We start from the raw sequence: 53,924 nt of genomic DNA, 5'->3' as shown, positions 1-53,924 counted from the left end.
GACCGCGAAAGCCTCATTGAATGCGGAATCGCCGTTCACATAGAGGCGCTGATGCGCCAGTTCATGAAAGACAAGGCTCGCCAGATAGGTGTCGTCCTGACGCAGCATGGTCGAGAGCAGCGGGTCGCTGGACCAGCCCAGCGTGGAATAGGCGGTGATGCCGGTGACATAGACGTCCAGCCCCTGTCGATGAAGTGCCACGGCGCTTTCGGTCGCGGATTTCCGATCGAAGTATCCCCGGTAGGGAACGCAGCCGAAAACCGGAAAGCACCATGTCTTGGGCGTGAGCGAGAATTGCGGGGCGGCAAAAACGGCCCAGGTCACGGCATCCCGGTGGATGTCGACATAGCTGCGATAGCTGCTGTTGTCGGGCAGTGCCAGCTCATCCGTCGCGAACCGCCTTATGGCGCTCGCCGACGTCAGCTTGGCGCGTAATGCCTCCGGCGTCGAAGGGGCCTGGATCAGTTTTCCAACGTCTTGGCGCGCGGCCATGATCCGGACATGGCCCTCCAGCGATTGCGCGTAGTAGGAAACGCTGGTGCAGCCGCTCAGCGCGGACGCCATGACGGCCGCCGCAAACAATCGAAAAACGCGCTTCACTTCTTTCCCACCGCTTCGTCACCTGCCCATGGAGCACATGTTGCGCCCCAATGTCCAAACCGGCGCACCAATTTTCGTCAAGATTGATAGCGAGCAGCGGCGCGGACCGTCGACCTGATTTCTGGCTGACGACAAATCTCCCCCACCGCTGACTCTTTTCCAGATCCTCAAACGTCTCAGCTACAGTGAAACACTGGAGCAGGGTCAAATGAGCCTCAGGGATAAGAAAATCGTGGTCACCGGCGGCAGCCGTGGGCTTGGCCTCGGATTGGTCGAAGCGCTGGTCGAGCAAGGCGCCGGCGTGACCGTGGTCGCCCGGGGCGCCGAGGCGCTGCAGGCGGTCGGTGCGCGGCTTGGGGTCGCCACCATCGCCGCAGATGTCACGGACGAGGACGCCGCCTATCGCATTCTTGGCGAGGTCCGCCCTGACATACTGGTGCTCAACGCCGGTGCCACGCCCCGCATGGGGCGGCTGGACCAGTTGAAGTGGGAGGACTTCTCCATCGCATGGGAAACCGATGTCAAGGCCGGGCTCTACTGGCTGCAGGCGGCGCTGAACCTGCCGCTCGGGCCGGGCAGCCGGGTGCTGGTCGGGTCGAGCGGTGCGGCCGTCACCGGGTCGCAGATGTCGGGCGGTTATGGCGGCGCCAAGCGGATGCTCTGGTTCATGGCCAAATATGCCAATGGCGTGGCGCAGGAGAAAGGCCTCGGCATCCGCTTCCAGGCGATCGTGCCGCGGCAGATGATCCTCGACACCGGCATCGGCGATGCGGCGGCGAGCGCCTATGCCGGCTCAATGGGCATCACGCCGGAACAATTCGTCACCCGCTTCGGCGCGCCGATGCCGCCCCGGGCGTTCGGCGACAGGGTGGTCTCGCTGCTGGAAGACCCGCAATATGGCGAGGGCGTCGTCTTTGGCCTCAGCGGCGACGCGGGAGTGACGATCATGGAGGGCGCGGGTCCTTGAACGACGGAAAGCCAGCGGGGGAGCGCAACCGGCAGGAAGGGCTGCTTGCCCTTGCCACTGCCTTGCGGCCGGAGCTGCACCGCTATTGTTCGCGCCTGATGGGCTCGGTCATCGACGGCGAGGATGTCGTGCAGGACACGTTCGCGCGCGCCGTCGTTGCCCTGGAGGAGTTGTGTGAGGTGCCTCGGCTCAGGCCTTGGCTGTTCCGGATCGCCCACAACCGCGCGCTTGACCTGTTGCGCAGTCGCGCGATCCGCGCCGCGGAGCCGATCGAGGCGGCGCTCGAGATAGCCGACGAAGCCGACCCGGTGGAGGTGCTGATGCGCAGGCAAGCCGTGCAAACCGCCGTGTCGCGCTTCGCCGAGCTTCCGGTGACGCAACGCAGCGTGGTCATCCTCAGGGATGTGCTCGACGAGCCGCTGGCCGACATCGCGGCCCTGCTCGGCATCACGGTCGATGCGGTGAAGGCGCATCTGGCGCGCGGCCGCGCCCGGCTTCGGCGGATCAACGCCGAGGCCAATCCGCTCCCCGATGCGCGCATCGCATCGGCGGCCATCCTGCGCTACGTCAATCTGTTCAACCGACGCGACTGGGACGGCTTGCGCGCGCTGCTGGCCGACGATGTGAGGCTCCATCAGTCCACGCACAAACCGCGCGCGGGGGCCGCCGACGTCGGCATGTTCTTCACCATCTACGCCAGGAGCGACGGCTTGTGGCTCAGGCCGGCATGGGTCGAGGGCCGCGAGGTGATCGCGGTGTTCGAAGACCGGGCCGACGCGAAACCCAGTCATTTCATGTGGCTGGAATGGCGCGACGGCCGGATCAGCTTCATTCGCGACTACCGTTATGTCCGGTACGTTCTCGACGACGCGGACCTGGTGCTGGCAAGGTGAGGCGCCGTGCCTTCACGAGATGAGGGCGGAGACCTCGCGGTCGGATGGACGCTCGCTCGCGGCCAGCCCGGAGGCCACGCCGGCGCGGTCGGCGGCGTTGCGGTTCTGGCTCATCTTGCGCTTGCCTTCGAGCCTGACGACCGGCATGCGCAGGCCGACAATGCCGCGAAGCTGCGACTGGATGAAGTCGGGCGGCGCGTCCGACACGGCCCAGGGCGCGGCGCGCGCGCCCTCATGCAGGTTGGTCAGCCGGGTGACGACTTCCAGCAGCCTGTCCGCATCCTCGAAGAACTCGACCGGCCCGTAGGCATGAACCGCGGCGTAGTTCCAGGTCGGCACGACCTTGCCGGTTTCCTGCTTGGTGGCGTACCAGGCCGGCGTCACATAGGCGTCCGGGCCCATGAAGATGGCGAGCCCGTCGCCGATCGCGGGAACGCGCCACTGCGGGTTGGCCTTGGCCAGATGGCCATGGATGACGCCGTGCTCGCCCTCGGTTTCATCGAGAAAAAGCGGCAGGGGGGTGGCGAGCGGCCCGTCCGCCGTGGCGGTGACGAGATTGGCCAGCCGCGCGGCGCGGATCGTCGCGATCAGGCTATCCTTGTCGTCGTCGCGGAAGGCGGGCGGCGTGTACATTTTCGAACTCCTCGCATTGCCCTCACAGATGCCACACAATCCGGCCCGTTGGAAATATCCAGTTCGAGGCATCCAGGTGGCCAGTCGATCGGGGACGGAGCTTTGCCACAGTGCTGGCCGGATGCCGCCGAGATCAGCCGAGAAGGTTGCGCGCGGTCCTCATGAAGATCTTCGAGCCGATCGGGATCAAATCGTCGGGAAAGTCGTAGTCGGGATTGTGCAGGGCAGGGTGCCGCTCGCCCGCACCGAGGAAGAACATCGCCGACTTGGCGCTGTGGCCGAACAGGCCGAAATCCTCCGAGGCGCGCATCGGCAAGGCTTCCTCGCCATGCGCGACGCTCTCTTCATCGAGGGCGCGCCGCAGGTGCTCGACAGCATCCGGCGCGTTGACGCTGGCGACGAAGATCTCATGATAGTCCCAACTGGCGGAGAGGCCGTGGCGTCCGGCAATCTCCTTGACCAGGGTTTCGGCGGCGGCGCAGAGGTCCGCCATGCGCTCGTCGCGGCGTGTGCGCAGCGTTGCCCAGACCTCGGCGTGGGCGGGCGCGATGCCGAACACGGCTTCCCCCATCCGCGCATGGGTGACGGTGACCATGGAGAAATCATCGTCGGCGAAAGTCGCGCGGCCGAGCGCGGGCAGGGCCGGCATCAGCTCCGAGATCGCCGGCATGGGCGAGGTTCCGGTCTCGGGCATGGAGGAATGCGCGGTCTTGCCCTCCAGCACGATGCGCATGCCGCGCGAGGCGCAATTGACCACGCCGGGCTTGAGCCTGACCTCGCCGAACGGCACGCCGGGCAGATTGTGCAGCGAGAAGGCGAAATCCGGCGCGATCTCGCCAAAGCGCGGATCGGCGACGACGCCGGCCGCACCATTGCCGGTTTCCTCGGCCGGCTGGAACATCAGCACGACGCGGCCGCTGGCGGGCCGTTCGCGGCCGAACTGGCGGCCAAGGGCGGCCAGGATGGCGGTGTGCCCGTCATGGCCGCACATATGCGACTTGCCCGGAATTTGCGATGCATGCGGCACGCCGGAAAGTTCCTCGATCGGCAGCGCGTCGAGTTCGGACCGAAACAGGACGGTTGGTCCGTTTTTGCCGCTGTCGTAGATGGCCGCGACGCCGTGGCCGCCGAGGCCGGTCAGCACCTTGTCCGGCCCGGTGTCGGCGAGGAAGGAGACGACCTCTTTCGCCGTCTTCTCCTCTTCGTTCGAGATTTCCGGCTGCCGGTGCAGCTTGCGCCGCCATTCGGTCAGTTCGACAATGTCGCGATTGGTCAGGGTCATGGTCTTTCGCCTCCACTGCGGTCCTGTGCTAGCGATAAACGGCCTTGCCTACCACGGTCCAAGTTCCGGGCTTTGGCGGGCCAGGCCTCGCGATCGGTCTACTTCACGCGGTTGGGGCAGAGCGCCTTGAACTGGTCCAGCGTATAATCGTAGCCCGAGGCGCCGGAGCCATCCAGCACCACCTTTTCGTCGACGGCGGTGATCCGGTAATCCGTCGTCACATCCGTGCCCTTGTTGCGGCCCTGGAACAGCATGGCGGCGCCATAGAAAGTGGTGAATTCGCCGGTCTTGCAGTTGGCGGTGATTTCGAAATGCAGGGGCGCCTTCATTTCCGCATCAATGCACTCCTCGGTGAAATCATGGCCGTATTCGCGGCAGTAGAGGCGGGCCTTGCGCCTGTCGTGCCTGGCCAGGATGCTGGCGTGCGTGGAGCCGATGCCCGACTTTTTGACGATGGTAAGCTCCATTCCAACCCGGGCGCCGTAATAGAGCGTCGCGGCGCCAGCCGGCGCGGCCAGCATCACGGCGCAAAGCACAGCCAACAGACGTCGCATGGAAATTCCTCCCTTGGCCGGGAAGGATTGACGCACGAGGCGGGGCGGTCAAGCCCCAATTGGCCCCACTGGCTGACGCTTCGCGGCCATGTTCCAGGTCGAGTGGACCGCATTTTGCCGCACCTGGCCCAATCGCCTCGGCTCGGGAAACGGATGGTCATTATGAGACGATTGTTTATAACGGTCGCTGAAAATCGCGATACCAAGGGGAGACGATGCGCTACATACGTCCGCTTTCAATCGAAGACGCCGTCGGCCAATTGGCCGGATCGGCCGGCCCGGCCGCCATCCTTGCCGGTGGCAGTGACCTCCTGGTGAGGATGAAGGGCGGCTTTGTCGAACCCGAACTGATCATCGACATCAAGTCGATCGCCGGCTTGCGCGACATCAGGGAAACCGCCGACGGTTTCAGCATCGGCGCCGCCGTGCCTTGCGCCGTGCTGGGCGAGAACGCCGCGCTGAAGAAGGCTTGGCCTGGCGTGGTCGAGGCGGCCAAGCTGATCGGCTCGAAGCAGGTGCAGGGACGCTGCACCATTGTCGGCAATCTGTGCAACGCCTCGCCGGCGGCCGACAGCGTTCCGGCGCTGGTGGCTGCGGGCGCCAGGGCCGTGGTCGTCGGCCCGTCGGGCAAGCGCACCATTGCGGTCGAGACGGTGCCGACCGCGCCGGGCCGGACCTCGCTCGCCAAGGGCGAGATCATCGAGGCGATCCTGCTCGGCAAGCCCGCGCCGCGTTCGGCCGATGCCTATCTCAGGTTCATTCCGCGCACGGAGATGGACATCGCCGTGGTCAGCGCCGGCGTGAACCTGACGCTCGACGGTGCTGGCGTCGTGACGGCTGCCCGTGTGGCGATCGGCGCCGCCGCGCCGACCGTGCTTTTGGTGGAAGAAGCGGCCGAGGCCTTGATCGGCCGCAAGCTCGACGAAGCGGCGCTGGAGCGGCTGGCCAAGGTCTGCGCCGGGGCGTGCCGGCCGATCGACGACAAAAGAGGCACAATCGAATTCAGGCGCAAGGTTGCGGGCGTGCTGGCCAGGCGGGCCGCAATGACCGCCTATGCACGTGCAGGAGGCAAATGATGGCTGGCGTAGCGGTTTCAACGACGATCAATGGCGACAATGTCGAATATCTCTGCCAGCCCGACGAGACGCTGCTCGACGTGCTGCGTGACCGGCTCGGACTGACCGGCGCCAAGGAAGGCTGCGGCACGGGCGACTGCGGCGCCTGCAGCGTCATCGTCGACGACCGGCTGGTGTGTTCGTGCCTGGTGCTGGGCGCGGAAGCGGAAGGCCGCCGCATCGAGACCGTCGAGGGCATGGCGCATGGCGACCGGCTGCACCCGCTGCAGCAGAAATTCCTGGAGCATGCGGCGCTGCAATGCGGCATCTGCACGCCAGGTTTCCTGATCGCGGCCAAGGATCTCCTGGCCAAGAACCCCGACCCGACCGAGGAGGAAATCCGCTTCGGCCTGGCCGGCAATCTCTGCCGCTGCACCGGCTATGACAAGATCGTGCGCGCCGTCCAGGACGCGGCCATCGTTATGAAGGGAGCCTGAGATGAATTTCGATCCGCGTTTTTCGGGGCGTAAATTCGCATCCGTCGGCACGCGCCCGATCCGTCCCGACGGTGTCGACAAGGTGACCGGCCGCGCCCGCTATGGCGCCGACTTCAACATGGCCGGCCAGCTGGTCGGCCGCGTGCTGCGCAGCCCGCACGCGCATGCCAAGATCCGCAAGATCGACACTTCCAAGGCGGAAGCGCTTGCGGGCGTCAAGGCGGTGATCACCGCCGCCGACCTGCCCGACCTCACCGACGGCGATGCCGCCATGTACGACATCCTCGACAATTGCATGGCGCGCACCAAGGCGCTCTATGACGGCCATGCGGTGGCCGCCGTCGCCGCGATCGACGCCCGCACCGCCAGGCAGGCGCTGAAGCTGATCGAGGTCGACTACGAGGTGCTGCCGCATGTCACCGATGTCGACGAGGCGATGGCGCACCACGCGCCGCTGATCAACGACACGATCTTCACCGAAGGGCTGGAGGAAAAACCGGTCAAGGCTTCCAACGTCACCAAGCGCTCGCAGTTCGGCCATGGCGACGTCCATCAGGGTTTCGGGCAGGCCGACTTCATCGTCGAGCGCTCGTTCAAGACCGAGCAGACGCACCAAGGCTATATCGAGCCGCATGCCTGCGTGGCCAATGTCAGCTCCGACGGCACCGCTGATCTCTGGGTCTGCACGCAGGGCCATTTCGTCTATCGCCAGCACTGCGCCCAGCTGCTTGGCATGGAAGCCTCGAAGCTGCGCGTCACCTCGTCCGAGATCGGCGGCGGCTTCGGCGGCAAGACCCATGTCTGGGCCGAGCCGGTGGCGCTCGCTCTGTCGCGCAAGGCCGGCCGCCCGGTGAAGCTGGTGATGACCCGCGACGAGGTGTTCCGCGCCTCGGGCCCGACCAGCGCCACCTCGATCGACGTCAAGATCGGCGCCCGCAAGGACGGCACCATTACCGCCGCCGAAGCGACGCTGCGCTACAGCGCCGGCCCCTATGCCGGCTCCTGGGCCGAGATCGGCGCCATGACGGCGTTCGCCTGCTATCGTCTCGATAACGTCAAGACGGTGGGCTACGAAGTGCTGGTCAACCGGCCGAAGACCGCCGCCTACCGCGCGCCGTCGGCGCCGATGGCGGCCTTCGCGGTGGAAAGCGCCGTCGACGAGCTCGCCAAGGAGCTCGGCATGGATCCGGTCGAGTTCCGCATCAGGAACGCCGCGCAGGAAGGCACGCGCTCCTCCTACGGCCCCGTCTACGGCCCGATCGGCATCGGCCCGACGCTGGAAGCGGTGAAGAGCCATGCGCACATGAAGGCGCCGCTGAAGGAGAACCAGGGCAGGGGCATGGCCTGCGGCTTCTGGTTCAATTTCGGCGGCCAGACCTGCGTGGACTTGAACATCGGCATGGACGGCTCGGTGTCGCTGGCCGTCGGCACCGTCGATGTCGGCGGTTCCCGCGCCTCGCTGTCGCTGGTCGCGGCGGAGGAGCTCGGCATCGACTATTCCCAGCTCAAGGCGGTGGTCGCCGACACCTCGTCCCTCGGTTACAACGACATGACCGACGGCAGCCGCGGCACCTTCTCGTCCTCGATGGCGACCATCTCGGCCGCACGCAACGCGATAAAAATCCTGCGCGAGCGCGCCGCGCAAATGTGGGACATCTCCGTCGATGACGTGATCTGGGAACAGGGCCACGCGGTCGCCAAGGGCGAGAAGCACGGCAATCTCGGCAAGCTGTCGCTGAAGGAGATCGCGGCCAAATCGGGCACCACGGGCGGGCCGATCGCCGGCCATAGCGAACTCGTCGCCGACGGCGCCGGCGTCTCCTTCGCCACCCATATATGCGATGTCGAGGTCGACCCCGAGACGGGTTCGACCAGGGTGATCCGCTACACGGTGGTGCAGGATGCCGGCAAGGCGGTGCACCCGACCTATGTCGAGGGCCAGTACCAGGGCGGTGCCGCGCAAGGCATCGGCTGGGCGCTCAACGAGGAGTATATTTACGGCAAGGACGGAAGGCTGCAGAACGCCGGCTTCCTCGACTACCGCATCCCGGTCTGCTCCGACCTGCCGATGATCGACACGCAGATCCTGGAAATCCCCAACCCCAACCACCCCTATGGCGTGCGCGGCGTCGGCGAAACCTCGATCGTGCCGCCGCTGGCGGCAATCGCCAACGCGGTGTCGAACGCGGCCGGCGTGCGCATGACCCACATCCCGATGTCGCCGCCGCGGATTCTCGCGGCGATCGAGGCGGAACGGGAAGGCTAAGCCATGATGAGGGTCTGATGGTCGAAGTCACGCTCTGGGGCGCGCTGGCCACGACCGCCGGAGGCAAGAGCAAGGTCGAGGTCGAGGCCAAGGACATCAGGGAGCTGTTCAGAAAACTGGCTGAACAGTATCCCGGCCTGGAGCCATGGATCGACCGTGGGATCGCGGTCGCGATCGACGGGACGATCTATCGGGATACGTGGAGCAAGGAGCTGCCGCCGGGGGCGGAGATATTTTTGCTGCCGAGGTTGGCTGGGGGGTGAGGGGGATGTGAGGTGTAAGTGTCAGCTTTGCGCCCTATTTCAGCCGTCGTAGGCAACTTTGGCTCTTCCTGAAAGCAGACCTTGCCGCCACCATGACGGAAGTCGTGGCTGCACGAATTCCTGAGGTTGGCCTCCACGTGGAAAGCGGACAATTGAATCGTCGACGAACGGCTCCTCGACTCCGACGCTGGGTGAGCAACAACGACGTGCCACTGACGGCGGCAGGCGGGCTGCGGCACCGTCCTGCAACGAGATCGGAGGCGGGCTACCTAACCCACGATGTCGAGCACGTCTTCGCGTATACAATTGCTCTAAGCGAGGAACGTGATATTACTGCAACGGGGCGGTGTGACTTCATGGTTTGAGGCGCGAGTCGCGTCTGCTGTCTACAGAACCACTTGCTTTTCCTGTGTTATGCCGCCCCGCTTCACGGTTCTCTCCAATGACATCTCTTTATGATTTCAGCCGCATTACGACACGTGAGGCACTAACGGCGGTGCTTGGCATAGACGAGACAATGCTAGATCTCGTCTTAACGTTTCAACCTCCAATCGATTCGCCAACGGCCAAGAACAGCCCTGAGGCGATCAAGACGATTACCATCCCAGTGTTCTTGCGCCATCGCGTTCCAAAAAAGAATAGAAACCGTGGATTTCGGACAGTTTGGGAACCCATCCTCCTCAAGAGCAGCTACAAGGGTCTTGCGAGAAAGCTCGACGCTTTTTTTCGTCATCACCTTGTGGGCTACCCACATGAGAGCGCTTTCGGCTATCGACCTGGTCGAAACATTCGGGAGAACGCGCAGGTCCATGCAGGAAGCGCCCGGATTTTGTCTCTCGACCTCGCCGACTTCTTTCCAAACATTTCCAAAGGGCACATCAAAAAGCTTTTCCTTGCAATGGGAGTGAATGCGACCGTTTCCGATTTGCTCAGCCGGTTCGTGACGATTGAGGGAGCATTGGCGCTTGGCCTTCCGACCAGTCCGGTTCTGTCGAACGCAATTGCTCTGCCGATTGATCTTGACCTTGGTATTCTTGCGGATCAATCGAACGCACGGTACTCCCGATACGCTGACGACATCACATTTTCGGGGAACGGTGAGCTACCGACCCTTGAACGCATCGAAGATTGTCTACGCCAGCATGGGTTCCAGATAGCAGAAGGGAAAACTCGTTGGTCAAAGCGCGGGCAGTCTCATTATGTAACGGGTCTCAGCGTCAGCGATCCTGCCCAGCCCCATGTCCCGCGCGATCGAAAGCAGGCGCTTCGGCAGCAGCTTTACTACATGGAAAAATTCGGAATTGATGATCACTTCCGACGGATCGGAACAAACGATTCTGATGTGATCCAACAAGCCCTCAACAGTATTGACGGCATGGTGAAGTTCGTGGCTCACCACGAACCGTGTATCGCGGCACCGCTAAAGATGCAATGGAATGAGATCTTGCGTGTGAACGGTAAGAAGCCGAGCTTCAAGCCGAAGAAACAAAATCGCGAGCCATTTTATATCTTTGTTGACGAAGCAGAATTCAAACGGGCTGGAACAACGGTGCTAGCGCTAGCTATGTCCGTTAGCCAACACGAGGAGCGGATCGTCCAAGAGACGCGCGAGGTGCTTGAGGCCGAAATGCAAGATTTTTGGGCCGCCGGGAATATAGACGCTCTTCGGAAGAGGGGACTGCACTTTGCCGATGCCACGGAAGACCTTCGCCATAGTTATGTGAAACGCCTGGCTTCGATGCCGTTCGAAGGCTACGTCGCGTTCCATCCTTGCGCCGATCCGCGCAACTACGAGGACACCTATTTGCGGTTGCTGGGGGCGATGATCTCACGCCGCTTGATCGCGGCCGAAAGCCAGTTCGTTTGCCTTTACTTCGAGGAAAACAGTAAAGTTTCGCAGGAGGCCGTGAGAAGTTTGGTTCAATGTGCACATGATCAGCTCAAGCGTGCGAACAACCGTCACCCGAAATTGTGTGTTGTAAAATTTGTCTCAAAACCGAATTTTGGTATCAGCGTGCCCGATTTCCTGCTCGGCGTACTTGGCAAATATCTTCATTCCAAACCGGCGGCTGCGGGTGGGCCTGAACCGCGAGACCGCTTGATGTTTGATCGCTTACGGGACAAATACCGACTTATCCTTGATCTTTCGACTTGGACCGAATATTCGCGGCGTCAACCAATCGAACCCTGGCAATAGTACATGCGTATATAGGGTTTGGCCGGAGGCCCACTTCGGATCGAATGATGGCCACCCACTCTCTCATATTCCGACCCTGCCAACTGCCAGTCTGCTTCTGGCCCCAAAGATGTAGCTCTGGCACTGAGCGCGAGTCGCGCGCGACGGGGCAGCATTTGACCCGGGACGCGTAAGAGCCTGAATAGAGGCATCGGAGAGTACACGAATGTTCACGGAACCTACGCGACAATATCACCGCTGCTACATTTCGGCGCCGTTCGGAATTGACCTTGGTGCCCTTACGTTGCTGCTTGGCGAGCGAGCTATTGCCTGGAATTGGGCGGCAACGGACGCGCCCGGAGATTTGCGTCCTGCGACCGGAATCGAGCGCTGCGATTTCTTGATCGCCATCTTCGACGGAAGCCGGAGTGACTATCGAGTGATGTACGAGGTCGGCATTGCGGAGGGCCTGCGAAAGCCGGTTCTCGCGCTTGCGACTAACAAGCGGGTCAACTCCGCAGTTCAGTCGTTGTTTCTTGTCGCGGAAGTTGGACTTAGGGAAAGAGGTACGCTCGGTTTTCAGCTTGACGCTTTCCTGGCGACGCCACACGAGGACATTTTTGAGCGGGGTCACTTAAATCCACCAAACCAAAGCAGTGTGCTGCCGAAATCCGAGTTTCCGGCCAGCTTGTCTGAGCCTCACAGCACTCTCGAAAAGCGAGTCTTCGATGTCGTCCTGTTGGCAGGGGGAAGTGCCATAGTGGAGCCTGCCAATCAGGCCGCCAAGCTGCGGCCGGATTTGCTGATTTGGCTGGCCGCTCAGGAACCTCAGCTTCTTGACCCAGCCGTGATTGAGGTAAAGCGCGAGACCTCGCCGTCTCTGGCACGCAAAGTCGAAGATCAGCTACTTCAGTTCATGAGTGCGAGCGGAATAAAGTCCGGTTTCTTGCTCACTGAGCGGGAACCGCCGCCCTCATTTAGATTCAAGTCGCCAAATGTATTTTGGCTTTCAGTCGACCATTTCGTTGCGCTCACAACCGATGGCCGTCTGGGGTGGTATGTGCGCGATCTTCGTAACCGCGCTGCGCACGGACTTATGTGATGGTCGCTATCCCACAACAACAGATCGTCGCGCAGCTCGCCGCAGGGGATCAGGGGAACACGGACCAGAAGGGCGACGCACTTGAGGAAGTGGTGCGCGCGACGCTTTGCCTCTTCAGTGGCGTAACACTCATCTACAAGAACGCCGAAGATGCTGCAGGATCTTGCGAGATTGACCTGCTACTTTCCAACAACGGTCATCCGGATGGACTGCCGTTTCTCCCGCCCTATCTCGTCATCGAGTGCAAGAATTGGGAAGCCTCAGTGAACACGGCGACGTGCCGTGCCTTTACTTCAAAGCTCAGGGTTTTCGGAATGAAGTTTGGCCTGCTTGTCGCGGCCAACGGGATTACGGGCGATCCTGCCGCCAAAACCGCCGCCCACGCGCATCTGAGAGAAGAATTCCTTCTTGGTGGTCTTATTGTCCTTGTCGTAACGCGTAATGAACTTGAGGCCCTTACCTCAACAGACGAATTGCTTGTCCTTTTGAAGACAAAATTCGGTCGGTTCGTGATGGGCATGGGAGGACTCTAAGCCCTTAAGGGGCAAAACGTCTGATACCTACTCTTCCAGACCTCGCCGCTGCGGTGATGAAGTGAGGCACTATCTGGGATTTTCGATGCGAAAGCCGAACAATGGCAGCTTTCCGGATTTCGGATTTCAACTGCAAATGACAGACATGGGTCGGTTGCCAATGCGCTGAGCTCGCTCGGATGGCGGACCGAGGGCTAGCGGCCCCTATCTAGCCACACGCGGGACGCTCTCCCGCACCGCCCTACGCTCCAAGCACCCCGCCGCCCGCGCCCTTCGATACACCAACCCAGCCACCGCCAGATCCCCCACGGCCAGCCCTCGAAAAACAAACGCCGTCGTCTCGCCTGCGCTCTCCCGCCCCGCAAAGTCCCCGCAGACCAGCCCGGTCAAATCCCCGGCAACCATCGCCAGGTCGACCATCGGCTTGGCCATGGTTCTCTCCTGCTCCAGATCGTCGACGATGATGCGGTCGAAGCGGGGCATGGTCTCTCGCAGCCAGGGCAGGGCCTGGTCGGTCATCACGGCGAAGCTTCCCGGCTTCAGCCAGTTGGCGTCGAGGAAGGGTTCGGGTTTGGGCACCAGAGTCACCGTCGTCACCACCATGTCGGCGCCTTCGACCGCGGCCTTTGCGGTGTCGCAGGGGATTGCTTCCAGACCCCGCGATTGCGCCATTTGGCACAGCGCGTCGCGGTTGGCGGTGCCGCGGCCGAAGGCGCGGATTTCGCGCAAGGGGAAGAGGTCGGCGAAGGCTTCGAGGTGGCCGCGCGCTTGCACCCCGCAGCCGATGAAGGCCAGGGATGACGCATCGCCGCGCGCCATGCGCCTGGCGGCGACGGCGCTCAAGGCAGCCGTGCGTTTCTCGGTCACCCAATTGCCGTCGACAAGGGCAAGCGGCAGGCCGGTCTCGGCATCGAGCAGCGTGATCAGCGAATTGAGCGTCGGCAGTCCGCGCTCGGCATTGCGCGGATTGACGACCAGCGATTTCGTCGCCAGCACGGGCGGCGTGGAGGCGACGCCCAGCGTCGCCATGATGTAGCGGTCGTCGCCCGGCAGCACGACCGCCTTCGGCGCGCACCAGACCTCGCCGCGCCGCTGGCCGACGATCTGGCGTTCGATCTCGTCGACCATGTCGACTGTCGAGATCGACAGGCGGTCGAGCAGCCGGGATGACAGATAGGGCAAGGTTTCGGCGGCGTTCATCTTGTCACTTTCCAACGGGACGGTCAGACTACACGATGTGGGCGGGGCCGAAAGCCTCGCGGCGCCGGCGGCGTGACGGCATGCGCGGGAGCCGGGAACCGCGTCCAGCCGGTGCCGGTCGTCCCGGGGGCCGAGCGGCAGTCGGTGACCTTGCTTAAGACCGCGCTCTCGGGCTGAATGGCGGGAGGAGGAGGGCATCGAGATGAGCCAAGACAGTCCACGGCCACTTGCCGAGATCGCCAGCTATCACGCGCATGTCTATTTCGACGGCCACGCCGAGCGGCAGCATGCCGAATGGCTGCGGCTGCGCATCGCGGAACGGTTCCGCGTGCGCCTGGGCAATTGGCACGACAGACAGGTCGGGCCGCATGACAAGGCCATGTACCAGATCTCCTTCGCGACCGGGATCTTCGGCGCGCTGGTTCCGTGGCTGATGCTGAACCATGGCGGCCTGAGCATCCTCGTCCACCCGAACACGAGCAATCCCAGGCGCGACCATCTGGTCGATCCCATCTGGATCGGCCGGCCGCTGGCGGTGCATGGCGACGTGCTTCCGGACGACCATGAGGCGGAAGAGGCGCTGGAACCCAATACCGAGCCGTCCCTGCCGGCGTAGACCGGCGTCGGTTCCACGCCGCGCAGGGCATTGCGCGATGGCGCTCCGTGCGCTTCTATCGCTGCCGCGCCATGGGGGGTCATCATTTGTCTGGCAGGAACCAAACGTCCACCGGCCACGAAGCGAGCGAGGCCGGCTGGCTCGATCTTCATTTCGAATCGTCGCGGCCCGAATACGAGGCGGCCTTGCTCGACGCCGGCATTCGCCCGGGCTGGCGCGTGCTCGATGCCGGTTGCGGCAGCGGCGGCTTCCTGCCGCTCATCGCCGGGGCCGTCGGCTCCTCCGGCTTCATTGCCGCGCTCGACCTCGCGCCCGAAAACATCGGCCGGGTCGAGGCGCTCGCGGGCACGCTGTCCGAGCCGCCGGAACTCGCCACGCATGTCGGCAGCATCCTGTCTCTGCCCTTCGCCGACGCATCGTTCGATTGCGTCTGGTCCGGCAATGTCATGCAGTATCTGACGCCGGCCGAGTTCGAGCTTGCCGTCGGCGAGGCCAGGCGCGTGCTGAAGCCGGGCGGCATCCTCGCGGTCAAGGATTTCGATTCGACCATCCTGCAGATCCTGCCCATGGACCGGGCCCTGCTGGCGCGCTTCATGGCCGCCAGGCTGCAGGGGTTTCGCGACCGGGGCGTGCTCGGCACCGATTGCGGTTCGACGCTTCCGGCACGCCTGCGGCAGGCGGGCCTGGAGGTCGTCAGCCGCAAGGGCTGGCTGGTCGAGCGCTGGGCGCCGGCGCCTCGCTTCACGCGCGACTATGTTCGCGACCTGCTGGCCTATTTTGCCAGCGTCGCGCCGGGCTACGCCCTGCCTGACGCCGACCAGGCCTATTGGCGGGAGCTGAAGCAGCGGCCGGATCGCCTGCTCGACGATCCCGACTTCTGCTACCGCGAGTTCTTCGTCATGGCGGTCTGCCGGACCTAGCGCTCAGCCGCGATGCCCCCGGCGGCTGCGCGAGGCCGGGGCATACCCGCTTCCGAGATCCAGGCCAAGCCGCATTCGCCAGTCATCCAGTCGAATGGCCGGCTTTCGATCGAATTTCTTTGCAACCCGTTAATGCGGCCATGTGTCAATAAGCATCTGCTAATTATCCGGTGGCGTGGGGTACGCAATGACCAAGAATCTTGGCAATGGACGCTATGTGCCGCCCAAGGACACAAGCGTCTCCTTCTTCGGCAAGGTCGCGCCGGCGCTGTTTCCGCTCGTCGCGGCGGCGCTGGGCTACGTGATCGGGCGGCAATTCCTCGGCCTGTAGGCGCAATTCCAGGAAAAGTGCGTAAGCGCCTTCCCCGGGGAATTGCGTCCTCTGGCAAGGCTGACAGGAATCAAGCCCCAGTCTCGGCTGCCGCCTCCTCGGCGGCGGCTTCGGTTCGGCGCACGCGGTCGCTGGCCAGAAGCACGACCGGGCAGGCGGCGGCGGCCAGAACCGCGCTCGCCGTGTCGCCGAAGAACAGTTCGTCGCCTGGCCGCTGCGTGACGCCCATCACCACCATGGCGGCGCCCTTGGCTGCTTCCCTGGCGATCGCCCTGTCGGGCGTGGCGCGCGTCCTGATCGCGGTGTCGACGGCGACGCCATAGCGATCGGCGAGATCGGCGACGTCCTTGAGCACGGCCTCCTCGCGGCGGTGCGAAACCGAGCTCGGCCGGCTGCCCTTGCGGGCCTGCGAGACATAAAGGACTTTCACGCGCGCCCGGTGCGGCCGCGCCAAGGCGAGCGCGAAATCGGCCGCGCGCCGCGCCACCTCGGTGCCGTTCACCGGAACCAGAATGGTCGCGCCGGCGCGCAGCATCGGCATCTTGCCATCAGCCTTGGCGCCATTCAGCACCAGGCAGAGCGGGCCGTCGAAGCCGCTGGTGATGGCGTTCAGCGTGCCGCTGAAGGTGCCTTCGGCCAGCGCGTTGTCCAGCCCGACCAGCAGCAGGCCGTAGCCCTTGCGGGCTTCCGCGGCGATCGTCTCGGTGGTGGCTTCAAGCTCGGTGCGGGCCGTCAGGTGGACCTTGTCGACGGGCGTATCCTCGGCCTTCCTGACAGCCTTGGCGCTTCTGGCCGCCCCCCTCTTGACCTGCTTGGAGGCCCGCTCGGGACCTTTGTCGCGGGCAGGGCCGGGCAGTTTGCCGTCCTCGAGGTGGAGCAGCGTGGTCGGCATGCCGCTGCCACCGCCGACGAGACCGGCGAGGTAGGCGGTGAATTTGCCAACCGGGCTGTCGTCGACGAGCAGCAGCAACCGTTCCAGCTTGGAGACGAAGCCGCGCTCGTCGAGCAATTCGCGGTCGACGCGCTGCTTTTCGGTGTCGCCGACCGGCAGCCGGCCGAGCGCCCAGCGCAGCATTGGCGGCATGGCCAGCGTGGTGATGACGGCCATGGTGACGATCATGGTGAACAGATTGTGGGAGAGGATGTTCATCGAGAGGCCGATCGAAGCGACGATGACCTCGGTCGAGCCGCGCGCGTTCATGGCGCTGCCGACGGCGGTAGACTCCTTCAGGGACATGCCGGCCAGCCGGCCGCCGAGGAAGGCGCCCGAGAACTTGCCGATGCTGGCGATCGCCACCAGCGCCAGCGTCAGCAGCGCCAAAGTCGGGTCGGCAAGCACGGTGAGGTCCGCTGACAGGCCGGCCATGCCGAAGAACACCGGCATGAACAGCGCCGTGATGACGCCGCGCAGCTGGCCTTCGATGTGGTCCGACAGGATCGGCGATTCCCCGACCAGTATGCCGGCGACGAAGGCGCCGAGCACCGTGTGGACGCCGATCAGGTTGGTGATCAGCGCCATCACGCCCATGATGATGAGGATAACGGTGATGACGGCGTATTCGCTGCGGAAGGAGTCGTTGCTCCAGCGGATCAGGGTGAACACCAGGCGGCGGCCGATGGTGAAGGAGAACACCATGAACAGCGCCACTTCGGCGACCGTCAGGACCAGTGGCAGCACCTGCAGGCTGCCATTGGTGGCGATGCCGAAAGTGACGGCGATGATCAGCCAGCCGATCGTGTCCTCGATGATCGCCGAGGAGACGATGATCTGGCCGAGATTGCGGCGCATGAAATTCATCTCGCGCACCACCATGGCGACGATTTTCACCGAGGAGATCGACAGCGCCGTGCCGAGGAACAGCCCGGCGACGATGCGTTCGCTCGGCTCGGGCAGAAGCGAATCCGGCAAGACCTGCGCCAGCGCGAAACCGCAGGCAAAGGGCAGGACGACGCCGGTGATCGAGATCGAAAAACAGGCCGCACCCACCCGCCGCACGAGCCGCAAATCCGTCTCCATGCCGGTCAGCAGCAGGAGCAGCAGGATGCCGAGCTGCGAGACGGCATCGATCATGCTTTTCTGCGCCGGATCGGTGGAGAAGATCAGATGCTGGGCGCCGGGCCAGAGCCAGCCGAACAGCGACGGCCCGAGCAGGATGCCGCCGATCAGCTGGCCCATGATCGCCGGCTGCCGGCAGCGCTGGAAGATTTCGCCAAGGCCACGGCCGACCAGAAGCAGAAGCACGATCTCGGCGACGAACAGCCCTTCGGCCGAGCCGCCCATGCCCGAGGCGTGGCCGGCCGGCTGCGCGGCCAGCGCCTGGCTTGCCGGGGCGAGGGCGACGATGGCCAGCGAAAGGGCGGCCGCGGTGCCGTGCGACCTTGTTGCCAGTGGGTGGATCATGGGTCCCTTCAAGACGCCGCCGCGGACTGACCATCACAACGCGCGGCCGGGGTTTGCGTTGCAGCCATCCATCACGAGGTATCGAACTCAGACGTGGACGTCGCCGAAGGAGAGTTCGCCGTCGTCGCCCGGTGTCAGGAAGGCGGCTGCCAGCAGGACGGCATAGAGGAGGGCAACCACGGCGACGATGACCACGCCCGGAATGGGACCGAGCGCCGCGGCGCCGACAGCTTCGCGCATCGTGCCGACAAAGCCGACCGGCACGCCTTGGTCAATCAGGCTCGGGGTCGACAGTTTGAGGATCCAGGCGAGCAGCAGGATCAGCATCATGTGCAGGTAGTTGCGGCGCAAGCGGCGCGCCAGCGCCACGCGCTGCGAGACCAGGAATTTTGGCGTGCGCAGGCTCTCGCCGAGGATCAGCAGCCAGTCGGAGGCAAAGTCGGGCTGCGGCGAGAAGATCTGCGCGAAATAATGGCGCTCAAACTGGCGCACGCGGGCGCGATAGACATCGAAGAAGCGGTAGCGGCGCGCCTCGATCCACAACAAGAGCAGCACCAGCAGCATGGCGAACAGCAGCACGCCGTGATGGGCACTGGCCGTCGACAGCGACACCGACAGCATCGCCGCGACAACGGTGATCGCCCAATTGCTGGTGCGGTCGAGGCGGTCGCGCCAGCCCGCCATGCGGGCGATCTCGGCGCGATGGAAATGGGACATCACGGTGACCAGCTCGCCAGGCGAAAGCGGCCTGCCGACGGGCGTTGCCGGCGCATCGTTCATGACTTCCTCCCCGCCGACAACGCTTATGAGGCAATGTCGTTCCGAAGTGCTTGCTTCCGGCCGCTCGCGCCGGCGTAGAGCCCCGATGCCGCTGGTGTCATAGGCGTAAGGGACGCCGAACGCCGCCCGAATTTATCGAATCCGATCAAGCTGCTGCACGGGATGGCTCAGGTGCGGATTCCAGGTTTCGAACGGTTCTGGCTCTTGAGAATCCCCGAACCTTCAGCAACATGGCCGCCATGGCCGAGGCACGACAATGAGCAAGCCGATTTCCGCCGCACCGCGCAAATCACCGCCACGCAAGGCGCCGATGGCGCTGACCGAGGCGCTGGTGGCGCGCACCTTGCGCGCGGTTGAGGATGCCGGGCCGGTGCCGGGCATGATCCCGATGACCGATGACGACTATGCGCGGTTTCGCGACGAGATCCTGGCCTCGGCACCAACCGGACCGCTGAAACTGTTCGCCTATGGCTCATTGTTGTGGAAGCCGGCGGGCGAGGTGAGGGGCGGCGAGCGGGCGGTGGCGCGGGGCTGGCACCGGTCGTTCTGCTTCACGGTGCAGCGCTTTCGCGGCACGCTCGAGCAGCCCGGCCTGATGATGGCGCTCGACCGTGGCGGCCAGTGCCAGGGCATGGTGTTCGAGATCGCCGAACCGGTTGCCGCCAATCTGGAAGCGCTGCTGCGCCGCGAAATGACCATCCTGCCCGCCGTCAACGTGCCGCGCTGGCTGCGGGTCAGCACCGAAAGCGGGCCTTGCCTGGCGCTCGGCTTCGTCGTCGATCCCGCCAACCCGCGCTATGCCGGCAAACTGGACAAGCCCGCGGTCGCCGCGACGCTGGCCAACGCCGTCGGCCATTGGGGCTCGGGCGCGCAATATCTGTTCGAGACCATCCGCCATCTCGACGCCTGCGGCATACGCGACCGCAATCTGTGGCAATTGCAGGAACTGGTGGCGCGCGAGATCGGTCGCAGCCACGTCGCCGTCTAGCACCACCGTATTCAGGACGCTGCAATCTTTCGCTTGACGAACATATATCCGTGTGGTTATACGTTAACCAATAGCCAACGGGTTATCGATTAGAGATGCCAGACGCTCATGACACGCTCTTCAGGACGCTCGCCGACCCGACACGGCGGGCGATCTTCGAGCGGCTGTGCCGCCAGGGAGAGCAGACGGTCGGGGCGCTGACCAGCCAGTCCGGCGTCTCGCAGCCGGCGGTGTCGAAGCATCTCGGCGTGCTGAAGCAGGCCGGGCTGGTGCGCGACCGCCATCAAGGCCGCCAGACGCATTACAGCGCCCAGCTTGCCGCGCTGGCGCCGCTGATGGACTGGACACGCCATATGGCGGGGTTCTGGGAAAGCCGGTTCGACGACCTCGAGGATTTGCTCAAAAGGATGGACCAGTGAACGACAGTGCACAGCAAACCCGCACTGTCGTCGTCGAGCGGGAGATCTCCCATCCGCCCGAAAAACTCTGGCGCGCGCTGACGCAACCGCATCTCATCGAGGAGTGGCTGATGAAGAACGATTTCAAACCCGCCGTCGGCCATCGCTTCAACATCAGCGCCGACTGGGGCGGCGTGCTGGACTGCGAGGTGCTTGCCGTGGAGCCGCACAAGAGGTTGTCCTACAGCTGGAACCTCGCGCATCAGGACCCAGCGTTCGATCTCAGGAGCGTGGTGACTTTCACGCTCACCCCGACGCCAACGGGAACCCATTTGCGCATGGAGCAGGCCGGTTTCCGGCCCGACCAGAAGCGGGCCTATGGCGGCGCCAAGGTGGGTTGGCCGCAATTCCTGGAAAAGCTGGAAGAGCTTCTGGCGCGGACGGACTGAGGCCTCGAACTGAAAGCCACACAGAAATATCAGAGGGCGGGTTCTCCGCCGGCAAAACCATGGAGAAAAAGCGATGAAGATCAAACTGACCAGCATCTATGTCGACGATCAGGAAAAGGCGCTTGCCTTCTACACCGGCGTGCTGGGCTTCACCAAAAAAGCCGATTTCAGCAATGGGCCGTTCCGTTGGCTGACGGTCGTCTCGGCCGAAGAGCCCGACGGCACCGAATTGCAGCTGGCGCTGAACGACAACCCGGCGGCAAAGGCCTACCAGCAGGCGATCTTCAAGCAGGGCCAGCCGGCGCTGATGCTCTTCACCGACAACATCAAGGGCGACCATGAGCGCATCAAGGCGAATGGCGGCGCCTTTGCCATGGCGCCTACCGACGTGACCGGCTCGACCATCGCCAAGTTGGAGGATGGCTGCGGTAATCTCATCCAGATCACCGAACTGGCGCGCTGGTAAGGCGCCGGGTTTCAACGCATAGCGCAAGAGGAGGCAGAATTGGACTGGAGCAAATGGATGCGGCAGGCGCATCGCTGGCTGTCGATCATCTTCACGGCGACCGTCGTCGCCAACTTCGTCACCATGGCGTTTGGGCAGCCGCCCGCCTGGGTGGTCTATTCGCCACTGCCGCCGCTCTTCCTTATGCTGTTCAGCGGCCTCTATATGTTCGTGCTGCCCTATGTCGCGAAAGGACGCAGCGCACAGCGGGCCAATGGATAGGAGGAAAGCGCATGGCCAAGGCGACCCCGGCCAAGGCTGAGCCGAAGCTGCTTTCCGGCGGCAACCCGCAGATCGCCAAGGGTTATGGCGACGCTCCGGTGCAGGCCTATATCGCGGCGATGCCGGGCTGGAAGCGCGAGATGGGCGGGCGGCTCGACGCGCTCATCGAGCGCGCCGTGCCCGGGGTGAACAAGGCGGTGAAATGGAACTCGCCTTTCTACGGCGTCGAGGGCGAAGGCTGGTTCCTCAGCTTCCATTGCTTCACCAGATACATCAAGGTGGCCTTCTTTCGCGGCATGTCGCTGGATCCGGTGCCGCCGGGCGAATCCAGGAACCAGGACACGCGCTACCTCAACATTCATGAGGACGACGCGTTCGACGAAGCGCAGTTCAGCGCCTAGGTGAAGCAGGCGAGCCTCTTGCCTGGCGAGCGCATGTGAGTGCCCTATCTAGCATTCGAAGGAGAAACGGCATGACGACCACCCAGGACAGCAAATCTCCCTCCGAGCTGATCGACGGCAGGATCAAGGACTTGGGCGACTGGCGCGGCGAGATGCTGGGGCGGCTGCGCACGCTGATCCATCAAGCCGATCCCGACGTGGTCGAGACGTGGAAATGGCGCGGCGTGCCGGTGTGGGAGGATGCCGGCATGATCTGCACCGGCGAAACCTACAAGGCCGTCGTCAAGCTGACCTTCGCCAAGGGTGCCGCGCTGCCCGATCCCTCGCGCCTGTTCAATTCCAGCCTCGAAGGCAACACACGGCGCGCCATCGATTTCCAGAAAGGCGAGGAGGTCGACCAGGAGGCCTTCAAGGCGCTGGTACGCGCGGCGGTGGCTTTGAACAAATCCAAGTCCCGAAAGTAATCGTTCATTGTGCATAGAGGTCACGGTCGGCGCTGCCCCTCATTGTCCTGCCGGACATCTCTCCCCGTAAACGGGGCGAGAGGGCTGCCCGCGAGGCCGACGCTCTTTCTGCAACGCCGGCGATTGGCGAAATCGGCGAGAACGGCGTCCCTCGCCCCGTTTACGGGGATGATGCCGGCAGGCAGGCGAGGGGCAGCGCGGACGGCAGATGATTGCCAACGGCTTCAACACGGCGGCCCGCGGACGCTGCCAGCCTCACCGCAAGACAGCCGCGTTTACGATCTGGGAAGCTTGATGGTGCTAGACATCGCGGGATGATGGCTGGCCAGCCGGGCCGGCCGGTTTGGATTCGCCGCCATGAACAGCAGCCCAATGCGCATGCCGTGGGTGGACACGGCCAAAGGCCTCTCGATCATCCTCGTGGTCATGATGTACTCGGCCTACAACACCGGCGAGTATACAGGCGGCGTCGGCTTTCTCCACTATGTCATCGGCTTCGCGACGCCGTTCCGGATGCCGGAATTCTTCCTGATCTCGGGGCTGTTCCTGTCGCAGGTGATCGACCGGCCGTGGCTGCGCTATATCGACCGGCGCGTCGTCCATTACCTCTATTTCTACGTGCTGTGGGCGATCATCTCGATCGGGCTGAAGATCGGCATCTTCAGCCGGGATCCCGCCGGCATGCTGCACGACCTGGCAATGGCCGTCGTCCAGCCCTATGGTGTCCTGTGGTTCATCTACATGCTGGCGGTGTTCGGTCTTGCCGCGAAACTGCTGCGGCAGCTTGCCGTGGCCGCCTGGATCGTCATCCCGATCGCCGCCGGCCTGCAGATGTGGGCGCCGCATCCCGACAGCTACGCGGTCGAACAATTCGCCGCCTATTTCGTCTTTTTCTACGTCGGCTTCGTCATGGCCCCGCTGGTGTTCCGGCTCGTCGAATGGACGCAAGCCCGCCCGGCGCTGACCGTTGCCGGGCTCATCCTGTGGGCTGTCGTCAATGGCCTGCTGGTCTATTCGCCGGGTTATGCCATGCAGCCGGTCGGCATGCAGATGGGCCTGGCGGCATGGCCGCCGCTGCATCTCGTCCTGGCCGTCGCCGGGGCCGTGGCGCTTTGCGTGCTTGGCGGTTTCCTGTCGAAATTTCCCGCCATGGAATGGCTGCGCTGGCTGGGCGAACATTCGCTGGTCGTCTATGTCGCCTTCACCATTCCGATGTCGCTGTTCCGCGGCGCCGCACTGGCAAGCGGCCTGCTGACCGACACGGGCTTGCTCAGCCTGGCGGTGCTGCTGGTCTCGATCGTCAGCCCCGTCGTGCTCTACTTCATCGTGCAGCGCATCGGCTTCGGCATGTTCTTGTTCGAGCGGCCGGCCTGGGCGCATATTGACGGCAGCGCCGCGAAAACAGCGCCGAAAAAGCCGCTGACCGCCGCCGCCCAGTCGAGCCGGACATAACCGGCCGCCCCATGGCGTTACGGCCGACCTCAACCATCGCGCAGCCAGACCAGCATCTCGCCCGGCTCGCGGTTGTCCCAGGCGAAATAGGGGACGGCGGTCAGGCGGGTCTCGACCCTGGCCGGCGGCTCGGAGCGATAAAGGCCGTCCTGCCAGCCATCCCCGGCATCGGCTTGTGCCGTGGCTGAAAGCGTCACCACACCGCCGAGCAGATCCGGTTCGTCATGCGCCTCGATGCCGGCCGTGCGCGGCAGGGTCAGGCGATGCAGGCGGCTGTCATTGTCGGTCGCCTCGACGCAGTAGATCAGCGGCCCGCGCGACAGCGCGACGCGGCCGGCATCCTGCCTCACCTCGGGATTGGCATAGAGCCGCTCGATCGGCATTTCGAGATCGAGCCTGACACGGTCGCCCTTCTTCCATTGGCGCCGGATCGCGGCGTAGCCGTTACTGGTCACTTCTGCGAGGTCGATCGCCTCGCCATTGATATCGAGCTTGGCCTTGGAGCTCCAAGCCGGCACACGCAGGTGCAGCGTGAACTCTACCGGCGCCTGCGGCTCAACGGTAATCTCGACGGCACCATCCCAGGGATAGCGGCTCGCCTGCGTCAGCGTGACCGGTGTGCCTGCAATGTCGAAGCGGGCGGTGGAGTCGCCATAGAGATGAACCGCCAGCGCGTCGTCCGCCAGGCTGTAGAAATAGCTGCCGATCGAGGCGACCATGCGCCCGATATTGGGCGGGCAGCAAGGGCAGCGGTGCCATTTCCAGCGGTTATGCTTGCCCCGGCTTTCCAGCGGGTTCTCGTAGAAGAACAGCGAACCGTCGAGCGACAGGCCCGAGATCGAGCCGTTGTAGAGCGCGCGCTCCATCATGTCGGCGTAGCGCGCGTTCGGCCCCATGCCGAGCATGCGGCTCGCCCAGAACACCAGCCCGACCGACGCACAGGTCTCGGCATAGGCGGTTTCGTTGGGCAGGTCGTAGTCGCTGGTGAAGCCCTCATTGTGCGCCGACGGGCCGAGCCCGCCGGTGATGTAGAGGTTCTTGGTGGTGAGGTCGTCCCACAGCCGGTCGAGCGCCACCCGCAGCGTGTCGTCGCCATATTCGGTCGCGATGTCGGCCATCCCCGAATAGAGGTACATGGCCCGCACCGCGTGGCCAACGACCTTGTCCTGCTCGCGAACCGGTATGTGCGACTGGCTGTATTCGTAGGTCTTGAAATGATAGGCCTTTGGGTCGGCGCCACGGGCGCGCGCCTCCTCGTCGAAATAGTGCGGCTGCTGCCCGCGCTGGTCGATGAAATATTTGGCCAATTCCATGTACTTTTGTTCGCCCGTCACCCGCGCCAGCTTGACCAGCGCCAGTTCGATCTCCTCATGGCCGCAATAGCCTTTTTTCTTGCCGGGCTCGGGTCCCAGCACCGAAGCGATGTGGTCGGCATAGCGGCACATGATGTCGAGCAGCTTGCGCTTGCCCGTCGCCTGGTAGTAGGCGACCGCGCCCTCGATGAGGTGGCCGGCGCAATAAAGCTCATGGCAGTCGCGCAGATTGGTCCAGCGCTTGCCCGGCTGGATGCGCTGGTACCAGCTGGAAAGATAGCCGTCCTCCTGTTGCAGCCTGCCATACATGTCGATGACGGCATCGATCTTCTTCTCCAGTTCGGGATTCTTGCGCCGGTAGAGCGAATAGGCCGCGGTCTCGATCGTCTTGCCGAGATCGGAATCCCAGAACATCTGCGTGGTCACCGTCGAGCCGGTGAAGCCGGCGGAGGCCGCCTCGTCGGGCGATGGCGAGTGGAACGGAATGACGACGCCCGGCGAGGGCCGGTCCGGATCGATCTGCTCCAGCATGCGCGCCGCCACGCAGCGGTCGTAAAGGATGTCGGCGGTGCGCGTGGCAACCGCCTCGGCGCGGTCGCCCCAGAAGCCGCGCACGTCGACCTGCGGCACCGGCAGCGGGCGGAAGGCGAGCTTCGGCTTGCCCGTCTCCTGCGATTTATTTGGGGTGGCGTGCCGGGGGGATGGCGATGCGGTCATGAACTCACTCCATTCGATCTGACGTCTGTCTCTTGTTGGTGCATGATCTTTCCGAAAACCGGTTCCCACTTTTCGGGACCATGCTCTATTTGACGGCCCCGGCCATCAGGCCGCGGATGTAGAAGCGCTGCAAAGCCAGGAACAGGATCAGGCACGGCACCATCATCACGGTGACGCCCGCCTGCACCGCGCCCCAGTCGATGGCGCCGAAGCGGCCGGACTGAAGTGCGGTCATCATCACCGGCAGCGTGAACTTGGACTGGTCGGTCATCAGCACCAGGGCAGCGAGGAATTCGTTCCAGGCGCCGAGGAAGGCAAACAGCGCGATGGTGACGACACCAGGCCAGACCAGCGGCAGCATGACCTTTATGAGCATGGTGGCGTTGCCGGCGCCGTCCATGCGCGCGGCCTCCTCGATCTCGCGCGGCACCGCGTCGAAGGCGTTGCGCATCATGAAGATCGAGAACGGCAGCTGCAGCGTCACATAGACGCCGACCAGGCCGGTCAGCGTGTTGTGCAGGCCAAGCTTGGTCAGCACCAGGAAGATCGGCGTCAGGATCGACTGGAACGGGATCATGATCGTCGACAGGATGAGGACGAAGAACAAGTCCTTGAACGGGAACCGAAACCGCGAAAAACCGTAGCCGGCGAGCACGCTGACGATGACCGACAGCATGACCGTCATCACCGAGACATAGATGCTGTTCTGCGCCGAGGCCCACAGGCCGTCGCCGAAACTGTTCAGCGTTTGATAGTTCTCCAGCGAGAAGCCCGTCGTCGGCCAGGGCGGCAGCGGCGGCAGGCGCGCCTCCTGTGCCGGCTTGAAGGCCGACAGCACCGTCCACACGATCGGCGCCACGAACAGCACCGAGGCGACGATGCCGGTGGAATGCCTGGCCAAGCGCGCGGCAAGCTTGCCTGTGCCCGATATCGCCTGCGCCATCAGTCGAGCCCCTCGGGTTTGCGCAGCAACCAGAGCTGGACGAGGCTGAGCGCCACCAGGATGACCAGCAGCACCATCGAGAGTGCCGCGCCATAGCCGAGCTTGAACGAGACGAAGGACTGGTTGAAGATCCAGTACACCGCCGTCAGCGTCTGGTTGCGCGGGCCGCCGCGCAGGATGATGTAGAACTGGTCGAAGGCAAGGATGGAGCCCGCGACCGACAGGATCAGCGCCAGCGCCAGGGTGCGGCGCATCAGCGGCAAGGTGATCGCCCGGAACCTGGCGAACGGCCCGGCGCCGTCGATGACGGCGGCCTCCTGCAGATCCTGCGGGATCGACTGCAGGCCGGTCATCAGGATGATCATGGTGAAGCCAGCGACCTTCCACACCACCATGGCGATGATCGACCAGAAGGCCGGTTGGAAGGTGGCGAGCAGGTTGAACTTCTTGTCGATCAGGCCGAGATCGTAGGCGGCGGGGCTGAACAGGCCGGAATCGACGTTGAGCAGCCACGACCACAAAAGGCTCGCCGAGGCAAAGCCGACCACCGCCGGCATGAAGAACATGGTGCGGTAGAGGTTGGTGAACGGGCGCGGCCGCTCGATGAAGATCGCCAGCGGAAAGGCGACGGCGAAGATCGCGATGGTGACGATCAGCGTGTAGTAGCCGGTGAATCTCAGCGCGTTCCAGAACCTGGTGTCGCGCAGGATTGCCCAGTAATTGCCGAGGCCGATGAAGGAGTGCTCGCCCATCAAGGGCCAGTTGTGCAGCGACATCCAGGCCGTCATGCCGAGCGGAATGACGAAGAACAGCATGACCAGCGCCACCGCCGGCGCCACATAGAGCAGGCCAATCCATTGCCGGCGGCCGACGCCGACCAGCCTTCGGGCGCGGGGCGGGGCGGTGGTTGAGGCTGTGATGGTGGTCATGGCTGTTTCCCTGGCGCTGCGTCCCCTCCTCCTCAAGGGGAGGGTCCGGCCGAAGGCCGGGGGTGGGGTCCTCCGCCAAGCGCGCCGACATCAAGGAACGTCGGAGCACTGCCGAGACGACCCACCCGGACCTGCGGTCCGACCTCCCCTCAAGGGGGAGGTGGAGGCGGCGCTACTTCTGCGGCGCCTGGTCGATGATCGACTGCATGGTCTCCTGCGCGTTTGCTATGGCGCCATCGACGTCGTCGCCGAAGAACACCTCGTTGATCATCTGTGTCCACGGGCCGTTGGCGGAGTTGATCAGGTCGTTGAACACCACCGAATACGGCGTCTTGCCCTTGGCCATCGCCTCGGCGGCAATCTGGTAGCGCGGGTCGAGCTCCTTCAGCGCGTCCTTGGCGATGTCGCCGCGCACCGGCAGGCTGCCGTATTTGGCGAGGATCGTCTGGCCTTCGAGCGAATAGGCGAAGTCCAGGAACTCCTTCACCACGGCGAGTTTCTTGGTGCCCTTGGTGACGACGAAATTGTCGCCGCCGGCAAAGGACGACCAGTTGCCATCCTTGCCCGGCAGGAAGGTGACGCCGTAGTCGACATCAGGATATTGCGTGTTGAGCGCGCCGATGGCGAAGGCGCCGGAGGGCGAGATGCCGATATTGCCGGCGGCGAAGGCGGCAAAGAAATTGGCGCCCGTATCGGTCTGCGCGCCCGCCGGCACCAAATCCTTCTTGACCATCGAGCGGTAGAGATCGATGGCGCCGCGCAATTGCGGGCTGTCCAGCGTCGCCTTGGAGCCGTCCTCCGACAGGATGTCGCCGCCCGAGGCCCAGATCAGCGGCGTGAAGGTGAAGATGTTGCAGCCACCGCAATTGCCGGAGAAGTAGAAGCCCTTGATGTTGCCGCCAAGCGCGTTGACCTTCTCGGCGTCGGCTTCGATCTCGGCCCAGTTGGCCGGGCCTTTTTCAGGGTCGAGGCCTGCCTGCTTGAACAGCTTCTTGTTCCAGATCAGCACCGAGGCGTCGGCCGAGAAGGGCAGGCCGTAAATGCGGTCCTTGTAGGTGCCGGTCTTCACATGCGCGGGCGACAGGCTGGCGAAATAGGGGAGCGATTTCGCCCAGTCGGTGATGTCCTCCAACTGGCCGGCGGCCGCGAAGGAGGGCGTGTAGATCAGGTCGAGCGACAGCGCGTCGGGCGCCGTGCCGCCGGCCGCGGCCGCGCCATATTTCGGGATGATCTCGGCATTGGGGATGATGTCGAGCTTGACCTGGTCCTTGTTCGCCTTGTTGAAGGCGTCGACGATCCTCGGCATGAAGTTCGAGCCGTCGGCGCGTACCCAGATGTTGGCGGTTTCGGCGGCGGCAAATTGCAGGCCGCAACCCAGAACGGCAGCCGTCAACGTCAATTTGGTCAGGGCCAATTTGGTCGGGGCCAGTTTGGCAATCAAAGTCCTCATGTTCTCCTCCTCCTCATTTGGCCGCGATGCGCGGCTTGCCGCCGATCGCGGCGCTTCGTTTCTCAGCCGTCTTTTCAGCCGTCGGGCAGGCGGCCGCAGGACTGCCGCACCACCAGCCGGCACGGCAGTTTTCTGATGCCCGGCGCGGCGGGCTTGCCGCCGACCAGGGAAAGCAGGGTCAGCCCGGCCTCGCGGCCGAGCGCTGTCAGGTTCATGTCGACCGAGGTCAGCGGCGGGCGGGTCGCCTCGGCCACGATCTCCCAATTGTCGAAGCCGATGACGCCGACATCGCCGGGAACGCTCAAGCCACGCTCGCGCAGAGCATCGATGACGCCGCGCGCGATCTGGTCGTTGCCGCAGAAGACGGCGTCCGGCTTTTCTTCCCCGCCATCGAAAAGGATCGTCACCGCCTCATGCCCCCAGGCTTCCGACCAGGCGCCGAGCAGGGGTTCGATGACGGACAGGCCGTTCTCGATCAGCGCGGCGCGATAGGCCTGCGCCCGTTCATGCACCACGGCAAAACTGGCCGGGCCGGTGACATGGGCGATGCGCTTGCGGCCGAGCCGGCAGAAATGGTCGACGGCCAGCCGCGCCCCGCCGGCATCGTCGGAAACGAAGGCGACGGCGTCGGGATCGGGCTGAGTGAAGGCGTAGATCACGGGGATGCGCAAATTGGCGAGATCGATCGGCAGATGGCGGTCGATGCGCTTGCCGGTGGCGATGATGCCGTCGACGCGCTTGTCGAGCATGGCCTCGACATGGAGCTGGCCGAGGCGGGGATCCTCCTCGACATTGCACAGGAATACCGAGACGCCGGCATCGACCAGTGCATCCGAAATGCCCGACATCAGCGGCAGCGAAAAACGGCCATAGGTGTCGTTGGTGAGCAGGCCGACAGTGAAGGAGCGGCGCCTCAGCAGGCTCTGCGCCAGGCTGTTAGGCCGGAAGCCCAGCTTGCGCGCCGTCTCGCGAATGCGCTCGCGGGTCTCGGCGGTCATGCGCCCCTGATCGTTGAGCGCCTTGGATGCAGTGGCAACGCTGACGCCGGCCTGCGCGGCCACGTCGCGCAAGGTGACGGGTTTGGGAAAGACCGGAACTGGCTGGTCGTCCGATGCCATCGCGGCAGAAATCCTTGGTTGGAAAAAGGTTTTCCCTTACCGGCCGGAATAAAGCCCGGCTAACGGCCGAACCCCATCGGGACTGTCTGGAAAAACCTTTTCTCAACTTGAAGGCTAGGCCAGAACGGGGGACCGATCAAGAGGAAAATGGCCAGATCAGGGTTCCTCGGTACCATCCGCTATTTCGCGCGAGGCCGCGACGTTTCGCATCTTCGAGGCCGAAAGGCAGGTGAAAGGGAACGCGCCGCGGTGTGGAGCTGGACGCTCTTGCCCTTGGTCGGCAGGATCATTGCATGGCTGGAACGTCAGACGTGGCTTGAGCCGCCGCATTCCTTGACTTGGTGCAAGCCCAGCGGAAGACCGCTCACGTCCTTGGAGTGACTCTATGCCTTCTTGGCCACACGCTTCTTTTTCGGCGCCGGGTTCAGCGCTTCCGCCACGCGATCGGCTTCTTCCTTGGCCAGGCGCAATTCCCTCAGCCTTGCCGTCTTGATCTCCCTGGCCCTCGCCTCGGACATGTATTCGGCGGTTGCCTTGTTGCGCTCCGCGGTTTTCTTCTGCTTGTCGACAAAGCGGGCTTCAGCTTTTTGCATGATCGTCTGATTGCCGTCGGCCATTGAAGAAATCTCCTTCGCGCGTGAAATCGTGAAAATGAACTTCTCGATAAATAGGCGCGCGGAAGGAAAAATTCAATCTTTCGAATAATTTGGCCTCCTTGTCGGCGTCAGGAGACCGCGCTTCGAAATAATACTTTTGAAATTTTTCTCCCGCCGGAATCAAATCTTGCGCCGGGAATGGAGATAGCGCCAAGGCGCCAACGGACAGAATTTCGAACGGAAGACCGTTTCGCATTTTCCTGAAATTGCCTAGGATGGTCCGGTGGTCGTTTGGTGCAGGGTTTGCGGAAACGGAACCGCGATTCCCAGTTGGAGACAAGTCATGTTCGCGGCCCAGGCCATCGATATCTCAGGCAAGGCCGCGTTCTACCGCGACCTCGCCAAGCAATTGAAGGCGCTGCTCGAGGGCGAGCACGATTCGATCGCCAACGCCGCCAACACCGCGGCGCTGATCTTCCAGATGGTGCCCGACCTCAACTGGGCCGGCTTCTATTTCCTGGCGTCGGACGAAGAGTTGGTGCTGGGACCCTTCCAGGGCAAGCCGGCCTGCGTGCGCATTGCCGTCGGCCAAGGCGTATGCGGAACGGCGGTCGAGCTCGGCACCTCGATGCTGATCAAGGACGTGCATGATTTCCCCGGCCACATCGCCTGCGACGCCGCCTCGCGCTCCGAGCTGGTCGTGCTGCTTGAGGACGAGGAGGGCGTTTTCGGCGTGCTCGATCTCGACAGCCCGCTGCCCGGCCGCTTCGACAGTGCCGACCAGGCCGGCATCGAGGCGCTGGCGGCGATCTATGTCGCGGCGAGCTCGTTCCAGGATTAGTTACCCTGAGACCTTCACCAGCATCAGGCTGAAGCCGCCGATGAACAGGAAGGCGCAGAAGGCGAGCGCCAGCGGGCGCAGGCCGCGCGAGCGCAGTTGCGAAATGTCCGCCTGCAGGCCCATGGCGGCCAGCCCCATGGTGAGCATGATGGTGGTGGCCAGCACTACCGCCTGCTTCACTTCGGCTGGTATCGCAACCAGGGCTGTTCAATGCCACGACGGCGACAAAGGCGGCGACGAACCACGGCATGGGCGGGCGTGCAGCCGACTGGTCGTCACTTTTGCGGCGCGCCATCAGGCCGAGCGCGACGACCATCGGCGCAAGCATGGCGACGCGGGTCAGCTTGGCGACGGTGGCGATCTCGCCGGATTGGGTGCCGTTCTGGAAACCGGCGCCGATGACTTGCGCCACCTCATGGATGGAGGCGCCGGCCCACAGTCCGAAGGCGTGCTGGTCGAGGCCGAGCAAGCGCCAGCAGCGGGAAGCCGAGCATGGCGATGGTGCCGAACAAGGTGATCGAGGCGACGGCATAGGTGACGTCCTCGTCGCGCGCATCGGTGACGATGTTGGTGGCGACGATCGCCGAGGCACCGCAGATCGAGGTGCCGGCGGCGATCAACTGGGTGAGCTTGGCGTCGACGCCGATCAGCCGGCCGAGCGTGATGGTGAAGACGAAGGTGGCGCCAAGGGTCAGTGCGACGATGCCGACGCCGCCGGCGCCGATCGAGACGACCTGGCCAAGCGTCAGCTGGAAGCCGAGCAGCACGATGGCGAAGCGCAGCAGGCGCTTTTGCGAAAAGGCGATGCCCGCCTTGGCGTGCACCGGTGTGCCGAGCACGTTGGAATAGACCATGCCGGCGACGACGGCCAGGATCATCGGGCTGAACAGGGCAAAACCGGAGACATTGCGGGCCGAGAAGGCGACGGCCGTGATCATCGCCACCAGCACGATGCCGGGAATGATGCCGTTCCCCAGGAAATCGAGGCGCTTGCGACCTTGGGCCAGATCGGCGGAAATCAGGCCTTTCGGAATACCGTTTGCGATGGGAGTCAGGGACGACAATACAATTCTCCGTGCGAGTACGCCGGAGAAATGTCATTCCAAGACTAATCTTTCCAACGAATTATTTTCGTTAGAATGATCGATTTTTACGAACGGTCTTGGCCCCTCGAAAGCTGAGAAAGGGGCCGGCCTACAGCTGCGCTTCGATCGCCGCCTTGTCGATCACCGACCAGACGTGCCTGATTCTGCCGTCGAGAAACTCGTAGAAGACGTTCTCGCTGAAGGACACTTTCCTGCCGTTGACCGGCAGGCCGAGAAAAGTTTCCTTTGGCGTGCAGTTGAATTGAAGGCGGCTCGCTATGAAAGGCGTATCGGCGATCAGCAGTTGGATGTCGAAATAGAGATCGGGAATTTCGCGAAAATCCCGCTCCAGCATGTCGCGGTAACCCGACAGGCCGACCCGGTCGCCATTGTAGTGCACCTCCTGGTGTACGAAGCGGTCTAGGCTCCGCCAGTCCTGGGCGTTGAGGCAGGCGATGTAACCACGATAGCTATTGGCAAGATCTTCATCGGTCATAGCATGCTCCGGTGCTTTGCCAACCGCATGTCTTCCACGACTGTTCCGGACGGCGAGAAATGCTTGTTCGGGGAAGACATAGAGCGGCGATGCCGGAATGCGAGTGCGGCATCAGGGAAGGACTTCGAATTCCGGTCCGCCGATCACCTCGTCGATCGCCTGTGGGTCGACGTGCTCGCTGTCGACCGAGGCTTCGAGCTGCGACAAGGGGGCTTCAAGGGTCCAGGTGACGCCGTGGCTGTCATATTCGAGAACGCCGGTGCCACTTACAGCTGCTGGAGCGACGCGCTGGAGCACGACGGTGCCGAAACCGCCATGGCCGATGTTCTGCACCTGAGGACCATCGCGCTCTTTCCAGATCAGCTGGAACCGTTTCAGGGCGCCTGCCTGGCTCACCTTCCATTGCACCGATATCGTTCCCTCGGCGGCCGAAAGCACGCCATATTTGGCGGAGTTGGTCGCCAGTTCATGAAAGGCGATGCCGAGATACTGGACGGCATTGGGGTTCAGCGTCAGGGAAGGGCCAGCCATGGAAATCCGTTCCTCGTTGCCGAACGGTTTGGCTTGTGCCAGGAGCAACTCGAAAATCGTCGCGCCTCGCCAGTCGCCGGACACCAGCAGGTCGTGCGAGAGCGACAGCGCCATGATGCGCTCGCGCACCTGGCGTTCGAACTCCGCCGGTGTCGAGGACCTCTTGCTGGTCTCGCGGATCATAGAGATGATGACGGAATACTGGTTCTTGACCCGATGGTTGACCTCGCGCATCAGCATGCGGATGCGATATTCGCTCTCCTTGGCTATCGAGATGTCGCGGGCGATCTTGGAGGCGCCGATGATCCGGCCGACGGCATTGCGTACGGGCGAGATCGTCAGGGATACGGGCACTAGGCTGCCGTCCTTGCGGCGGCGGATGGTCTCGTAGGTCTCGACCTGCTCGCCTTTGCGGATGCGCTCCAGTATGCGCGGCTCCTCGTCCAGATGGTCATCGGGTATCAGCATCGTCACGGACCTGCCGACCGCTTCGTCGGCGGTGTAGCCGAACAGGCGTTGGGCGCCTGAGTTCCAGCTCTTGATGACGCCGTTCAAATCCTTGCTGACGATTGCATCGAAGGAGGATTCCACGATGGCCGACAGATGATGCCTGGCCTCGTCGGCAAGATGCCGATCGGTGAGGTCGAACAGCATGTTGACGGCGCCGACAAGCCTGCCTTGGTCGTCATGGAGCGGGGTGGGATAGGGAAGGAAGGGCACGCGCGTGCCGTCGGGACGCTGCGAGATGGCCGACTGGTTTCTGACCGGCCGGTTCTCCCGCAACGCAACGGCCATCGGGCATTGGTCGTGCGGCAACACCTGCCCGTCGGTCGTGAACAGCTTGTGCGTTACGCACCACTGGTCTTTTCCGAGCTCGGGCTCGCGCCCGGCAAAATCGGCCGCGGCCCGGTTGAAATAGGTGATCCTGCCTTCGCTATCGGTCGTGTAGATGGCGACAGGAAGATTATCGAGGATTTGATGGGATAGATCGAGTGTCGAACTGTTCGACGGGTCCGCCATGCGCAAGGTTCCATTTAACCACCGTGAACGCTGTCCGGCTGAATTGGTTCCTGGACCCGTAGGCTAGCCGCGATAACGCAGCGCATCGACCAGCAGCGTAAAGGCGGGCGTCGCCTGGCGGCGGCTGGGATAGTAGAGGTGGTAGCCGGGAAACGGCGGGCACCAGTCGGCCATGAGCCGCAACAAGCGGCCATCGGCGAGATGCGCCGTCACTTGATCCTCCGGGAGATAGGCGAGGCCGACGCCGGCCAACACGGCATTCATGCGCAGCCCCGCCGTGTTGAAGATCAACTGGCCGTCGACGCGCACCTTCAGCTCGCGTCCGGCCTTCTCGAATTCCCAGGCATAGAGCCCGCCATGGGTCGGCAGGCGCAGGTTGATGCAATTGTGATCGGTCAGGTCCTGCGGCGTGCGCGGCTTCGGCCGGCTTGCGAAATAGGCCGGAGATCCGACCACCGCCATGCGCATGTCCGGCCCGATGCGCACCGCGATCATGTCGCGCGCCACCTGTTCGCCCAGCCGTACGCCGGCGTCGTAACGCCCGGCGACGATGTCGGTCAGGCCGTAGTCGACGACGATCTCGATCCGGATGTCGGGATATTGCGGCAACAGCCGGGCAATGGCCGGCCATAGGACCGTGTTGGCCGAATGTTCGCCGGCGGTGATGCGGATGGTTCCGGCGGGCTTTTCTCGCAATGCGCTCAAGGCGGCGAGCTCACTCTCGATCTCGTCGAGCCTCGGTCCGACGGTGCGGGCCAGGCGTTCGCCGGCTTCGGTCGGCGAGACACTGCGCGTGGTGCGGGTCAAAAGCCGTACGCCCAGCCGCTCTTCCAACGTGCGCAAGGCATGGCTGAGCGCCGATTGGGATACGCCAAGCTTGGCCGCCGCCCTGGTGAAGCTCTTCTCGCGCGCGACGGCGAGGAAGGCGGTCAACTCATTCAGATTGTCGCGTGGCATTGATGAATTTCTCTCATAAGTACATGCCGGATATAGCAGCTACTCATGACCATCGCAGCCCCTAAATAGAACGCAATCGGCCCAACAAGCCGGCGCTCCTGGCCTGGCGGCAATGTCCTCCCGGCATGACGAAAGGACGGAAAACGTGGAGATCACACGAAGCGGCTCGCAGCCCTCGGCGAAGGGGCCCGCCGAATATTTCACCGGGGCGGTGCGCATCGATGCACCCTTCAAGGGCAGCGACCTCGCGCGCGTCGGCGGGGCCACCGTGACCTTCGAGCCCGGCGCGCGCACGGCCTGGCACACGCACCCGCTCGGCCAGACGCTTATCGTTCTGTCGGGCGCCGGTCTGGTGCAATGCGAAGGTGGGCCGATCCAACAGATCCGTTCCGGCGACATCATCTGGTTCGCGCCGGGCGAAAAGCATTGGCATGGGGCGTCGCCGACAACGGCGATGAGCCATATCGCCATTGCCGAAGCGCTCGACGGCAAGGTCGTCGACTGGATGGAGCATGTCACCGACGAACAATACGGGATTTGACCACCAGGCCTCGCCCACCGACGACACAAGAAGGAGATCCTCATGACCCATGCCCCAGCGCCTCCCAAAAGCCCGTTTTCCGACATCGCTCCAGCACTCGGCACCTATACCGACGAGGTGCTTTTCGGCGACGTCTGGAAACGCCCCGGCCTCTCGCCGCGCGACCGCAGCCTCGTCACCGTCGCCAGCCTGGTCTCGGGATACCGGATCAACGAGATGCCGTTCCACATGAAGCGGGCGCTCGAGAATGGCGTAACCCATGACGAGCTCATCGAGGCCATCACGCATCTTGCCTTCTATGCTGGATGGCCGCCGGCAAGCACCGCGATCGGCATCGCCCGCAAGGTCTTCGAACAGGCCGACGCCGAGAAGAAGGGACACTGACGATGCAAAAGCGCACACTTGGAAACAGCGGCCTCGAAGTCTCGGCCATCGGCCTTGGCTGCATGGGCATGAGCCAGTCATATGGGCAGCCGATGGAGACGCCGGATGCGGTCCGTCTGATCCGGACGGCATTCGAGCGCGGTGTCACCTTCTTCGACACGGCGGAGGTCTACGGACCGTTCAGGAACGAAGAGGTCGTCGGCGAGGCGTTGCAGCCAATCCGCGACCAGGTGGTGATCGCCACCAAATTCGGCATCGACATCGCCGGTGCGGCCGGACACCAGGGCATGGACAGCCGGCCGCAGCATATTCGCGACGTCGTCGAGGCCTCTCTCAAGCGGCTGAGGACGGACTACATCGATCTTCTCTACCAGCATCGTGTCGATCCGGTCGTGCCGATCGAAGAGGTGGCTGGCGTGGTGAAGGACTTGATCAGCCAAGGCAAGGTGAAGCATTTCGGCCTCTCGGAAGCGGGCGTGCGCACCATCCGCCGCGCTCATGCGGTGCAGCCGGTCGCCGCGCTTCAGAGCGAATATTCACTCTGGTGGCGTGAACCCGAGGAGGCGATCCTGCCGGTCCTCGAGGAACTGGGAATCGGCTTTGTGCCTTTCAGTCCGCTGGGCAAGGGTTTCCTCACCGGCGCCATCAACGCCGGGACGACGTTCGATGCCAACGATTTCCGCAACAGCGTTCCGCGGTTCACGGAGGAAGCCCGCCAGGCAAACCAGGCACTGGTCGACGCCATCGTCGCGATCGCGGCTGACAAGAGCGCGACATCGGCACAGGTCGCGCTTGCCTGGCTGCTGGCGCGCAAGCCCTGGATCGTTCCCATCCCAGGCACGACCAAGCTAAACCGCCTTGAGGAAAACATCGGATCTCTCGCCGTTGCCCTGACCGCGGACGATCTTCGCGATATCGAGAACGCGGTCTCGGCGATTGCCGTCCAGGGAGAACGATACTCCCCGCAACAGGCGGCGAGGATCGATCGCTGAGGGTCCCAGCCGTATCAGGCCAAGGCGTTGCCGACGGTTTGGCCCAATGACAGGCCGAGGCGGTGTCTTGACGCGGGACCGTTGCTGCTCCAGCTTGCCGCGATGTTCGTTCCCGCGCCCGTCATCGCCAAGCGACGCCGCTTCCGCCCAGCGTGGAGCGGCACGCTGATTGCGCGACGACAAAGGCCGGCAGGATAAATCCGCTTCGCTCGTTTCCAGCCCCGCCCGCGACAACAGCCGGCGGGGTTTTTCATGCCTGGAGCACTGTCATGATCATCGAGTCTGCCATCCGGTTTCGGCCGGCCGAACCCGCCGATGCCGCCGCCATCCGCGACATTGTGCGTGCCGCCTATGCCAAATGGGTGCCGGTGATCGGCCGCGAGCCGCTGCCGATGCGCGCCGACTACGAAAAGGCCGTCGCCGAGCATCCGTTCGACCTCGCCGTCGAGGACGGCCGCATCGTCGGCATGATCGAGACCACGCTGGCCGACGATCACCTGTGGATCGAGAACGTCTGCGTCGCGCCGGAAGCGCAGGGCAGGGGTATCGGCCGCCTCCTGCTGGAGCGTGCGGAAATCAAGGCGCGCGAGGCGGGCCGCAACGAGCTTCGCCTGTTGACCAACGGCGCCTTCGAAGCCAACGTGTCGCTCTACAAGCGGCACGGCTATACGGTCGACCGGGAAGAGCCGTTCATGAATGGGGTGACGGTCTATATGAGCAAGAGGTTGACATGACGATCAGAGCGCGACGATGGCTGCGAGGATAACGCTGAAGCAACTGTCCGGGCTCTACGCGATTTCGCGGCTTCAAGCCGCTGACGGTATTCCTGGCTGGGCGGACGGACCAGGTTTCGTCAGCATCACCAGGACCGACGACGAGCTCTCGATCACCTGCCTTCAGGATCGCGTGCCCGATGCCGTCAAGCATGACCGCGACTGGGTCGCCTTCAAATTGCAGGGGCCGTTCGCGTTCGACGAAACCGGCATCGTGCTGTCCGTCATCAGGCCGCTGTCGGAAAACGGGCTGGGCATCTTCCTGGTATCGACCTTCGATGGCGACCACCTGCTGGTGAAGGACAAGGACCGGCCGGCGGCAACACGGCTGCTGGGCGAAGCCGGGCATACGCTGCTATAGTCCGCTCATCGCTGGTCTGGCCGTCTGGCTCAACCACTGCCGCGCTGGCTCAACCGGTTCGGGGATTGCGTTTGACAGCGCCGTTCGCGCATCGTTATTTCTAGCCAGATATCACGGCCTGACCGGCCATGCGGCACCCCAAGGAGAGACCATGTCACACGATCTGCAGTTCTACATCGATGGCGCGTGGGTCGATCCTGTCGTGCCCAACACGCTCGACGTAATCGATCCATCGAACGAGGACGCTTTCGCGCGGATTTCGCTCGGCTCCAGGGCCGATGTCGACAAGGCGGTGGCCGCCGCCAAGCGCGCCTTCAACACATATGGCTTCACCTCGGTCGAGGAGCGCCTCGACATCCTCAACCGCGTCATCGAGGTCTACAAGAAGCGCAGCAAGGACCTGGCGGTCGCCGTGTCGCGCGAGATGGGCGCGCCGCGCCAGATGGCGCTCGACAGCCAGGTCGGCATCGGCCTGGCGCATCTGGCCAAAATGGCCGAGACGCTGAAGAATTTCCAGTTCCGCCACGTCAAGGGCAACCATCTCGTGGTCAAGGAGCCGATCGGCGTCGTCGGCCTGATCACGCCCTGGAACTGGCCGCTGAACCAGATCACCTGCAAGGTCGGTCCGGCACTCGCCGCCGGCTGCACCATGGTGCTGAAGCCGTCGGAAATCGCGCCGCTCGATGCCATCATCTTCGCCGAGATCATCGACGAGGCCGGCGTGCCGAAGGGCGTGTTCAACCTCGTCAATGGCGACGGCCCTGGCGTCGGCCAGGCGCTGTCCAGCCATCCCGACATCGACATGATGTCGTTCACCGGTTCGACGCGAGCCGGCATATTGGTGGCCAAGGCCGCCGCCGACACCGTCAAGCGCGTGCATCAGGAGCTTGGCGGCAAGTCGGCCAACATCCTGTTCCCGGATGTCGACCTCGCCACCGCCGTCAGCAAGGGCGTCGCCGGCTGCTTCAGCAACAGCGGCCAGTCCTGCAACGCGCCGACGCGCATGTTCGTGCCGCGCGACCGCCACGACGAGGCCGCGGGATATGCCAGGACGGCGGCGGAAAAGTTCACGGTCGGTCCAGCCGACGGCGCCAACACCAAGCTCGGCCCCGTCGTCAGCCAGGTCCAGTTCGACAAGATCCAGGACCTGATCCAGAGCGGCATCGACGAGGGTGCCACGCTGGTCGCCGGCGGCCCCGGCCGCCCTGCCGAACTCAATCGCGGCTACTATGTCAGGCCGACCGTGTTCGCCGACGTCACCCACGACATGCGCATCGCGCGCGAGGAGGTTTTCGGGCCGGTGTTGGCGATCCTGCCCTACGACACGGTCGAGCAGGCTGTCGAGCAGGCCAACGACACCGTCTACGGCCTTGCCTCCTACATCCAGGCCAAGGACCTACGGAAGGCGCGCGAGGTCGCGGCCCGCATGCGCTCGGGCAATGTCTACATCAACTATCCCCAATGGGACGCCGGCCTGCCCTTCGGCGGCTACAAGCAGTCGGGCAACGGCCGCGAATACGCCGAATACGGGCTCGAGGATTTCCTCGAGATCAAGGGCATCGCGGGGTACGAGGCGGCGGAGTAGTGCAGGACTTTCGGGCCGGCGCAACGCCGGCCCGGTCAGAAGGGACAGGTCCCGTCAGAAGGCCCTATTTCAGCGGCAGAAACAATTCGCAGACCACATCAGGCACCGGCACATTCGGGAACATCGAAAAGTGCCGCTGGCAATAGATCGGGAAGTCACGCGCTTCCTCGCCGCTGGCAGGAAGCCAGTCGCGATAAAGGTAGAGCGCGGCTGGCTCCAGGTTGTTGGTATTGTGGACGACGCGCAACACCGCGCAGCGTCCGCCGGGGATCACGCCAGCCATCATCTGCCCGTCATCAGCGTCGATCGGCAGGTCAGTCCCGACACACAGGTCCATGCTGTAATCGGCTGGGTTGGCGGGGATCCTCTCGGAACGGAAGACGTTGAAGGTCGGGCTCGTCTCCGGTGACAGGCCGGCGGCCTTGCGCCAGGCGATGAACCGCTGGATGGTGTCGCCGAGTGTCGCCCGGTCGCCTCGATGTTCCATGATCGCCACCGGCGTCGGGGGCACATCGCGGATCGTCACGTCGTCGTGGTCATAGGTAATGTGCATGAGCTTGCTCCTCGCATTGTCCATAGGCCCGAAGGCCGCAAGCCACAGTGCCCAGTCGGGCGACTTCCGGAACGATGAAGGAGACTGCCCGAACCGTTGCCGAAAGGCGCGGGCGAAGGCGTCCGGTGCATCGTAACCGGCATCCATCGCTATGTCCGTGACGCTTTCGGCATCCCTGAAGGCCAGCCGGTATGAAGCGCGCTTCATGCGGGCAAGCTGGACATAGCGATGCACGGACAGCCCGAAGGTCGCCGTGAACTGCCGGTGGAAATGGTATTTGGAGAATGCCGCGATGCCGCTCAAAGCGTCCAGGTCCAGATTGCCGTTCAAATGCTGGTCGATATGATCCAACACTCTCTGCATCCGGGCATGGTAGTTTTGAAGCGCCGCCTTCATCATTCCGTCCTCCGTGGCAGCACCAGCTAAAGCGTACGCGGACATGACGCGCTCGACCGATCTTGCGGTTTGTCACGGGTCGCGGAACCGCATCAAGGACCGTTTAGCGGCACGCGCGACCTTAGTTGGAAATCCAACCACCGGGAAATTCGACCGTAATTGTTGATGCAATATTGTTCGGACCATCTAATCGCCATCAGTGCGGTCTTCACTGGCAATGGCTCCCCGCCTTGCCAATTGGCATATACATGCTATATATCTGCCAATTAGCGAGGTCTAAACATGCAGCTTCAAGCCATCACCGCCACACCGGCCACTGTCGGCTCAGCCATTTCGGATGAAGAGGCAGGCGCTTTGGCGCGCACCACGGTCAACCTGTTCAAGGCCTGGAACCTCACCGACTTCGAGGCCTGCGTCCTGCTTGGCGGCATTTCGGCGCGCACCTGGGCGCGCTGGAAGGAGGGCGGCATCGGCCGGATCGACCGCGACCTGCGCACCCGCATGGCGCATCTGATGGGCATCCACAAGGGGCTGCGCTACCTCTTCACCGAGCCGGCGCGCGGCTATGCCTGGATACGCAAGCCCAATGCCACCTTTGGCGGGCAGTCGGCGCTCGACGTGATGCTGCGCGGCGACATTTCCGATCTCGCGGCGATGCGCGAATGGCTCGACGCGGAGCGTGGTGCATGGTGAGTGGGCTCGCGGTCCGGCGCCGCGTCCACTGGCCCCAGACCTATCGCATCATCCGCTCCATCCATCCGCCGATCGATCTGTTCGAGGACATCGCCGATCCGCGCGACTGGGAGGCGCTCGCCGCCGTCGAGGAGAAGACCAACCCGCGCATCCGGCTGGAGCTTGGCGATCTCGGCAAGGTGCCGGCCGCAAGGCGGGTTTCCGGTCCTGGCGCCAGCTTCGTCATGGCACCTTTCGTGCATTGTTCCGTCCTTCGGCCCGGCCGTTTTTCGGACGGCAGCTACGGCATTTACTACGCCGGCGACAGCGAGGACGTGGCGCTGGCCGAAACCATCCACCATCACCAGAAATTCATGCGTGCCACCAACGAGGCGCCCGGCTGGACGGCCGATTTCCGCGTGCTGATCGGCAGCGTCGATCGCGACCTCGACGACGTCAACGCCGTGCCCGGCGTGCTCGATCCCGACGACTACACGGCGTCGCAGGCGGAAGGGCGGGCGCTGCGGGCCGCCGGCAGCGACGGGCTGGTGTGGAACAGCGTGCGCATGCCCGATGGGGAGTGCATTGGCATCTTCTGGCCCGACGCCATCGGTGTCCCGGTTCAGGGCCGCCACTACAGTTACCACTGGGACGGCGGCCGCGTCGATTTCGTGCGCCAGCACGACACGGGCAAGGTGCTGGAAGTGGTGTGAGCGAAGGCGGCCGCGGCGACCAGTCCCAGCCTTTACGTAGCCTTGCGTGCCTGCGTGACGGCCAGCCATACGGCCGAGACGAGAAAATAGAAGGCACCGAACGCGGCATAGGGCGCGATGTCGGTGATGCCAGGCGTCGCGGTGCCGATTGCCTGTTTGATGAAGAAGCCACCGGCCAGCGCCGACTGCGCACCGCTCAGCACCATCGCCCATTGCGCGCCTGCGCGCCAACGGCGCACGCCGGTCGCAAGCTGGAACAGGCCGGCGAGAACCGCCCACGCACCGAACACCGCCAGAACCGCGTGCGGGCCCTGCTCAAGTGCGATGACGACGGCAATGGCCGTGATCGTGCTGACCACCGCGTTGAGCGCCTGGCTGGGATTGGCTTTCAGGCCGCCGCTGCGCTGCGCGTCCAGAATATTGGCGATAGCGTCCCACAAGGGATAGGCGACAAGGAGTAGCGCCGCGACCGGCGGCACGCTTTTGCCAAGGGTGAAGGCCGCCGCCACCCAGGCGACCGAAAAGCCGGCCCGGAGGAAATAATAGGATTTCAGCCACTGCGATGCGGCACCGGGCGCCTGGATGGTTTGAGTGCTCATTGGAATTTCCTGTCTCGTTGTTGGACGGCGATTGACCCGCTTGATCGATTTGGAACCACGTTCGCCGAGTTGGATGATTGGAACAGCCCGTTCTCGCAGCCTTGGCTGCGGGATTGGTTTTGATCCAAGGAAAAAACGGCGCATAATCAGCACGAAAATGCGCTATCGTCGTAAGGAATGTAGGGGAGCCGGCCGGCCGCATCCATGATGGAATCGCCTGAAAATTTGACCATTCTTCCGGATGGAGGGCCGCGTGCCAGTGTCTCCGGGGACCTTCTCTCGCATGTGCTGGCGCAGATCAGGCTTACCGGCGACGAGGTTTTTTCACGCACGCTGGCACAGGCGGAGCAACTCGATCTGGACGAGGGCCAAGCCCATATCGTCGTGGTGACCGTCGGCGCGCTGCGCATGGAGGGCGGGGATCAGGCCGCTGTCGTCATAGAGGCCGGCGACCTCGTGCTCCTGCCTCGTGGTCCCGGCGCGTTGCGGCTGGTGGCGTCGCATCCGCAGGTGGCGATCGTCGCCTGCCGCTTCTGGTTCGATCCTGACAGCCTGCGGGGAATGATCTTCGCCTTGCCGCGGTGCATCCATATCGGGCGTGCCCACGGGGCAGGGTGGGTCGATGGAATGCTGCCTTTCCTGATGGTCGAAACCAGCGACGCCCAGCCCGGCGCGGCTTTGATGATTTCCCGCATCATCGATCTCATGGTCATCCGCACCTTGCGCAGTTGGGTGCATGAAGGACGCGCCACGGGCTGGCTCGGCGGGCTTTCGGATGCACGCATCGCCCGTTCCCTGAAAGCCATTCACGAAAGGCCGCTGCAGCGGTGGGGCATCAATGAACTGGCCGACAAAGCCGGCATGTCCCGTTCCAGCTTCTGCGAGCGTTTCGCCGCGCTCGTCGGGCGCTCGCCGCTGCGCTACCAGAATGAATGGCGGCTGGGCCTGGCTCGCGATCTGCTGGCCAGGCGAGACGCACGCGTGGGTGAGATCGGCTTGCGCATCGGCTACGAGTCCGAAGCCGCTTTCAGCCGCGCCTACAAACAGCTCTTCGGGCATCCGCCACGGGTTGAATATGCCCTGGCGAATGAAGCCGCACCGGTGAAACCGCGCTGACCGATGGCGCCAGCTTGAAAATATCGGGTTGTGGCCGCTACCGCACCACCAGCACCGGGATCTCGGTGTAGGACAGCACTTCCGCCGTCTGGCTGCCCAGAAGCAGCCTGCCGAGGCCCCGGCGGCCGTGCGAGGCCATGACGATCAGGTCGCAGCCTTGCGCCCGCGACAGTTCCAGGATCGCTTCGGCCGGCCTTTTGTCCTCGACATGGACCAGCGTGGCGGACACGCCGGCGGCGTCGGCGGATGCCTTGCACTTGTCGAGCACTTCCTTGCCATAGCGGCGCGCTTCCTCCCGATAGGTGACCAGTTCGTCGCCGGCGGCATAGCCGGCCATGGCGCCGCCCCAGGCGAAGATCGGGAATTGTTCCGAGACGGTAACGAAGGTGACGGCGGCGCCGATGCCCTTGGCCAGTGTGAGGCCCTGGGCGACACCCTTGCCGGCCAGGTCAGAACCGTCGGTGGCGATGAGCAGATGTTTGTACATGATGGTGTTGCCTGTCGTGCCTGATGACTATCCAGCAGAGATAGTTATGCCTCACGCTCAATCATTGTGCCAATGCGGCGGGAATCAGGGCCAGGCGAGGTTTCGCCAGTACCCCGGATTCCCCTTTGCCGCATCGTCCTCTAAGGTGCCGCCGACATCGAAAGGTACCCCATGAGCAGTGCGTTCCCCCAAATCCATCTGGTCCGGCATGGCGAGACGGCATGGAGCCTTTCGGGGCAGCATACCGGGCGCACCGACATGCCGCTGACGCCGGCCGGCGAGGCGGCCGCGCGGGGTGTTGCGGAGCGGTTGAAAGGCCTACCGTTCTCAGCCGTCTGGTCGAGCCCCTCGCAGCGCGCCTACAACACCAGCGTGCTTGCCGGCTTTGGCGCGACAAGCGTCAAGATGGACGATCTGCAGGAGTGGGACTACGGCGCCTATGAAGGGCGCACGACGAAAGAGATCCTGGCCGAGCGGCCGGGCTGGAACGTGTTTCGCGACGGCTGTCCGCAAGGCGAGCTGGCGGCCGATGTCGGCAACCGCGCCGACGGGATCATCGAGCGCCTGCGCAAGGCCAATGCCGACATACTGATCTTTTCCAGCGCGCACTTCCTGCGCGTGCTGGCCGCCCGCTGGCTCGGCCTGCCGCCGGAAGGCGGGGCGCTGTTCGTGCTCGACACGGCCAGCATCAGCGTGCTCGGCTACGAGCATGATTTCGGCGAGCCGGTCGTGCGCAAATGGAACGGGAAGTAGGGCGGGCACCGGCTCGGCGCGGAAGCGCCGTCTTTTCGTCATCCACGGGCGGAGCAAGGAGCGTAGCGACGCCGCGCAGACCCGAGGATCCATGCCGCGACCTCCGAGCGCGGCCACGGTGCGGAATCTGCTCCGCTGCACTCCACGGCCAGCATCGCGGCATGGATCCCAGGTCTCCGCGACGCCGCTTTCGCGGCTGCTCCGCCCTGGGATGACGAACGCGGGGAGGCTTCGGCAATTCCCAAACCCTAGCCAATCCCGACCGTCTCTATCTGTCAAACTTCCGGATCGCCTCGGCGGTGACGGGCTGGAAGAAATTCACCAGATTGCCGTCGGGGTCGCGAAACAGCAGCGAGCGGTTTCCCCAGGGCATGGTGGTCGGCTGCTGCACGGTCGTGTTCTTGATGAGGTTGGACAGCCGGGCGAATTCGGCATCGACGTCGCCGACGCGGAATTCGAGGATGGCCGTGTGGTTGTCGGCGGGGCGGGCGATGTCGCCGCCGAACAGCATCAAGGTGCGCGTGCTGCCGATCGCCAGCGTGCAGGCCGGCGTCGCCAGTTCGGCGAAGTCTTCGGTATAGACCGTCACCGGCATGCCGGTGACCTCACCGTAGAAGCGCACGAGGCGCTGGACATCCGATGTGATGATGCGGACTGAGACGAAATTCATCGCTTAGGTTCCTTGGTCGCTGAAGCCCGGGGCCGGGCTTCCCAGCCGATGCATAGCCCAGGTCTCCTGCCAGCTTTCTGTCAGGAGAGGGGGGTGCGATGGTCTATTCGGGCCTGAGCGACTCCTGGACGGCGCGAGGGAGAAATCATCGGCAGGTGTCAAACAGCGCAATCGGCAATCTGTTCTTGGCAAAGTTTATGGCTTGTCGATTTTCATGGCGTTGTTTCGACAGGAATACTCCATTTCATTCGGCAGAGTGTTGATAAGGGCGATCGCCGGGCCTTTACTCGGTTTTGTTCTGATAACCATGAATTGATTGGTATGGCTGTTTCCGTGATTTGAGCCTGGATTTGTGCCGTCATAAAATCGCCGGTGGGAAATTTCTGAAACGGGGGAAAAAATGTCTCACCGCGCGACAAGCACCATGGCCGGCCTGGCGCTTCTGGCTTTTGTGGTCAATCCGGCGGCTGCTTCCAACCGCATGTTCACCTCCCAAAAGACAGCGCTTTCGGGCCACGATGTCTATTTCTTCGGCGGAGCGAGCCTGAACGTGGATTGTTCCAGCGCGGGCAGGGACGATGTGAGGGTGGTCTCGGGTCCAAGCCACGGAAATGTAAAACTCGTCCATGACGGGGTGTTTACGCATTACAACAAGTCGAACGACCGGGCAAAATGCAATTCCCACAAGGTGAATGGCATCAAGGCGCTTTACAGGTCGAGCCCTGGCTTCAAGGGCTGGGATCAGGTGACGATCTCGGTTCACACCTATGACGGCGACGCGTTCAAATACGTCACCAACATCAAGGTGGAGTAGTGCTCGCCCGAACGCTTTGTTTTACGCAATTCCGGACGGAAAACCATTACGCACTTTTCCTGGAATTGCCCCTAAATCGCACAAGCAGGAGGATCGTTGAAATGAAGCGTCGGACGACAGGTGCGATAACGGCATTGGCGGTTCTGGGATGTGCCGCCTGGCCGGCGGCGGCGGAAAGCTATGGAAAGGCGGCGCTCTCCGGACAGGAGATCTATATTTTCAGGGATGCCAGCCTGAATGCCGACTGTTCCAGCGCCGGCGCGAACGATGTCAGGATCGTCGCGGGCCCAAGCCACGGGAAGATCAGGCTCGTGCATGCCAAGCTCTATACCGGTTTCAGCAAATCGAACGAGCGCTGGAAATGCAATGCCCACAAAGTGGACGGCATCAAGGGGTTTTACCGGTCGAACCCCGGATACAAGGGGCGCGACCAGGTCACGTTTTCGGTCCACACCTATATGGGCAATGCCCATCAGACCGCCGTCAGCATCAACGTCGAATAGTGGCTTCGCCGCCCACTCACTGCGCCAGCAGCGCCAGTTCCTCCGGCGTGAGGTGCCGCGCCACGCCCTTGGCGAGGTCGCCGAGCGGCAGGCTGCCGATGGCGACGCGGATCAGGCGCTTGACCTCGATGCCATGAGCGGCGAGCAGGCGGCGGATGTGGCGGTTCTTGCCTTCGTCGAGCACGATCTCCAGCCAGGCCGTGCGACCGCCGCTGCGCAGGAATTCGATCGAATTGGCCGCCAAGGCCTCGCCGTCGATGGTGGCGCCCGCGCGGAGTTTGTCCAGCAGCGTTTCATCCGGCACCATGGCGACCTGCACGTGATAGGTCTTGGGCAGATGCGAGGCCGGGTCCATCAGCCGGTTGGCGAAGCGTGTGTCGTTGGTCATCAGCAGCAGGCCTTCGCTGGCCTTGTCCAGCCGGCCGACCGGCGAAACGAAGGGCAGGTCGAGCCCTTCGAGACAGGCATAGACGGTGTCGCGCTCGAGCGGGTCGTCGCGGGTGGTGACCAGCCCGCGCGGCTTGTTCACCATCAGATAGACCTTGCGCTCGGCAACCACCTCGACGCCATCGACGACGATCCTGTCGCGGTTCATGTCGACGCGCAGCGCGGCATCGCGCACCACCTTGCCGCCGACGCGCACGCGGCCTTGCGCGATCAGCGCCTCGCCCTGCGTGCGCGAGCACAGGCCGAGTTTTGAGAGCGCTCGGTTCAGGCTGACGCCAGGGCCGGCGCTGCGTGGCTTGCCGGGTGGCGGCCTGCCGGGCGGTGGTGGTCGTGAAGCCATGCTGCTTGGGTCGATCCGTGGTATTGGACAGATGCCATGGGCAGCGTCAGCTTAGCAAGCTGCCGCCGAGGCCGCATCGAGGCCCCGGCGGCAAGCCGGCCAAACGGGGCCTTTCGACGCGTCACGCGGCCTGCTCGGTCTCGCCTGCTATGCCGTTCAAGACCTGGACGGCATCCGCCGGCAGCTTAAGCTCTGCGGCCGCCAGGTTCTCCCTGAGATGCCCGACTGACGAGGTGCCGGGGATAAGCAGGATGTTGGGCGAGCGCTGCAACAGCCAGGCGAGCGCCACCTGCATGGGGGTGGCGCCGAGTTTTTGCGCGACGTCGGCAAGCGTGCTCGACTGCAGCGGCGTGAAGCCGCCGAGCGGGAAGAACGGCACATAGGCGATGCCGTCGGCGGCAAGCTCGTCGATCAGCGCGTCGTCCTGGCGATGCGCGATGTTGTATTGGTTCTGCACGCAGACGATGTCGGCCATGCCGCGTCCCTGCGCGATCTGCTTGCGGGTGACGTTGCTCAAGCCAATATGGCGCACAAGCCCCTGGCGCTGCAGTTCGGCGAGCGTTTCGAGTTGCGGCTCGAGCGAGCCTTCGGCGGGCCCGTGGATGCCATGCATGGAGCGCAGGTTCACGACCTCGATCGCGTCCAGCCCGAGATTGCGCAGATTGTCGTGCACGGCCTGCGTCAGTTCCTGTGGCGACATCGCCGGGATCCACGAGGCATCCTCGCCGCGCCGCGCACTGATCTTGGTGACGATGGTGAGGTCCGCGGGATAGGGGTGCAGCGCCTCGCGGATGATCTGGTTGGTGACGTGCGGACCATAGAAATCCGATGTGTCGATATGGTCGACGCCGCTGGCAACGGCCTCGCGCAGCACGGCGATCGCGGCATCGCGGTCCTTCGGCGGGCCGAAGACGCCGGGTCCGGCCAGTTGCATGGCGCCATAGCCCAGGCGCTTCACGGTGCGGTCGCCGAGCTTGAAAGTTCCGGCCTTGCTGATGTCGGTCATGGGTCTCGATCTCCTTTGGATCGGCTCGATATAGACAGTCCCCGCCCGCGCGATAATATGGCGCAGTCGGCACAGGCTGTGCGGAAAGGCGAACAATGGCGACGGATCTGGGTGACCTCCAGGCATTCATGGTGGTGGCGCGCGCCGGCGGGTTTCGGCAGGCGGCGCGGACGACCGGCTTCAGCGCCTCCAGCCTGAGCGAGACGGTGCGACGGCTGGAAACGGGGCTTGGCGTGCGGCTCCTCAACCGCACCACGCGCAGCGTCGCCCCCACCGAAGCCGGCGCGCGCCTGCTGGAGCGGCTCGGTCCCGCGCTCGGCGAGGTCGAGGCCGCGCTCGACGTGGTCAACGGGTTTCGCGGCCGTCCGGCCGGCACGCTACGGCTCAACGTGCCGGTGGTGGCGGCGAAACTGGTGCTGCCGCGCCTTCTGCCGCCCTTCCTCGCGGCCTATCCCGACATCCGCGTCGAAGTGACCGCCGAGGACAGTTTCGTCGACATACTGGCGAGCGGCTGCGATGCCGGCATCCGCTATGACGAACGGCTGGAGCAGGACATGATCGCGGTGCCGATCGGCCCGCGGCGGCAGCGCTTCGCCACCGCCGCCGCACCGGCCTATCTCGATCGGCGCGGCCGGCCCGGCCATCCACGCGACCTGCTCGATCACGCCTGCCTGTGCGGCCGCTTCGCCAGCGGCTCCATGCCGCCCTGGGACTTCGAACGCAACGGCGAGACGGTGAGCGTCGACCCGACCGGCCCGCTGCTGGTCAGCACCGGCACGGCGATGGACCTCGCTGTCAGCGTGGCGGTCGACGGCGGCGGTATCGTCTCATTGTTCGAGGACTGGCTGCGCCCCTATTTCGACGATGGCAGGCTCGAGCCCGTGCTGGAGCCTTGGTGGCAGGAATTCTCGGGTCCGTTCCTTTACTACCCCGGCCGCCGCCTGACGCCAGCGCCGCTGCGGGCATTCATCGATTTTGTCGACGGGATGCGGTGGTGAGGGGGGCGCGACGGCCTGGCTCCTTCGACCAAAGGCAATCCCTGATGTAACACTTTGTTGTCATTGAGGGTCTATCGAGGAGGCGGTACGGCGAAAGCCCGGTAACAGGAAAGGCGCCCAATGGGTTCGCCCTGGTCCGAATTGCTGGCCAATCTGGCGGTCGTGGCGATGTTCGTGTCGGTCTGGATCCACACCCATGTGTGGCTGGACCGCTGGGCGCCCGCCGCAAAGGCGGCGACCTTCGGCCTGCTGATGGGCGCCGGAGCCATCATCCTGATGCTCACACCAATGCAGCTGCAGCCTGGCGTGCTCGCCGATCTCAGGGCGACGATGATTGCCGTTGCCGGCTTCTTCGGCGGTCCCGTCGCCGGCGTCGTCGCCGGGGTTATGGCCGGTGCGTTCCGGACTTTCGAGGGTGGCATCGGCGCCTTCGCCGGCGCGGTGGGGATCGCGGCCGCCATGCTGGTCGGTGTTGTCGGAAACCTTGCCCTTAGGGGCCGCCGTCCCACCATGGTCGACATCATGACCCTCGGCGCGGCGGCAGCGGCGGCGTCGCTGCTTGGCCTCAGCGTCCTGCCGCGGGATGTGCTGCAAACAGTCCTGCCGAAGGTTGCGCTGCCTTCCTCCCTGCTCATCTTCGTCTCGGTGGTGCTGTCGGGGCTTACGCTTTACCAGGAGCGGCGGCGCCTCGAGGCGCTGCAGTCGCGGCGCATCTACAAGGCCGTGGTGGAGACGCTGCCGGATTGCCTGAACGTCAAGGACCTCGACGGGCGGTTCATCGCGGCCAATCCGGCAACGGCCGAACTGATGCAGGCGCCAGACGCCAAGGCGCTGATCGGCAAGACGGACTTCGACTTCTATCCGCGCGAGACGGCGAAAGGTTTCCGCGAGGACGAGCTTGCCGTGCTGGCGTCGGGCGTCTCGTCCACCATCGAACAGCACCTTCACCACGAGGATGGAACCGAAGGCTGGCTGGCGACCTTGAAGGCGCCCTTTCGCGACAGGAGCGGGGCCGTCGTCGGCCTGATCACGCACAATCGCGACATCACGGCGCGCAAGCAGCTCGAGACCGAGCTGGCGGAAAGTCGGGTCCGGCTCGGAGACGCCTTGACACACATGGCCGACGGTCTGGTGATGTTCGACCCGGACGGCAGGCTGGTGCTGTGCAACGACCAGTATCGCGCCATGTTTCCTAAGACGGCTGAGATGAGGGTGCCCGGCGCCGACTATCGCGACATCCTGCGCGCCTCGGCGGCGCGCGGCGAGGGGACCACACCGCCAGACGCGGTCGAGGGCTGGATCGACGGCATCATGGCCTCGCAGAAGCTTGTCAGCCACCGCCAGGTCCGGCTCGCCGACGGCCGCTGGCTCGACGTACGCACCCGGCCGACAGGCGACGGCGGCAGCCTCAGCGTGTTTTCCGACATCACCGAGGCCAAGCAGGTCGAGGCCGAACTGCTGGCCGTCAACGAGAAGCTGAACCTTCTGGCGCACCGCGACGGGCTGACCGAACTGTGGACGCGCCGCGCCTTCGATGAAGCGCTGGCGCGCGAATTCTCGCGCGCCAGGCGCAATGCGGCGCCGCTCAGCCTGGTGATCATCGATGTCGACTGGTTTAAGCGGTTCAACGACCATTACGGCCATCCGGCGGGCGATGATTGCCTGCGTGCCGTGAGCCGCTGCATCCAGGCGACTGCCCGCCGTCCGGCCGACGCGGCGGCCCGCTACGGCGGCGAGGAGTTCGCGCTCATCCTGCCGGAGACCGACGCCCGGGGCGCCTTCGTCATCGCCGAGACCCTCAGGAGCAAGGTGCGCGACCTGGCCATGGCGCATGCCGGCAGCGAAAAGGGTATCGTCACGGTCAGCATTGGGGTGAGCACCTTCGATGCGGACGGCGCCGCGATGGAGATTGCCGATCTTCTGAGACGCGCCGACGAGGCGCTTTACGGCGCCAAGGCCGCCGGGCGGGACCGGGTGCATGGCTGGCGCCCGCATCTCAGCGACCAACGCTCGACCGGTTCCCGGCGCAAGATATGAGACTTGCAAGGCCACTGCCGGTGGATTTGGATCAAGGCTGAGCTGGCGATTGCCTGAACGAGGTCCGGGCGGGAAGCTCTCTCGGTGGCGCGTAAGCTTCAGCCGGAGTGAACTGAATCCGTGCTGGCGCGATCGAGCTTCACAAGACGAGCCTTCGCTTCGCCGACGCGTTGTTGCGCGGATCTTATCCTGTCACAAAGCCGCAGATTGATACCGACGCCACAGTCTTCGTCCAGCATCGCGTTTGCGCGTTCAAGGGCGAGTTCCGCCCGGTTAAGTCGCTGCCTCGCCCTGGCAAGTTCCAAGGTCAAAAGTTCCATTGCTGCTTCCGTGGTTTGCGGTCCCTTCCATTGGGAAACCGCTGCCGGGTGGTTTGGTTCCGGGCCGTTCGTGAAGCAGTATTCGCTGCCGGGGTCAGGCGTCTGCCTGGAGATGCCGCGGCCGCCGCGCTTCCAGGATTGGGCTGGTGATTGGCAGTCATGTCTTTGTTTATTGACCCCGCCAATGGCTGGCGTAACTTGTCAAAGGCCGTCCGCGACGCGAAGACACGTGGGCGCTTGGGAGCGATCATCCTGCTTCCACCCAAATCCAGGAGGAAGCTGTGCGCAGGCTACTACAGACGCGCCCTGGCGAATATCTCGATCACCGATTGGAGTGCCCCTTTTGCGGCACCATCCGCCTGCAAATCCCGGCCGATGCGACACCATCGACGCGGATCAGTTGCGCCGAGTGCGGCAGATATCTTGGTATCTGGGATGAGCTGCAGACCGACTTCGAGCAACAAGGCGGGAACGATGGCGTGTTCCGTCTCGACAAAGGGCGCATCCAGAAGCTCGACTAGGCTTGCCGCGAGCAGCGCTCGATAGCGCCGGCTAGGGTCGGCTCACGATCGCCGATGCCCATCAGGACGGCCTTGGATGGGCAAGGCCGGTGTCGAAGGTGCCTGGCAACACAGGTGGGCCACTGCGGCTGGTCGAGGCTGTCGCCATCGCGTCAACCGGCACGATGATGATCATGCGGGCATGCTGCTCCGGCCACAATGGCTTTCCGAAAAGGAAGAATGTGCTGGCGAGAAAACAGACCAGCAAGAGGATGGCCAAGGTGTTGGCGATGATCTCACCAAGCTGCATTGCTCTTCTCCAATTCACGCGTCCCTCTCGGCAACGAGCGCCAGCAAACTATGTTCAATGTTTGGGACCAATGCGCCTGGTTCGCAGGACTTCAGTCCGAGTTGCGGGTC

61 protein-coding genes and 1 pseudogene (1 of these 62 running past the window's edge) are annotated in these 53,924 nt (G+C 63.9%); 36 read left to right on the top strand and 26 right to left on the bottom strand.

Annotated elements, in window-relative coordinates:
* Positions 1-564 carry the 5' portion of an aminopeptidase gene (locus FJ543_RS19600; RefSeq protein WP_140876557.1) on the bottom strand. 459 nt of this gene lie to the left of the window's left edge, so only the first 564 of its 1,023 coding nucleotides appear in the window; it begins with the start codon at positions 562-564; its stop codon lies beyond the left edge, outside the window.
* Positions 565-808: 244 nt separating this feature from the next.
* Here FJ543_RS19600 and FJ543_RS19595 point away from each other — a divergent pair, with 244 nt between their 5' ends.
* A complete protein-coding gene (locus tag FJ543_RS19595; RefSeq protein WP_140876555.1) occupies positions 809-1,567 on the top strand; it encodes an SDR family oxidoreductase in 759 nt (252 codons plus the stop codon).
* Positions 1,564-2,460, top strand: a complete 897-nt coding sequence (locus tag FJ543_RS19590; RefSeq protein ID WP_140876553.1) for a sigma-70 family RNA polymerase sigma factor — start codon at positions 1,564-1,566, stop codon at positions 2,458-2,460. Before FJ543_RS19595 ends, FJ543_RS19590 begins: the two co-directional genes overlap by 4 nt.
* Before the next feature lie 12 nt (positions 2,461-2,472).
* On the opposite strand, the gene FJ543_RS19585 is transcribed toward FJ543_RS19590, so the two are convergent.
* The 3 genes from FJ543_RS19585 to FJ543_RS19575 all read right to left on the bottom strand — a co-directional run bounded on the left by FJ543_RS19585 (position 2,473) and on the right by FJ543_RS19575 (position 4,929).
* Positions 2,473-3,093, bottom strand: a complete 621-nt coding sequence (locus FJ543_RS19585; RefSeq protein WP_140617838.1) for an FMN-binding negative transcriptional regulator — start codon at positions 3,091-3,093, stop codon at positions 2,473-2,475.
* 133 nt (positions 3,094-3,226) lie between these two features.
* Entirely contained in the window at positions 3,227-4,375 is a 1,149-nt protein-coding gene (locus tag FJ543_RS19580) for an amidohydrolase (protein ID WP_140876550.1), read from the bottom strand.
* Between the two features lie 98 nt (positions 4,376-4,473).
* Positions 4,474-4,929 carry a hypothetical protein gene (locus tag FJ543_RS19575; protein ID WP_140824308.1) on the bottom strand — a complete coding sequence of 152 codons (456 nt, stop codon included), beginning with the start codon at positions 4,927-4,929 and terminating at the stop codon, positions 4,474-4,476.
* A 215-nt stretch (positions 4,930-5,144) separates the two neighbouring features.
* Here FJ543_RS19575 and FJ543_RS19570 point away from each other — a divergent pair, with 215 nt between their 5' ends.
* The 7 genes from FJ543_RS19570 to FJ543_RS19540 all read left to right on the top strand — a co-directional run bounded on the left by FJ543_RS19570 (position 5,145) and on the right by FJ543_RS19540 (position 12,821).
* Positions 5,145-6,005 (top strand): xanthine dehydrogenase family protein subunit M, encoded by an 861-nt coding sequence (locus FJ543_RS19570; RefSeq protein WP_140876548.1) that lies wholly within the window; start codon positions 5,145-5,147, stop codon positions 6,003-6,005.
* Entirely contained in the window at positions 6,005-6,481 is a 477-nt protein-coding gene (locus tag FJ543_RS19565; RefSeq protein ID WP_015316741.1) for a (2Fe-2S)-binding protein, read from the top strand. The genes FJ543_RS19570 and FJ543_RS19565 overlap by 1 nt, the downstream gene beginning before the upstream one ends.
* A 1-nt stretch (position 6,482) precedes the next feature.
* Complete coding sequence (locus FJ543_RS19560) at positions 6,483-8,747, top strand: xanthine dehydrogenase family protein molybdopterin-binding subunit (protein WP_140876546.1); 2,265 nt, start codon at positions 6,483-6,485, stop codon at positions 8,745-8,747.
* A 17-nt stretch (positions 8,748-8,764) separates the two neighbouring features.
* Positions 8,765-9,010: a MoaD/ThiS family protein gene (locus FJ543_RS19555; RefSeq protein ID WP_140509248.1), complete on the top strand. Its 246-nt coding sequence runs from the start codon at positions 8,765-8,767 to the stop codon at positions 9,008-9,010.
* Between the two features lie 442 nt (positions 9,011-9,452).
* On the top strand, positions 9,453-11,207 hold the full coding sequence (locus FJ543_RS19550) for a reverse transcriptase family protein (protein WP_140876544.1): 1,755 nt from the start codon (positions 9,453-9,455) through the stop codon (positions 11,205-11,207).
* A gap of 205 nt (positions 11,208-11,412) precedes the next feature.
* Complete coding sequence (locus FJ543_RS19545; RefSeq protein ID WP_140876542.1) at positions 11,413-12,288, top strand: nucleoside 2-deoxyribosyltransferase; 876 nt, start codon at positions 11,413-11,415, stop codon at positions 12,286-12,288.
* On the top strand, positions 12,288-12,821 hold the full coding sequence (locus tag FJ543_RS19540; RefSeq protein WP_140876540.1) for a hypothetical protein: 534 nt from the start codon (positions 12,288-12,290) through the stop codon (positions 12,819-12,821). The genes FJ543_RS19545 and FJ543_RS19540 overlap by 1 nt, the downstream gene beginning before the upstream one ends.
* A gap of 204 nt (positions 12,822-13,025) precedes the next feature.
* Here FJ543_RS19540 and FJ543_RS19535 read toward each other — a convergent pair whose 3' ends face one another.
* Positions 13,026-14,021 carry an ornithine cyclodeaminase family protein gene (locus FJ543_RS19535; protein ID WP_140876538.1) on the bottom strand — a complete coding sequence of 332 codons (996 nt, stop codon included), beginning with the start codon at positions 14,019-14,021 and terminating at the stop codon, positions 13,026-13,028.
* Positions 14,022-14,223: 202 nt separating this feature from the next.
* Between FJ543_RS19535 and FJ543_RS19530 the strand changes: the two genes are divergently transcribed.
* From FJ543_RS19530 to FJ543_RS31495, 3 genes are all read left to right on the top strand, one after another.
* The gene (locus FJ543_RS19530; RefSeq protein ID WP_140876536.1) at positions 14,224-14,637 is read left to right on the top strand and encodes a DOPA 4,5-dioxygenase family protein; all 414 of its coding nucleotides are present in this window, start codon (positions 14,224-14,226) and stop codon (positions 14,635-14,637) included.
* Between the two features lie 86 nt (positions 14,638-14,723).
* Positions 14,724-15,557, top strand: coding sequence for a methyltransferase domain-containing protein (locus FJ543_RS19525; RefSeq protein ID WP_224622608.1), 834 nt, complete (start codon positions 14,724-14,726; stop codon positions 15,555-15,557).
* 187 nt (positions 15,558-15,744) lie between these two features.
* Positions 15,745-15,888 (top strand): hypothetical protein, encoded by a 144-nt coding sequence (locus tag FJ543_RS31495; protein ID WP_181166483.1) that lies wholly within the window; start codon positions 15,745-15,747, stop codon positions 15,886-15,888.
* Positions 15,889-15,958: 70 nt separating this feature from the next.
* Here FJ543_RS31495 and FJ543_RS19520 read toward each other — a convergent pair whose 3' ends face one another.
* Positions 15,959-18,289 carry a cation:proton antiporter gene (locus tag FJ543_RS19520; protein WP_224622606.1) on the bottom strand — a complete coding sequence of 777 codons (2,331 nt, stop codon included), beginning with the start codon at positions 18,287-18,289 and terminating at the stop codon, positions 15,959-15,961.
* Positions 18,290-18,376: 87 nt separating this feature from the next.
* On the bottom strand, positions 18,377-19,069 hold the full coding sequence (locus FJ543_RS19515) for a DUF2270 domain-containing protein (RefSeq protein WP_140724925.1): 693 nt from the start codon (positions 19,067-19,069) through the stop codon (positions 18,377-18,379).
* A gap of 256 nt (positions 19,070-19,325) precedes the next feature.
* Here FJ543_RS19515 and FJ543_RS19510 point away from each other — a divergent pair, with 256 nt between their 5' ends.
* From FJ543_RS19510 to FJ543_RS19470, 8 genes are all read left to right on the top strand, one after another.
* The gene (locus FJ543_RS19510; RefSeq protein WP_140663591.1) at positions 19,326-20,057 is read left to right on the top strand and encodes a gamma-glutamylcyclotransferase; all 732 of its coding nucleotides are present in this window, start codon (positions 19,326-19,328) and stop codon (positions 20,055-20,057) included.
* A gap of 95 nt (positions 20,058-20,152) precedes the next feature.
* Positions 20,153-20,476, top strand: a complete 324-nt coding sequence (locus FJ543_RS19505) for a metalloregulator ArsR/SmtB family transcription factor (RefSeq protein ID WP_140617871.1) — start codon at positions 20,153-20,155, stop codon at positions 20,474-20,476.
* Positions 20,473-20,904, top strand: a complete 432-nt coding sequence (locus tag FJ543_RS19500; protein ID WP_015316759.1) for an SRPBCC domain-containing protein — start codon at positions 20,473-20,475, stop codon at positions 20,902-20,904. Before FJ543_RS19505 ends, FJ543_RS19500 begins: the two co-directional genes overlap by 4 nt.
* 73 nt (positions 20,905-20,977) lie before the next feature.
* On the top strand, positions 20,978-21,370 hold the full coding sequence (locus FJ543_RS19495) for a VOC family protein (protein WP_140617872.1): 393 nt from the start codon (positions 20,978-20,980) through the stop codon (positions 21,368-21,370).
* Between the two features lie 39 nt (positions 21,371-21,409).
* Positions 21,410-21,631: a hypothetical protein gene (locus FJ543_RS19490; protein WP_015316761.1), complete on the top strand. Its 222-nt coding sequence runs from the start codon at positions 21,410-21,412 to the stop codon at positions 21,629-21,631.
* Between the two features lie 11 nt (positions 21,632-21,642).
* A complete protein-coding gene (locus FJ543_RS19485; protein WP_140876534.1) occupies positions 21,643-22,032 on the top strand; it encodes a DUF1801 domain-containing protein in 390 nt (129 codons plus the stop codon).
* Positions 22,033-22,103: 71 nt separating this feature from the next.
* Positions 22,104-22,496: a DUF1801 domain-containing protein gene (locus FJ543_RS19480; RefSeq protein ID WP_140876532.1), complete on the top strand. Its 393-nt coding sequence runs from the start codon at positions 22,104-22,106 to the stop codon at positions 22,494-22,496.
* Positions 22,497-22,853: 357 nt separating this feature from the next.
* A complete protein-coding gene (locus FJ543_RS19470) occupies positions 22,854-23,948 on the top strand; it encodes an acyltransferase family protein (RefSeq protein ID WP_140876530.1) in 1,095 nt (364 codons plus the stop codon).
* A gap of 29 nt (positions 23,949-23,977) precedes the next feature.
* Here FJ543_RS19470 and FJ543_RS19465 read toward each other — a convergent pair whose 3' ends face one another.
* The 7 genes from FJ543_RS19465 to FJ543_RS19435 all read right to left on the bottom strand — a co-directional run bounded on the left by FJ543_RS19465 (position 23,978) and on the right by FJ543_RS19435 (position 31,270).
* Positions 23,978-25,978, bottom strand: coding sequence for a glycoside hydrolase family 127 protein (locus FJ543_RS19465; RefSeq protein WP_140876528.1), 2,001 nt, complete (start codon positions 25,976-25,978; stop codon positions 23,978-23,980).
* Positions 25,979-26,063: 85 nt separating this feature from the next.
* Complete coding sequence (locus tag FJ543_RS19460; protein ID WP_140617877.1) at positions 26,064-26,921, bottom strand: carbohydrate ABC transporter permease; 858 nt, start codon at positions 26,919-26,921, stop codon at positions 26,064-26,066.
* The gene (locus FJ543_RS19455; protein ID WP_140876526.1) at positions 26,921-27,850 is read right to left on the bottom strand and encodes a sugar ABC transporter permease; all 930 of its coding nucleotides are present in this window, start codon (positions 27,848-27,850) and stop codon (positions 26,921-26,923) included. The genes FJ543_RS19460 and FJ543_RS19455 overlap by 1 nt, the downstream gene beginning before the upstream one ends.
* A gap of 172 nt (positions 27,851-28,022) precedes the next feature.
* Positions 28,023-29,300, bottom strand: coding sequence for a sugar ABC transporter substrate-binding protein (locus FJ543_RS19450; protein WP_140716548.1), 1,278 nt, complete (start codon positions 29,298-29,300; stop codon positions 28,023-28,025).
* A gap of 74 nt (positions 29,301-29,374) precedes the next feature.
* Positions 29,375-30,418, bottom strand: coding sequence for a LacI family DNA-binding transcriptional regulator (locus FJ543_RS19445; RefSeq protein ID WP_140876524.1), 1,044 nt, complete (start codon positions 30,416-30,418; stop codon positions 29,375-29,377).
* Between the two features lie 383 nt (positions 30,419-30,801).
* Positions 30,802-31,035, bottom strand: a complete 234-nt coding sequence (locus FJ543_RS19440; RefSeq protein ID WP_015316770.1) for a hypothetical protein — start codon at positions 31,033-31,035, stop codon at positions 30,802-30,804.
* A complete protein-coding gene (locus FJ543_RS19435) occupies positions 30,998-31,270 on the bottom strand; it encodes a hypothetical protein (RefSeq protein WP_140716544.1) in 273 nt (90 codons plus the stop codon). The genes FJ543_RS19440 and FJ543_RS19435 overlap by 38 nt, the downstream gene beginning before the upstream one ends.
* Positions 31,271-31,357: 87 nt before the next feature.
* On the opposite strand from FJ543_RS19435, the gene FJ543_RS19430 reads away from it, so the two are divergent.
* Positions 31,358-31,855, top strand: coding sequence for a GAF domain-containing protein (locus FJ543_RS19430; RefSeq protein ID WP_140876522.1), 498 nt, complete (start codon positions 31,358-31,360; stop codon positions 31,853-31,855).
* Here FJ543_RS19430 and FJ543_RS19425 read toward each other — a convergent pair.
* The 4 genes and pseudogenes from FJ543_RS19425 to FJ543_RS19410 all read right to left on the bottom strand — a co-directional run bounded on the left by FJ543_RS19425 (position 31,856) and on the right by FJ543_RS19410 (position 35,944).
* A pseudogene (locus tag FJ543_RS19425) lies at positions 31,856-32,919 on the bottom strand (YeiH family protein).
* Positions 32,920-33,049: 130 nt separating this feature from the next.
* Positions 33,050-33,436 (bottom strand): ester cyclase, encoded by a 387-nt coding sequence (locus tag FJ543_RS19420; RefSeq protein ID WP_015316775.1) that lies wholly within the window; start codon positions 33,434-33,436, stop codon positions 33,050-33,052.
* 111 nt (positions 33,437-33,547) lie between these two features.
* Entirely contained in the window at positions 33,548-34,987 is a 1,440-nt protein-coding gene (locus FJ543_RS19415) for a PAS domain S-box protein (RefSeq protein ID WP_140876520.1), read from the bottom strand.
* A 63-nt stretch (positions 34,988-35,050) separates the two neighbouring features.
* Positions 35,051-35,944, bottom strand: coding sequence for a LysR family transcriptional regulator (locus tag FJ543_RS19410; RefSeq protein WP_140876518.1), 894 nt, complete (start codon positions 35,942-35,944; stop codon positions 35,051-35,053).
* A gap of 145 nt (positions 35,945-36,089) precedes the next feature.
* Between FJ543_RS19410 and FJ543_RS19405 the strand changes: the two genes are divergently transcribed.
* The 6 genes from FJ543_RS19405 to FJ543_RS19380 all read left to right on the top strand — a co-directional run bounded on the left by FJ543_RS19405 (position 36,090) and on the right by FJ543_RS19380 (position 40,580).
* Entirely contained in the window at positions 36,090-36,485 is a 396-nt protein-coding gene (locus FJ543_RS19405; RefSeq protein WP_140876516.1) for a cupin domain-containing protein, read from the top strand.
* Positions 36,486-36,527: 42 nt separating this feature from the next.
* A complete protein-coding gene (locus FJ543_RS19400; protein WP_015316779.1) occupies positions 36,528-36,869 on the top strand; it encodes a carboxymuconolactone decarboxylase family protein in 342 nt (113 codons plus the stop codon).
* 2 nt (positions 36,870-36,871) lie between these two features.
* Positions 36,872-37,861: an aldo/keto reductase gene (locus FJ543_RS19395; RefSeq protein ID WP_140876514.1), complete on the top strand. Its 990-nt coding sequence runs from the start codon at positions 36,872-36,874 to the stop codon at positions 37,859-37,861.
* Positions 37,862-38,130: 269 nt separating this feature from the next.
* Complete coding sequence (locus FJ543_RS19390; protein ID WP_015316781.1) at positions 38,131-38,595, top strand: GNAT family N-acetyltransferase; 465 nt, start codon at positions 38,131-38,133, stop codon at positions 38,593-38,595.
* 16 nt (positions 38,596-38,611) lie between these two features.
* A complete protein-coding gene (locus FJ543_RS19385) occupies positions 38,612-38,995 on the top strand; it encodes an ACT domain-containing protein (protein ID WP_015316782.1) in 384 nt (127 codons plus the stop codon).
* Between the two features lie 151 nt (positions 38,996-39,146).
* A complete protein-coding gene (locus FJ543_RS19380; protein WP_140876512.1) occupies positions 39,147-40,580 on the top strand; it encodes an aldehyde dehydrogenase family protein in 1,434 nt (477 codons plus the stop codon).
* 64 nt (positions 40,581-40,644) lie between these two features.
* Here the strand turns inward: FJ543_RS19380 and FJ543_RS19375 are convergent, their stop codons facing one another.
* Positions 40,645-41,529: an AraC family transcriptional regulator gene (locus FJ543_RS19375; RefSeq protein WP_140824392.1), complete on the bottom strand. Its 885-nt coding sequence runs from the start codon at positions 41,527-41,529 to the stop codon at positions 40,645-40,647.
* Between the two features lie 282 nt (positions 41,530-41,811).
* Here FJ543_RS19375 and FJ543_RS19370 point away from each other — a divergent pair, with 282 nt between their 5' ends.
* Together FJ543_RS19370 and FJ543_RS19365 are read left to right on the top strand one after the other, a co-directional pair.
* On the top strand, positions 41,812-42,222 hold the full coding sequence (locus FJ543_RS19370) for an MbcA/ParS/Xre antitoxin family protein (RefSeq protein ID WP_015316785.1): 411 nt from the start codon (positions 41,812-41,814) through the stop codon (positions 42,220-42,222).
* Positions 42,216-42,914, top strand: a complete 699-nt coding sequence (locus FJ543_RS19365) for an RES family NAD+ phosphorylase (RefSeq protein ID WP_140663555.1) — start codon at positions 42,216-42,218, stop codon at positions 42,912-42,914. Before FJ543_RS19370 ends, FJ543_RS19365 begins: the two co-directional genes overlap by 7 nt.
* 32 nt (positions 42,915-42,946) lie before the next feature.
* On the opposite strand, the gene FJ543_RS19360 is transcribed toward FJ543_RS19365, so the two are convergent.
* Positions 42,947-43,513, bottom strand: a complete 567-nt coding sequence (locus FJ543_RS19360) for a DUF308 domain-containing protein (protein ID WP_140876510.1) — start codon at positions 43,511-43,513, stop codon at positions 42,947-42,949.
* Between the two features lie 204 nt (positions 43,514-43,717).
* Here FJ543_RS19360 and FJ543_RS19355 point away from each other — a divergent pair, with 204 nt between their 5' ends.
* Positions 43,718-44,629 carry an AraC family transcriptional regulator gene (locus FJ543_RS19355; RefSeq protein ID WP_140876508.1) on the top strand — a complete coding sequence of 304 codons (912 nt, stop codon included), beginning with the start codon at positions 43,718-43,720 and terminating at the stop codon, positions 44,627-44,629.
* A gap of 37 nt (positions 44,630-44,666) precedes the next feature.
* Here FJ543_RS19355 and FJ543_RS19350 read toward each other — a convergent pair whose 3' ends face one another.
* Positions 44,667-45,116, bottom strand: coding sequence for a universal stress protein (locus FJ543_RS19350; RefSeq protein WP_140716523.1), 450 nt, complete (start codon positions 45,114-45,116; stop codon positions 44,667-44,669).
* Positions 45,117-45,287: 171 nt separating this feature from the next.
* Here FJ543_RS19350 and FJ543_RS19345 point away from each other — a divergent pair, with 171 nt between their 5' ends.
* A complete protein-coding gene (locus tag FJ543_RS19345) occupies positions 45,288-45,869 on the top strand; it encodes a histidine phosphatase family protein (protein WP_140876506.1) in 582 nt (193 codons plus the stop codon).
* Positions 45,870-46,137: 268 nt separating this feature from the next.
* On the opposite strand, the gene FJ543_RS19340 is transcribed toward FJ543_RS19345, so the two are convergent.
* Complete coding sequence (locus tag FJ543_RS19340; protein ID WP_140876504.1) at positions 46,138-46,539, bottom strand: VOC family protein; 402 nt, start codon at positions 46,537-46,539, stop codon at positions 46,138-46,140.
* Between the two features lie 400 nt (positions 46,540-46,939).
* Between FJ543_RS19340 and FJ543_RS19335 the strand changes: the two genes are divergently transcribed.
* On the top strand, positions 46,940-47,353 hold the full coding sequence (locus FJ543_RS19335; RefSeq protein WP_140876502.1) for a hypothetical protein: 414 nt from the start codon (positions 46,940-46,942) through the stop codon (positions 47,351-47,353).
* A gap of 101 nt (positions 47,354-47,454) precedes the next feature.
* Positions 47,455-47,856: a hypothetical protein gene (locus FJ543_RS19330; protein ID WP_140876500.1), complete on the top strand. Its 402-nt coding sequence runs from the start codon at positions 47,455-47,457 to the stop codon at positions 47,854-47,856.
* A gap of 16 nt (positions 47,857-47,872) precedes the next feature.
* Here FJ543_RS19330 and FJ543_RS19325 read toward each other — a convergent pair whose 3' ends face one another.
* Together FJ543_RS19325 and FJ543_RS19320 are read right to left on the bottom strand one after the other, a co-directional pair.
* The gene (locus FJ543_RS19325) at positions 47,873-48,643 is read right to left on the bottom strand and encodes a pseudouridine synthase (RefSeq protein WP_140876498.1); all 771 of its coding nucleotides are present in this window, start codon (positions 48,641-48,643) and stop codon (positions 47,873-47,875) included.
* A 121-nt stretch (positions 48,644-48,764) separates the two neighbouring features.
* Complete coding sequence (locus FJ543_RS19320; protein WP_140876496.1) at positions 48,765-49,649, bottom strand: aldo/keto reductase family oxidoreductase; 885 nt, start codon at positions 49,647-49,649, stop codon at positions 48,765-48,767.
* A 95-nt stretch (positions 49,650-49,744) separates the two neighbouring features.
* On the opposite strand from FJ543_RS19320, the gene FJ543_RS19315 reads away from it, so the two are divergent.
* Together FJ543_RS19315 and FJ543_RS19310 are read left to right on the top strand one after the other, a co-directional pair.
* A complete protein-coding gene (locus tag FJ543_RS19315; protein ID WP_140876494.1) occupies positions 49,745-50,647 on the top strand; it encodes a LysR family transcriptional regulator in 903 nt (300 codons plus the stop codon).
* A gap of 120 nt (positions 50,648-50,767) precedes the next feature.
* Positions 50,768-52,684, top strand: coding sequence for a diguanylate cyclase (locus FJ543_RS19310; RefSeq protein WP_140876492.1), 1,917 nt, complete (start codon positions 50,768-50,770; stop codon positions 52,682-52,684).
* A 98-nt stretch (positions 52,685-52,782) separates the two neighbouring features.
* Here the strand turns inward: FJ543_RS19310 and FJ543_RS19305 are convergent, their stop codons facing one another.
* Positions 52,783-53,004, bottom strand: coding sequence for a hypothetical protein (locus FJ543_RS19305; protein ID WP_015316798.1), 222 nt, complete (start codon positions 53,002-53,004; stop codon positions 52,783-52,785).
* Positions 53,005-53,285: 281 nt separating this feature from the next.
* On the opposite strand from FJ543_RS19305, the gene FJ543_RS19300 reads away from it, so the two are divergent.
* Entirely contained in the window at positions 53,286-53,525 is a 240-nt protein-coding gene (locus FJ543_RS19300) for a hypothetical protein (protein ID WP_015316799.1), read from the top strand.
* 61 nt (positions 53,526-53,586) lie between these two features.
* Here the strand turns inward: FJ543_RS19300 and FJ543_RS19295 are convergent, their stop codons facing one another.
* A complete protein-coding gene (locus tag FJ543_RS19295) occupies positions 53,587-53,814 on the bottom strand; it encodes a hypothetical protein (protein WP_015316800.1) in 228 nt (75 codons plus the stop codon).
* Positions 53,815-53,924: the final 110 nt, after the last annotated feature.

Source organism: Mesorhizobium sp. B2-5-7, assembly GCF_006440875.1.
GTDB lineage: Bacteria > Pseudomonadota > Alphaproteobacteria > Rhizobiales > Rhizobiaceae > Mesorhizobium > Mesorhizobium australicum.
The sequence above is the reverse complement of the archived record's forward strand: the minus strand, read 5'-3'. Positions and strand labels throughout refer to the sequence as shown.

Excerpts from the sequence above, each read along its gene's own strand:
- FJ543_RS19550 (WP_140876544.1), top strand. The coding sequence starts at position 9,453 with ATGACATCTCTTTATGATTTCAGCCGCATTACGACACGTGAGGCACTA.
- FJ543_RS19410 (WP_140876518.1), bottom strand. The coding sequence starts at position 35,944 with ATGCCACGCGACAATCTGAATGAGTTGACCGCCTTCCTCGCCGTCGCG.
- FJ543_RS19535 (WP_140876538.1), bottom strand. The coding sequence starts at position 14,021 with ATGAACGCCGCCGAAACCTTGCCCTATCTGTCATCCCGGCTGCTCGAC.
- FJ543_RS19335 (WP_140876502.1), top strand. The coding sequence starts at position 46,940 with ATGTCTCACCGCGCGACAAGCACCATGGCCGGCCTGGCGCTTCTGGCT.
- FJ543_RS19445 (WP_140876524.1), bottom strand. The coding sequence starts at position 30,418 with ATGGCATCGGACGACCAGCCAGTTCCGGTCTTTCCCAAACCCGTCACC.
- FJ543_RS19530 (WP_140876536.1), top strand. The coding sequence starts at position 14,224 with ATGAGCCAAGACAGTCCACGGCCACTTGCCGAGATCGCCAGCTATCAC.
- FJ543_RS19380 (WP_140876512.1), top strand. The coding sequence starts at position 39,147 with ATGTCACACGATCTGCAGTTCTACATCGATGGCGCGTGGGTCGATCCT.
- FJ543_RS19595 (WP_140876555.1), top strand. The coding sequence starts at position 809 with ATGAGCCTCAGGGATAAGAAAATCGTGGTCACCGGCGGCAGCCGTGGG.
- FJ543_RS19480 (WP_140876532.1), top strand. The coding sequence starts at position 22,104 with ATGACGACCACCCAGGACAGCAAATCTCCCTCCGAGCTGATCGACGGC.
- FJ543_RS19390 (WP_015316781.1), top strand. The coding sequence starts at position 38,131 with ATGATCATCGAGTCTGCCATCCGGTTTCGGCCGGCCGAACCCGCCGAT.
- FJ543_RS19400 (WP_015316779.1), top strand. The coding sequence starts at position 36,528 with ATGACCCATGCCCCAGCGCCTCCCAAAAGCCCGTTTTCCGACATCGCT.
- FJ543_RS19540 (WP_140876540.1), top strand. The coding sequence starts at position 12,288 with ATGGTCGCTATCCCACAACAACAGATCGTCGCGCAGCTCGCCGCAGGG.
- FJ543_RS19485 (WP_140876534.1), top strand. The coding sequence starts at position 21,643 with ATGGCCAAGGCGACCCCGGCCAAGGCTGAGCCGAAGCTGCTTTCCGGC.
- FJ543_RS19320 (WP_140876496.1), bottom strand. The coding sequence starts at position 49,649 with ATGACCGACATCAGCAAGGCCGGAACTTTCAAGCTCGGCGACCGCACC.
- FJ543_RS19510 (WP_140663591.1), top strand. The coding sequence starts at position 19,326 with ATGAGCAAGCCGATTTCCGCCGCACCGCGCAAATCACCGCCACGCAAG.
- FJ543_RS19330 (WP_140876500.1), top strand. The coding sequence starts at position 47,455 with ATGAAGCGTCGGACGACAGGTGCGATAACGGCATTGGCGGTTCTGGGA.
- FJ543_RS19360 (WP_140876510.1), bottom strand. The coding sequence starts at position 43,513 with ATGAGCACTCAAACCATCCAGGCGCCCGGTGCCGCATCGCAGTGGCTG.
- FJ543_RS19365 (WP_140663555.1), top strand. The coding sequence starts at position 42,216 with ATGGTGAGTGGGCTCGCGGTCCGGCGCCGCGTCCACTGGCCCCAGACC.
- FJ543_RS19585 (WP_140617838.1), bottom strand. The coding sequence starts at position 3,093 with ATGTACACGCCGCCCGCCTTCCGCGACGACGACAAGGATAGCCTGATC.
- FJ543_RS19580 (WP_140876550.1), bottom strand. The coding sequence starts at position 4,375 with ATGACCCTGACCAATCGCGACATTGTCGAACTGACCGAATGGCGGCGC.
- FJ543_RS19570 (WP_140876548.1), top strand. The coding sequence starts at position 5,145 with ATGCGCTACATACGTCCGCTTTCAATCGAAGACGCCGTCGGCCAATTG.
- FJ543_RS19420 (WP_015316775.1), bottom strand. The coding sequence starts at position 33,436 with ATGACCGATGAAGATCTTGCCAATAGCTATCGTGGTTACATCGCCTGC.
- FJ543_RS19295 (WP_015316800.1), bottom strand. The coding sequence starts at position 53,814 with ATGCAGCTTGGTGAGATCATCGCCAACACCTTGGCCATCCTCTTGCTG.
- FJ543_RS19430 (WP_140876522.1), top strand. The coding sequence starts at position 31,358 with ATGTTCGCGGCCCAGGCCATCGATATCTCAGGCAAGGCCGCGTTCTAC.
- FJ543_RS19495 (WP_140617872.1), top strand. The coding sequence starts at position 20,978 with ATGAAGATCAAACTGACCAGCATCTATGTCGACGATCAGGAAAAGGCG.
- FJ543_RS19555 (WP_140509248.1), top strand. The coding sequence starts at position 8,765 with ATGGTCGAAGTCACGCTCTGGGGCGCGCTGGCCACGACCGCCGGAGGC.
- FJ543_RS19305 (WP_015316798.1), bottom strand. The coding sequence starts at position 53,004 with ATGGAACTTTTGACCTTGGAACTTGCCAGGGCGAGGCAGCGACTTAAC.
- FJ543_RS19375 (WP_140824392.1), bottom strand. The coding sequence starts at position 41,529 with ATGAAGGCGGCGCTTCAAAACTACCATGCCCGGATGCAGAGAGTGTTG.
- FJ543_RS19315 (WP_140876494.1), top strand. The coding sequence starts at position 49,745 with ATGGCGACGGATCTGGGTGACCTCCAGGCATTCATGGTGGTGGCGCGC.
- FJ543_RS19385 (WP_015316782.1), top strand. The coding sequence starts at position 38,612 with ATGGCTGCGAGGATAACGCTGAAGCAACTGTCCGGGCTCTACGCGATT.
- FJ543_RS19395 (WP_140876514.1), top strand. The coding sequence starts at position 36,872 with ATGCAAAAGCGCACACTTGGAAACAGCGGCCTCGAAGTCTCGGCCATC.
- FJ543_RS19415 (WP_140876520.1), bottom strand. The coding sequence starts at position 34,987 with ATGGCGGACCCGTCGAACAGTTCGACACTCGATCTATCCCATCAAATC.
- FJ543_RS19470 (WP_140876530.1), top strand. The coding sequence starts at position 22,854 with ATGAACAGCAGCCCAATGCGCATGCCGTGGGTGGACACGGCCAAAGGC.
- FJ543_RS19350 (WP_140716523.1), bottom strand. The coding sequence starts at position 45,116 with ATGTACAAACATCTGCTCATCGCCACCGACGGTTCTGACCTGGCCGGC.
- FJ543_RS19565 (WP_015316741.1), top strand. The coding sequence starts at position 6,005 with ATGGCTGGCGTAGCGGTTTCAACGACGATCAATGGCGACAATGTCGAA.
- FJ543_RS19435 (WP_140716544.1), bottom strand. The coding sequence starts at position 31,270 with ATGCGAAACGGTCTTCCGTTCGAAATTCTGTCCGTTGGCGCCTTGGCG.
- FJ543_RS19505 (WP_140617871.1), top strand. The coding sequence starts at position 20,153 with ATGCCAGACGCTCATGACACGCTCTTCAGGACGCTCGCCGACCCGACA.
- FJ543_RS19465 (WP_140876528.1), bottom strand. The coding sequence starts at position 25,978 with ATGACCGCATCGCCATCCCCCCGGCACGCCACCCCAAATAAATCGCAG.
- FJ543_RS19520 (WP_224622606.1), bottom strand. The coding sequence starts at position 18,289 with ATGATCCACCCACTGGCAACAAGGTCGCACGGCACCGCGGCCGCCCTT.
- FJ543_RS19355 (WP_140876508.1), top strand. The coding sequence starts at position 43,718 with ATGATGGAATCGCCTGAAAATTTGACCATTCTTCCGGATGGAGGGCCG.
- FJ543_RS19460 (WP_140617877.1), bottom strand. The coding sequence starts at position 26,921 with ATGGCGCAGGCGATATCGGGCACAGGCAAGCTTGCCGCGCGCTTGGCC.
- FJ543_RS19575 (WP_140824308.1), bottom strand. The coding sequence starts at position 4,929 with ATGCGACGTCTGTTGGCTGTGCTTTGCGCCGTGATGCTGGCCGCGCCG.
- FJ543_RS19455 (WP_140876526.1), bottom strand. The coding sequence starts at position 27,850 with ATGACCACCATCACAGCCTCAACCACCGCCCCGCCCCGCGCCCGAAGG.
- FJ543_RS19560 (WP_140876546.1), top strand. The coding sequence starts at position 6,483 with ATGAATTTCGATCCGCGTTTTTCGGGGCGTAAATTCGCATCCGTCGGC.
- FJ543_RS31495 (WP_181166483.1), top strand. The coding sequence starts at position 15,745 with ATGACCAAGAATCTTGGCAATGGACGCTATGTGCCGCCCAAGGACACA.
- FJ543_RS19310 (WP_140876492.1), top strand. The coding sequence starts at position 50,768 with ATGGGTTCGCCCTGGTCCGAATTGCTGGCCAATCTGGCGGTCGTGGCG.
- FJ543_RS19325 (WP_140876498.1), bottom strand. The coding sequence starts at position 48,643 with ATGGCTTCACGACCACCACCGCCCGGCAGGCCGCCACCCGGCAAGCCA.
- FJ543_RS19515 (WP_140724925.1), bottom strand. The coding sequence starts at position 19,069 with ATGAACGATGCGCCGGCAACGCCCGTCGGCAGGCCGCTTTCGCCTGGC.
- FJ543_RS19370 (WP_015316785.1), top strand. The coding sequence starts at position 41,812 with ATGCAGCTTCAAGCCATCACCGCCACACCGGCCACTGTCGGCTCAGCC.
- FJ543_RS19440 (WP_015316770.1), bottom strand. The coding sequence starts at position 31,035 with ATGGCCGACGGCAATCAGACGATCATGCAAAAAGCTGAAGCCCGCTTT.
- FJ543_RS19450 (WP_140716548.1), bottom strand. The coding sequence starts at position 29,300 with ATGAGGACTTTGATTGCCAAACTGGCCCCGACCAAATTGGCCCTGACC.
- FJ543_RS19340 (WP_140876504.1), bottom strand. The coding sequence starts at position 46,539 with ATGAATTTCGTCTCAGTCCGCATCATCACATCGGATGTCCAGCGCCTC.
- FJ543_RS19345 (WP_140876506.1), top strand. The coding sequence starts at position 45,288 with ATGAGCAGTGCGTTCCCCCAAATCCATCTGGTCCGGCATGGCGAGACG.
- FJ543_RS19545 (WP_140876542.1), top strand. The coding sequence starts at position 11,413 with ATGTTCACGGAACCTACGCGACAATATCACCGCTGCTACATTTCGGCG.